The sequence below is a fragment of the Marinobacter persicus genome, from assembly GCF_002934325.1.
Taxonomy (GTDB): domain Bacteria; phylum Pseudomonadota; class Gammaproteobacteria; order Pseudomonadales; family Oleiphilaceae; genus Marinobacter; species Marinobacter persicus_A.
The window spans coordinates 1-57,671 of record NZ_PTIV01000007.1; the positions used below are offsets into that span (position 1 = coordinate 1).

52 protein-coding genes and 1 riboswitch (1 of these 53 running past the window's edge) are annotated in these 57,671 nt (G+C 56.0%); of the genes, 16 read left to right on the forward strand and 36 right to left on the reverse strand.

Going from position 1 to position 57,671, the window contains the following annotated elements; all coding sequences use genetic code 11:
- Positions 1-255: 255 nt before the first annotated feature.
- The 5 genes from BY454_RS05550 to BY454_RS05570 all read right to left on the reverse strand — a co-directional run bounded on the left by BY454_RS05550 (position 256) and on the right by BY454_RS05570 (position 5,225).
- Positions 256-2,376 (reverse strand): type IV pilus secretin PilQ, encoded by a 2,121-nt coding sequence (locus BY454_RS05550; RefSeq protein WP_374953538.1) that lies wholly within the window; start codon positions 2,374-2,376, stop codon positions 256-258.
- A 65-nt stretch (positions 2,377-2,441) separates the two neighbouring features.
- Entirely contained in the window at positions 2,442-2,984 is a 543-nt protein-coding gene (locus BY454_RS05555) for a pilus assembly protein PilP (protein ID WP_104416931.1), read from the reverse strand.
- Positions 2,985-2,986: 2 nt separating this feature from the next.
- Entirely contained in the window at positions 2,987-3,598 is a 612-nt protein-coding gene (locus BY454_RS05560) for a type IV pilus inner membrane component PilO (RefSeq protein ID WP_104416932.1), read from the reverse strand.
- Positions 3,595-4,161 (reverse strand): PilN domain-containing protein, encoded by a 567-nt coding sequence (locus BY454_RS05565; RefSeq protein ID WP_104416933.1) that lies wholly within the window; start codon positions 4,159-4,161, stop codon positions 3,595-3,597. Before BY454_RS05565 ends, BY454_RS05560 begins: the two co-directional genes overlap by 4 nt.
- Positions 4,161-5,225 carry a pilus assembly protein PilM gene (locus BY454_RS05570; RefSeq protein WP_104416934.1) on the reverse strand — a complete coding sequence of 355 codons (1,065 nt, stop codon included), beginning with the start codon at positions 5,223-5,225 and terminating at the stop codon, positions 4,161-4,163. The genes BY454_RS05565 and BY454_RS05570 overlap by 1 nt, the downstream gene beginning before the upstream one ends.
- A 233-nt stretch (positions 5,226-5,458) precedes the next feature.
- On the opposite strand from BY454_RS05570, the gene BY454_RS05575 reads away from it, so the two are divergent.
- Positions 5,459-7,975 (forward strand): penicillin-binding protein 1A, encoded by a 2,517-nt coding sequence (locus tag BY454_RS05575; RefSeq protein WP_104416935.1) that lies wholly within the window; start codon positions 5,459-5,461, stop codon positions 7,973-7,975.
- Between the two features lie 79 nt (positions 7,976-8,054).
- Here BY454_RS05575 and BY454_RS05580 read toward each other — a convergent pair whose 3' ends face one another.
- Both BY454_RS05580 and rpmE read right to left on the reverse strand, forming a co-directional pair.
- Entirely contained in the window at positions 8,055-9,320 is a 1,266-nt protein-coding gene (locus tag BY454_RS05580) for a malic enzyme-like NAD(P)-binding protein (RefSeq protein ID WP_104416936.1), read from the reverse strand.
- Between the two features lie 217 nt (positions 9,321-9,537).
- Entirely contained in the window at positions 9,538-9,759 is a 222-nt protein-coding gene (rpmE, locus tag BY454_RS05585) for a 50S ribosomal protein L31 (RefSeq protein WP_104416937.1), read from the reverse strand.
- A gap of 245 nt (positions 9,760-10,004) precedes the next feature.
- Here rpmE and BY454_RS05590 point away from each other — a divergent pair, with 245 nt between their 5' ends.
- From BY454_RS05590 to hslU, 5 genes are all read left to right on the forward strand, one after another.
- A complete protein-coding gene (locus tag BY454_RS05590) occupies positions 10,005-12,176 on the forward strand; it encodes a primosomal protein N' (RefSeq protein WP_104416938.1) in 2,172 nt (723 codons plus the stop codon).
- A gap of 129 nt (positions 12,177-12,305) precedes the next feature.
- Entirely contained in the window at positions 12,306-13,991 is a 1,686-nt protein-coding gene (argS, locus tag BY454_RS05595) for an arginine--tRNA ligase (protein WP_104416939.1), read from the forward strand.
- A gap of 7 nt (positions 13,992-13,998) precedes the next feature.
- Positions 13,999-14,661: an SPOR domain-containing protein gene (locus BY454_RS05600; protein WP_104416940.1), complete on the forward strand. Its 663-nt coding sequence runs from the start codon at positions 13,999-14,001 to the stop codon at positions 14,659-14,661.
- A gap of 247 nt (positions 14,662-14,908) precedes the next feature.
- Positions 14,909-15,439 carry an ATP-dependent protease subunit HslV gene (hslV, locus tag BY454_RS05605; protein ID WP_104416941.1) on the forward strand — a complete coding sequence of 177 codons (531 nt, stop codon included), beginning with the start codon at positions 14,909-14,911 and terminating at the stop codon, positions 15,437-15,439.
- An 11-nt stretch (positions 15,440-15,450) separates the two neighbouring features.
- Positions 15,451-16,782, forward strand: coding sequence for an ATP-dependent protease ATPase subunit HslU (hslU, locus tag BY454_RS05610; RefSeq protein WP_104416942.1), 1,332 nt, complete (start codon positions 15,451-15,453; stop codon positions 16,780-16,782).
- A 70-nt stretch (positions 16,783-16,852) separates the two neighbouring features.
- On the opposite strand, the gene ptsP is transcribed toward hslU, so the two are convergent.
- A complete protein-coding gene (gene ptsP / locus BY454_RS05615; RefSeq protein WP_104416943.1) occupies positions 16,853-19,162 on the reverse strand; it encodes a phosphoenolpyruvate--protein phosphotransferase in 2,310 nt (769 codons plus the stop codon).
- Between the two features lie 12 nt (positions 19,163-19,174).
- Positions 19,175-19,708 (reverse strand): RNA pyrophosphohydrolase, encoded by a 534-nt coding sequence (locus BY454_RS05620; protein WP_104416944.1) that lies wholly within the window; start codon positions 19,706-19,708, stop codon positions 19,175-19,177.
- Positions 19,709-19,879: 171 nt separating this feature from the next.
- Here BY454_RS05620 and BY454_RS05625 point away from each other — a divergent pair, with 171 nt between their 5' ends.
- A complete protein-coding gene (locus BY454_RS05625) occupies positions 19,880-20,536 on the forward strand; it encodes a histidinol-phosphatase (RefSeq protein ID WP_104416945.1) in 657 nt (218 codons plus the stop codon).
- Between the two features lie 52 nt (positions 20,537-20,588).
- Here the strand turns inward: BY454_RS05625 and gcvH are convergent, their stop codons facing one another.
- On the reverse strand, positions 20,589-20,981 hold the full coding sequence (gcvH, locus tag BY454_RS05630) for a glycine cleavage system protein GcvH (RefSeq protein ID WP_104416946.1): 393 nt from the start codon (positions 20,979-20,981) through the stop codon (positions 20,589-20,591).
- A 45-nt stretch (positions 20,982-21,026) separates the two neighbouring features.
- Complete coding sequence (locus tag BY454_RS05635) at positions 21,027-21,917, reverse strand: LysR family transcriptional regulator (RefSeq protein WP_104416947.1); 891 nt, start codon at positions 21,915-21,917, stop codon at positions 21,027-21,029.
- Positions 21,918-22,034: 117 nt separating this feature from the next.
- On the opposite strand from BY454_RS05635, the gene metE reads away from it, so the two are divergent.
- Positions 22,035-24,305, forward strand: coding sequence for a 5-methyltetrahydropteroyltriglutamate--homocysteine S-methyltransferase (gene metE, locus BY454_RS05640; protein ID WP_104416948.1), 2,271 nt, complete (start codon positions 22,035-22,037; stop codon positions 24,303-24,305).
- Between the two features lie 11 nt (positions 24,306-24,316).
- Here the strand turns inward: metE and cpdA are convergent, their stop codons facing one another.
- The 3 genes from cpdA to BY454_RS05655 all read right to left on the reverse strand — a co-directional run bounded on the left by cpdA (position 24,317) and on the right by BY454_RS05655 (position 26,411).
- Positions 24,317-25,123 carry a 3',5'-cyclic-AMP phosphodiesterase gene (gene cpdA / locus BY454_RS05645; RefSeq protein ID WP_104416949.1) on the reverse strand — a complete coding sequence of 269 codons (807 nt, stop codon included), beginning with the start codon at positions 25,121-25,123 and terminating at the stop codon, positions 24,317-24,319.
- A gap of 185 nt (positions 25,124-25,308) precedes the next feature.
- Positions 25,309-25,794, reverse strand: a complete 486-nt coding sequence (locus BY454_RS05650) for a DUF1249 domain-containing protein (protein WP_104416950.1) — start codon at positions 25,792-25,794, stop codon at positions 25,309-25,311.
- The gene (locus BY454_RS05655; RefSeq protein ID WP_104416951.1) at positions 25,791-26,411 is read right to left on the reverse strand and encodes an NUDIX domain-containing protein; all 621 of its coding nucleotides are present in this window, start codon (positions 26,409-26,411) and stop codon (positions 25,791-25,793) included. Before BY454_RS05655 ends, BY454_RS05650 begins: the two co-directional genes overlap by 4 nt.
- 181 nt (positions 26,412-26,592) lie before the next feature.
- Between BY454_RS05655 and BY454_RS05660 the strand changes: the two genes are divergently transcribed.
- Positions 26,593-26,955, forward strand: a complete 363-nt coding sequence (locus BY454_RS05660) for a toxin-antitoxin system TumE family protein (RefSeq protein WP_219820610.1) — start codon at positions 26,593-26,595, stop codon at positions 26,953-26,955.
- The gene (locus BY454_RS05665; protein WP_104416952.1) at positions 26,952-27,353 is read left to right on the forward strand and encodes an HVO_A0114 family putative DNA-binding protein; all 402 of its coding nucleotides are present in this window, start codon (positions 26,952-26,954) and stop codon (positions 27,351-27,353) included. Before BY454_RS05660 ends, BY454_RS05665 begins: the two co-directional genes overlap by 4 nt.
- Before the next feature lie 89 nt (positions 27,354-27,442).
- On the opposite strand, the gene thiC is transcribed toward BY454_RS05665, so the two are convergent.
- On the reverse strand, positions 27,443-29,320 hold the full coding sequence (gene thiC, locus BY454_RS05670) for a phosphomethylpyrimidine synthase ThiC (protein WP_104416953.1): 1,878 nt from the start codon (positions 29,318-29,320) through the stop codon (positions 27,443-27,445).
- Positions 29,321-29,400: 80 nt separating this feature from the next.
- Positions 29,401-29,512, reverse strand: a riboswitch (TPP riboswitch).
- Between the two features lie 140 nt (positions 29,513-29,652).
- Here thiC and BY454_RS05675 point away from each other — a divergent pair.
- Positions 29,653-31,023 (forward strand): TolC family outer membrane protein, encoded by a 1,371-nt coding sequence (locus tag BY454_RS05675; protein WP_104416954.1) that lies wholly within the window; start codon positions 29,653-29,655, stop codon positions 31,021-31,023.
- Between the two features lie 42 nt (positions 31,024-31,065).
- Here BY454_RS05675 and waaA read toward each other — a convergent pair whose 3' ends face one another.
- Positions 31,066-32,319, reverse strand: coding sequence for a lipid IV(A) 3-deoxy-D-manno-octulosonic acid transferase (gene waaA / locus BY454_RS05680; RefSeq protein WP_104416955.1), 1,254 nt, complete (start codon positions 32,317-32,319; stop codon positions 31,066-31,068).
- Between the two features lie 101 nt (positions 32,320-32,420).
- Between waaA and lpxL the strand changes: the two genes are divergently transcribed.
- Complete coding sequence (lpxL, locus tag BY454_RS05685; RefSeq protein ID WP_258076292.1) at positions 32,421-33,380, forward strand: LpxL/LpxP family Kdo(2)-lipid IV(A) lauroyl/palmitoleoyl acyltransferase; 960 nt, start codon at positions 32,421-32,423, stop codon at positions 33,378-33,380.
- Positions 33,381-33,465: 85 nt separating this feature from the next.
- Positions 33,466-34,524 carry a glycosyltransferase family 4 protein gene (locus BY454_RS05690; RefSeq protein ID WP_104416957.1) on the forward strand — a complete coding sequence of 353 codons (1,059 nt, stop codon included), beginning with the start codon at positions 33,466-33,468 and terminating at the stop codon, positions 34,522-34,524.
- Between the two features lie 45 nt (positions 34,525-34,569).
- On the opposite strand, the gene BY454_RS05695 is transcribed toward BY454_RS05690, so the two are convergent.
- The 10 genes from BY454_RS05695 to BY454_RS05740 all read right to left on the reverse strand — a co-directional run bounded on the left by BY454_RS05695 (position 34,570) and on the right by BY454_RS05740 (position 44,709).
- Entirely contained in the window at positions 34,570-35,268 is a 699-nt protein-coding gene (locus tag BY454_RS05695; RefSeq protein ID WP_181049658.1) for an FkbM family methyltransferase, read from the reverse strand.
- A gap of 79 nt (positions 35,269-35,347) precedes the next feature.
- A complete protein-coding gene (locus BY454_RS05700; RefSeq protein ID WP_104416959.1) occupies positions 35,348-36,370 on the reverse strand; it encodes a glycosyltransferase family protein in 1,023 nt (340 codons plus the stop codon).
- A gap of 4 nt (positions 36,371-36,374) precedes the next feature.
- Positions 36,375-37,604 (reverse strand): O-antigen ligase family protein, encoded by a 1,230-nt coding sequence (locus tag BY454_RS05705; protein WP_104416960.1) that lies wholly within the window; start codon positions 37,602-37,604, stop codon positions 36,375-36,377.
- A complete protein-coding gene (locus tag BY454_RS05710; protein WP_146082689.1) occupies positions 37,585-38,328 on the reverse strand; it encodes a glycosyltransferase family 32 protein in 744 nt (247 codons plus the stop codon). Before BY454_RS05710 ends, BY454_RS05705 begins: the two co-directional genes overlap by 20 nt.
- A gap of 241 nt (positions 38,329-38,569) precedes the next feature.
- Positions 38,570-39,589: an ELM1/GtrOC1 family putative glycosyltransferase gene (locus tag BY454_RS05715; protein WP_104416962.1), complete on the reverse strand. Its 1,020-nt coding sequence runs from the start codon at positions 39,587-39,589 to the stop codon at positions 38,570-38,572.
- A complete protein-coding gene (locus BY454_RS05720; protein ID WP_104416963.1) occupies positions 39,586-40,614 on the reverse strand; it encodes a glycosyltransferase in 1,029 nt (342 codons plus the stop codon). The genes BY454_RS05715 and BY454_RS05720 overlap by 4 nt, the downstream gene beginning before the upstream one ends.
- Before the next feature lie 3 nt (positions 40,615-40,617).
- A complete protein-coding gene (locus tag BY454_RS05725; RefSeq protein ID WP_104416964.1) occupies positions 40,618-41,427 on the reverse strand; it encodes a polysaccharide deacetylase family protein in 810 nt (269 codons plus the stop codon).
- Complete coding sequence (locus BY454_RS05730; protein WP_104416965.1) at positions 41,424-42,524, reverse strand: glycosyltransferase family 4 protein; 1,101 nt, start codon at positions 42,522-42,524, stop codon at positions 41,424-41,426. The genes BY454_RS05725 and BY454_RS05730 overlap by 4 nt, the downstream gene beginning before the upstream one ends.
- 20 nt (positions 42,525-42,544) lie before the next feature.
- A complete protein-coding gene (gene tviB / locus BY454_RS05735) occupies positions 42,545-43,828 on the reverse strand; it encodes a Vi polysaccharide biosynthesis UDP-N-acetylglucosamine C-6 dehydrogenase TviB (RefSeq protein WP_104416966.1) in 1,284 nt (427 codons plus the stop codon).
- Positions 43,825-44,709, reverse strand: a complete 885-nt coding sequence (locus BY454_RS05740; protein ID WP_104416978.1) for a mitochondrial fission ELM1 family protein — start codon at positions 44,707-44,709, stop codon at positions 43,825-43,827. Before BY454_RS05740 ends, tviB begins: the two co-directional genes overlap by 4 nt.
- A 98-nt stretch (positions 44,710-44,807) precedes the next feature.
- On the opposite strand from BY454_RS05740, the gene BY454_RS05745 reads away from it, so the two are divergent.
- Positions 44,808-46,229 carry a mannose-1-phosphate guanylyltransferase/mannose-6-phosphate isomerase gene (locus tag BY454_RS05745; protein ID WP_104416967.1) on the forward strand — a complete coding sequence of 474 codons (1,422 nt, stop codon included), beginning with the start codon at positions 44,808-44,810 and terminating at the stop codon, positions 46,227-46,229.
- A 78-nt stretch (positions 46,230-46,307) separates the two neighbouring features.
- Entirely contained in the window at positions 46,308-47,186 is an 879-nt protein-coding gene (locus BY454_RS05750; protein WP_104416968.1) for a lysophospholipid acyltransferase family protein, read from the forward strand.
- A gap of 29 nt (positions 47,187-47,215) precedes the next feature.
- On the opposite strand, the gene BY454_RS05755 is transcribed toward BY454_RS05750, so the two are convergent.
- Both BY454_RS05755 and glnE read right to left on the reverse strand, forming a co-directional pair.
- Entirely contained in the window at positions 47,216-48,139 is a 924-nt protein-coding gene (locus BY454_RS05755) for a branched-chain amino acid transaminase (protein ID WP_104416969.1), read from the reverse strand.
- A gap of 78 nt (positions 48,140-48,217) precedes the next feature.
- On the reverse strand, positions 48,218-51,118 hold the full coding sequence (gene glnE / locus BY454_RS05760) for a bifunctional [glutamate--ammonia ligase]-adenylyl-L-tyrosine phosphorylase/[glutamate--ammonia-ligase] adenylyltransferase (RefSeq protein ID WP_104416970.1): 2,901 nt from the start codon (positions 51,116-51,118) through the stop codon (positions 48,218-48,220).
- 79 nt (positions 51,119-51,197) lie between these two features.
- Here glnE and BY454_RS17015 point away from each other — a divergent pair, with 79 nt between their 5' ends.
- Complete coding sequence (locus tag BY454_RS17015) at positions 51,198-51,440, forward strand: hypothetical protein (protein ID WP_258075574.1); 243 nt, start codon at positions 51,198-51,200, stop codon at positions 51,438-51,440.
- 26 nt (positions 51,441-51,466) lie between these two features.
- Here BY454_RS17015 and BY454_RS05770 read toward each other — a convergent pair whose 3' ends face one another.
- From BY454_RS05770 to typA, 8 genes are all read right to left on the reverse strand, one after another.
- Positions 51,467-52,375: a nucleotidyl transferase AbiEii/AbiGii toxin family protein gene (locus tag BY454_RS05770; RefSeq protein WP_104416971.1), complete on the reverse strand. Its 909-nt coding sequence runs from the start codon at positions 52,373-52,375 to the stop codon at positions 51,467-51,469.
- Entirely contained in the window at positions 52,362-52,913 is a 552-nt protein-coding gene (gene abiEi / locus BY454_RS05775; RefSeq protein WP_104416972.1) for a type IV toxin-antitoxin system AbiEi family antitoxin, read from the reverse strand. The genes BY454_RS05770 and abiEi overlap by 14 nt, the downstream gene beginning before the upstream one ends.
- A 62-nt stretch (positions 52,914-52,975) precedes the next feature.
- A complete protein-coding gene (locus tag BY454_RS05780; RefSeq protein ID WP_104416973.1) occupies positions 52,976-53,836 on the reverse strand; it encodes a CYTH domain-containing protein in 861 nt (286 codons plus the stop codon).
- Between the two features lie 20 nt (positions 53,837-53,856).
- On the reverse strand, positions 53,857-54,834 hold the full coding sequence (locus BY454_RS05785) for an Rpn family recombination-promoting nuclease/putative transposase (protein ID WP_104416974.1): 978 nt from the start codon (positions 54,832-54,834) through the stop codon (positions 53,857-53,859).
- On the reverse strand, positions 54,717-55,118 hold the full coding sequence (locus BY454_RS05790) for a DUF2442 domain-containing protein (RefSeq protein ID WP_308471507.1): 402 nt from the start codon (positions 55,116-55,118) through the stop codon (positions 54,717-54,719). The genes BY454_RS05785 and BY454_RS05790 overlap by 118 nt, the downstream gene beginning before the upstream one ends.
- A 131-nt stretch (positions 55,119-55,249) precedes the next feature.
- Positions 55,250-56,320, reverse strand: coding sequence for a porin (locus tag BY454_RS05795; protein WP_104416975.1), 1,071 nt, complete (start codon positions 56,318-56,320; stop codon positions 55,250-55,252).
- A 508-nt stretch (positions 56,321-56,828) separates the two neighbouring features.
- The gene (gene dtd, locus BY454_RS05800; RefSeq protein ID WP_104416976.1) at positions 56,829-57,278 is read right to left on the reverse strand and encodes a D-aminoacyl-tRNA deacylase; all 450 of its coding nucleotides are present in this window, start codon (positions 57,276-57,278) and stop codon (positions 56,829-56,831) included.
- Positions 57,279-57,546: 268 nt separating this feature from the next.
- Positions 57,547-57,671: the 3' portion of a translational GTPase TypA gene (gene typA / locus BY454_RS05805; protein ID WP_104425545.1), read on the reverse strand. It continues 1,696 nt past the right edge of the window; only the last 125 of its 1,821 coding nucleotides appear in the window; its start codon lies off the right edge, out of view; it ends in the stop codon at positions 57,547-57,549.

Sequence of the window (57,671 nt, forward strand, 5' to 3'; positions counted from 1 at the left end):
ACCGCCTGATGCGATTCCTGTTCGTCGGGCCAGTGCTTTGCCTGCGGCTTCCTTCAGATTCCACCTCGCGGTGGACACCCTTGCCGTCCGGCTAGCGGTTCCCCTTGCCGGGCCCACAGGGGACTTGCACCCCCAAGTCATCCGGCCAGCACCACCTGTACCGGAACAGCGCCCGTCAAGGCGCTACGCGCCATGCCTGGCGCACCACAAAAAAGCCGCCGAACAGTGCGGCGGCTTTTTTGAAGAACAGACCCCTTAGCGAAGCAGGTCCGTCTCAACGATCTTCGGGGTAATGAAGATCAGCAGCTCCGACCGCTCATCAATCTTCTCGGTGCGTTTGAACAAGCGACCGAGGTACGGGATGTCACCGAGGAAGGGTGTTTTCGTAGTTTGGGTGGCCACTTCTGACTGGAAGATACCACCCAGGACTACGGTTTCGCCATTGGCCACCAGCACCTGGGTTGCCACTTCGTTGGTGTTGATGGAGGGGATGCCCGCAGTAACCTCGCCACGGGAATCCTGGCTGACCACCAGATCCATGATGATCTTGTCATCCGGCGTAATCTGGGGCGTTACTTCGAGAGACAACAAGGCCTCTTTGAACGACACAGAGGTTGCGCCGCTTGAGGAGGCCTCCTGATAAGGAATCTCTTCACCAGACTTGATCGTGGCGGTCTGGCGGTCGGCCGTGACAACACGGGGCTGGGAAACCACTTCAGCCTTGCCATCCGTTTCCAGAGCCGAAAGTTCAAGATCCACAAGGAAGTCACTGCCCCCCCAACCAATGGCGAAGGACGAGGTACCGGCAGCGGTTACACCTAGGTCGACCGCCATGGCACCGGGGAAAGTTATGCCTTCTCGGAAATTCGCTGTATTATCCTGATCACTGCCAGAATCTGCAACGGCTTCCCCAACAGTACCTTGTGAGCCGCCGATGGCAAAAACATTATTATCCTCATTGTCATATGCAGCTCCACCCCAGCGAACGCCCAAATCTTCAGAAACGTTGTTTTGCGCCCGGACGATGCGTGCCTCAATGGATACCTGACGAACCGGAACATCCCAGGTTTCCACCAACCGCCGAATTTCATCCAGCTTCTCGGAGGTCTCACGCACACTGATCGTGTTGGTCCGGGCGTCTGAAGAAACAAAGCCCCGGTCAGAAATCAGATCTTTATCAGCCTGAATCAGCGACACAATATCAGCGGCCTTGGCGTAATTCACCTGGATAATATCGAGGCGAATCGGGGCCAACTCGGCGATTTGCTTCTCGGTCTCCAGCTCCAGTTTTTCGCGGGCGGCGATTTCATCCGCTGGCGCGACCAGCAGGACATTACCAATCTGCCGCTTGTCCAGACCCTTGGTTTTCAGAATCAGGTCAAGGGCCTGGTCCCAGGGCACGTTCTGCAACCGCAGGGTAATACTGCCGCTCACGGTGTCACTGGCCACCAGGTTCAAACCCGTAAAGTCAGCGATCAGCTGCAGTACTGAACGGACCTCGATATCCTGGAAGTTAAGAGAAAGGCGCTCACCGGTGTAGGGGAACTTCTCTTCCCGGCGGGCTTCGGCCTCTTCTTCAGTCAGTTGCTCAACACTGACGGTGAACTCAGACCCAGATTGATAGGCAATGTAATCGTAAGCGCCATCGGGACGAATCTCTACCGTTGCCTGACCGTTTTCCATGAAGGTGTCTATACGCGTAACCGGGGTTGCAAAGTCAGTCACGTCCAGCCGACGACGCAGTTTTTCAGGCACCACCAGATCTGGCATGGTCAAGCGAATACGACCTCCCTGTTCAACCAGGTTTACGGCAGCGGTGCTGCGACCCAGGTCAACAATGACCCGACCCTCGCCGTCTTTACCGCGACGGAAGTCCACACCGGCAATGGCGTTGCCCGCACCAGAAGAGGAAGCCGCTGATTCCCCGCCGGTGTCGGCCACAACCATCTCCCCGGTTGTTTCGGCCGTTTCCTCGGAGTAGGCAGCCACTTCCTGAGGATTCTCACCAATGGTCATAACCAGGGAGTTGTCTTCCTGGCGTGTCTCGTAAGGAACCAGCTCAACAAGGTTGAAAATCAGGCGGGTTCGGCTGCCTGCTTCCACCACCGTCACACTCTGGGCGTTACTGGCTCCCAGGGACATGCTGCGCTTATCCAGACCGCTGCTGGTGTCACGCAGATCCAGGGCAATACGAGCCGGTCGCTCTATGGTGTAACCCGACGTTTCAGGCGGCGTCCCATCAAACTTCAGGACCACCTCCAACGCTTCCCCCGGCAGCGATGTGAAAGATATGTCTTCCAGTGTGACCGCGCTGGCCAGGCTGCTCCATAACCCCACGGCAATTACGCCGGCACAGACCTTGAGTTTTTTGAACATCGCTAGCCTCGACCCCAATACTTTTTCTGCAAACATGGTTCTTGTGTTCATCCTTTGACCGCTCCTCAGCCTTCATCCAGAGACAGGGAGCGCGGGCGTTCAACCCATCCGCCCCGACCATTGGGAACGATTTCAATCAATTCGATACGAGTTTCGCTGATACCGGCAATGCGACCGTAGTTCTGCCCCATGTAGTTACCGGTACGAACCCTATGAACTACCCCGGTGTCATCCTGAATCAACGCATACATAACGCCGTCCTTACTCTCCAGGGTGCCAACCATCTCCAGCTGGTTTATCGAGAAGCTCTCAAGTACTTCCCTGGGACGATCCAGGTCCGGCTCCACTTCACTGACTGGCTGCTCGCTCACCATGGTCAGCTGAACATCCATCGGCGGCTCAAACGGCGCTCGCCGGTCCGCCGCCGAGTAACTGAATGCCTCATAGGCCTTGAATTCAGGAAGAGGCTCAACGTGCCCGCGGGGCTTGGCCCGGGTATCGGCCATAAACTTATCAAGATCCGAGAAGCCGTCATCTGGAGTACACGCCGCCAGCAAAGAGGCAAGACACACACTCAGCCAGGCTTTTCCTGCATGCTTTCCTGTCATGCTCACTCTCCAGCCCGGTAGCGGTAGGTACGGGCAACAACCTGCATATCAAGCTGCTCTCCATCCCCGCCAGTTGGTTTTATGGTTAAGTCATGGAGCGTCACAATCCGGGGCAACCCGGCAACGCTACTCACAAAAGAGGCCAACTCGTGGTAGGAACCCGACACCCGGATATTGATGGGCAATTCGGCATAGAAATCACGCTGAACTTCCGGCTGTAACGCGACCTCCTGCAAGGAAAGGCCGCTGCCAAGCGCCGTATTGGTGATGTCTTCCAAAAGGCCCGGCACTTCCGTTTCGCTGGGCAACTGCCGCACCAGCGCGCCGAAGGTTTCCTGCATCTCTTCCATTTGCTGCTTGAAGGTCTCCAGGTTGGCTACCTGGTAGGCCTTGCGCTCGTAGGTCTGCTTGAGCTCCTGCTCTTTCTGTGCCACACGCTCCAATTGGGCGTACTGGTCCTTGATGAAAAACCAGTAGCCGCCACCCATGATCAACCCAAACACGATCAGCGCAACAATGGCTTTAACCGGTGCTGGCCAAATCCCTGCATTGTTGAGATCAAGATCGTTGATATCGAAATCATTCAGTTTTTTCAGCGAGTCCGCGAGGCTCATTCCTTATCCTCCCCTTCGGGCTCTGGCGTTTTTTGCTGCACAGAGAGGTTGAACTGGCTATAACCGGCCCGACGACTGTCTGCCGCAGATACATTGGACAAGTTAGGGTTGGCGAACCAATCAGATTCCTCGAACTGACGCATCAGATTGGAGATACGGCTGTTGGATTCGGCCATGCCCACGATGGCGATATTGTCACCAGTTTTCTTCAGATCCGTATAGAAAAGCCCATCAGGGAGGGTTCGAACCAGCTCATCAAACACACGGACGATGACCGGACGCTTACCCTGCAGATCCTGAATGACCTGCATGCGCGCCAGAAGCTCATCGCGCTTACGCTTCAGATTCTCAATTTCCTTGATCTGCTTGTTGAGTTCCTGCGTGGCCCGCTCAATGTAGGCATTACGGGATTCCTGGTAGGCAATGCGGCTGTCCATATCGGACTTCCACAGATAAACCAGACCGCCTGCAATAATGACGGCCCCAAGAATCATAACGATAAACTGCTTCTGCTTTTCCGCCCGCAGTTCTTCTCGCCAGGGCCTGAGGTTAATCTTCGCCATCAGTCGAAACTCCTCATTGCCAGGCCACAGGCAATCATCAGCGAGGGGGCATCGTTACCCAGTGCCGATGCGTTGACTCTCGCCCCCACTGACATGTTGGCAAACGGATTTGCCACCAGTGTAGGGGTGCCGGTTTTCTCTTCCACCATTTCGGTCAATCCCTGAATCGAGGAGGTACCGCCGGCAAGCACCACATAATCCACCACGTTGTACTGGCTGGCCCCGAAGAAGAATTGAAGCGCCCGGGCTACCTGCTGAACCACGGCTTCGCGGAACGGCATGAGCACTTCCTCTTCGTAGTCATCCGGCAGGCCGCCCTGCTTCTTGGCGAGCCCCGCTTCTTCCACCGACAGGCCGTAACGACGCTGGATCTCCTCGGTTAGCTGCTTGCCACCAAAAATCTGCTCGCGGGTATAAACCGTTTGCCCCTCGGCCAGCACGCTCAGGGTGGTCATGGTTGCACCGATATCGACCACCGCGACCACCAGCTCCTCGCCTTGTGAATCCAACTGGGGCTCAATCAACGCGTAGGCACGCTCGAGGGCGTAGGCTTCAACATCAACCACTTTGGTGTTGAGGTCGGCAATTTCCATGACGTCTTCCCGGATGTCCACGTTTTCCTTCCGGCATGCCGCCAGAAGAACGTCAACTCGTTCGGGGTTGTCTTCGGAGGGCCCTTGCACTTCGAAATCAATGGCAACTTCGTCAAGGGGGTAGGGAATGTACTGGTCGGCTTCCAGGGCAATCTGGTCTTCCATTTCAAACTCGTTCATGCCCGAGTCCATCTGGATGACCTTGGTAATGACCGCTGAACCCGACACCGCGACCGCTACATTCTTGACGCCGGTGCGGGACTTCGACACCACGCGCTTGAGAACTTCACCCACCGCTTCCACATTGGTGATGTTTTTTTCCACAACCGCATCGGCGGGTAATGGCTCTACGGCATAACTTTCGACCCTGTAACGGTCTCCATGTTTGGAGAGTTCCAGAAGCTTCACAGAACTGGAGCTTATATCCACTCCCAGCACCGCACTGGATTTTTTTCCTGGTAATCCGAACACGCGCTCACCTGTACTGGTTAACTACACCTTGCCCTGGAACCCCGAACCACTCCCTGTTACGGCGATTATCTCAGCGGAGCCCCATCTGTTTTTTATGTAAGAGAATTTTCTGGCTATTCAGTCTACAATGCAATTTTTCAAATTGCAGAGAGATTTTTTCTAAAAGGGAACGAGTTCCCATCTAAAGTAATTTCTCAGATCATAGACCTATATCCAACATTTGTCAGGAAAAAATGCCCTATTTGCTGCGCACGTCTCGTATTTTCGCATGGTTCATGCTGACCGGCCTTAGCATCGGCATCATCGTCGCCTCCAGCCTGTACCTGTACCTACGGCCAAACCTGCCACCGGTACACCAGCTTATGGACGTCAAGCTACAAACCCCTTTAAGGGTGTATAGCAATGACAACAAATTAATAGCAGAATTTGGCGAAAAGAGAAGGGAGCCTGTCACAATCGAAGAGGTTCCCCAGTTGCAGCTGCAAGCTTTCCTGGCTGCCGAAGACTCCCGCTTCTTTGATCACTTTGGCGTTGATATCATGGGCCTGGCCCGGGCAGCCTTCGAACTGGTTTCCACCGGCTCGATTCAATCGGGTGGCAGCACCATCACCATGCAGGTGGCCAAAAACTATTTCCTGACCCGCGACCAGACGTTTATTCGGAAGTTCAGCGAGATACTGCTGGCTCTGCAGATCGAAAGGCAGCTTGATAAAAACACGATCTTCGAGTTGTACCTGAACAAGATCTACCTGGGCAACCGCGCGTATGGGCTGGCCGCTGCAGCCCGGGTTTACTACGACAAACCTGTTAACGAACTTTCTCTGGCCCAAATGGCCATGATTGCCGGCCTGCCCAAAGCTCCGTCAGCCTACAACCCCCTGGCCAATTCGGATCGGGCACTCAAACGCAGGGACTGGATCCTGGGCCGCATGAAGGAGCTGGGTTACATCTCTGAGGACGCCTGGTTGCTCGCTATCCAGGCACCCATCACCGCCAGTTACAACACCCGGGAAATGGAGGTGGATGCGGACTACGTGGCGGAGATGGCCCGGTCCGAGATGGTTCGGCGCTTCGGCGAAGATGCCTACACGGATGGTTACACCGTTACCCTGACCGTCGACAGCAAAAAACAGCAAACTGCCACAACCGCATTGCGCAACGGCCTGGAGGCTTACGACCGCCGACACGGCTTCCGGGGTGCCATAGGCAGCTTTGATGTCGGTGGAATGACGGAGGAACAACTCTCCGGCCAGATGCGCAACTATGTCCCCGTGGAATCGCTGATTCCCGCCGTTGTGACTGGCATTGACGATGAGGCAGGCACGACACGGGTACACCTTCGCGACCTGGGCCCGGCGGCCATGCCATTCAGCACCATGAAGTGGGCGAAGCGCCATCGCACGGAAAACCTGACCGGTCCGGCGCCGGAAAAGCCGTCGGATGTTGTCTCAAAAGGCGACGTTGTTTATGTGAAGGTCATGGATACGCCGGTTGCAGGCAACGATGAAGGCGGCAAGCCCAGCAATCAGGAGCGGCTGCAGGTCGCACTGGCGCAGGTACCCCGGGTCGAAGGCGCGCTGATCTCGCTGGATGCCCAGACCGGCGCCATCGAGGCGCTCAGTGGCGGTTACAGCTTCAACCAAAGCAAATACAATCGTGCCAGCCAGGCGGAACGCCAGCCCGGTTCCAACTTCAAACCTTTCCTGTATCTTTCCGCCCTGGCCAATGGCAAAACGCCTGCAACTGTCTACAACGATGCCCCCATCGTGTTTGACGACTCGGAGCTGGAGACCGCCTGGCGTCCACAGAACGCTTCCGGGCAGTTCTATGGCCCCACCACCCTGCGTGAAGGCCTGTATCGCTCACGCAACCTGATTTCGATTCGACTGTTGCGGGATCTGGGTCCGGAAACCACGCTGGACTACCTGAAGCAGCTGAAAATCCCCACGGACAAAATGCCGAAAGACCTGTCCCTGGCCCTGGGTAGCGGTCAACTGACACCCATGGAGCTGGCGCGCGGCATCGCCGTCATTGCCAACGGCGGTTACGACGTGCAGCCTTACCTGATCAACACCATCAAGGAGTCCGACGGCACCGTGGTGTACGAAGCACCCGAGACCATTCTCTGCGATGATAATTGTGAGGATCTGGCCGAAAACCGAAATAAAGCGCAAATTGACTCGGAGGCACTACCGGAAACCAAAGGCATGGCCCTGCCCGCCTCTGCCGATGATAGTGACACCCCCCGCATCATGCGCCGCCTGGCCGACGAGCGAGCCGTCTACATCCTGCACTCCATGATGCGCGACGTGATTGAACGGGGCACCGGCCGACGCGCCCTGGCGCTGAATCGCAGCGATATTGCCGGCAAGACCGGCACCACCAACCAGCAGAAGGACACCTGGTTCAGCGGCTTCAACCATGACCTCGCGACAACCGTCTGGGTAGGCTTCGATCAGCCCGCCCCTCTTGGTCGTGGCGAATACGGCGCATCCACCGCCCTCCCCATCTGGATCGACTATATGAAAGTGGCCCTGGAGGGCACGGAGCCGAAAACCATGCCGCGCCCCAACGGGATTGTCAGCATCCGGATTGACCCGGAAACCGGAGAACGGGCTCGACCAGGCAGCGACAACGGCGTGTTCGAATTATTCCGTACAGAGCAGGCCCCCGCTCCACTGCCGCCAGAGAACCATAATGACAATGGCGCCAGCGAGGAGCCGGACGACCTCTCCCGCCAGATTTTCTAAGGCCCCGGCTGACCGGAAGCCAGACACAAAAAAACCGGCGGGATCTCCGCCGGTTTTTTTATGAAGCCAGAACAATCGATCAGATAATGTCGTCCATGGACTTCAGTGGATAATGCGCCGGGTACGGATTACGGGCAACACCGGAATCCACTGCTGCGCGCGCCACGGCAGCAGGCACCATTTCCAGCAAACGCACATCCATCGGCTTGGGAATGATGTATTCCTTGCCGAACTCAAGACTATCCACACCATACGCCTCACAGATTTCCTGAGGCACAGGCTCCTTGGCCAGTTCACGGATCGCGTGAACCGCAGCCACTTTCATCTCTTCATTGATGGTCGTCGCGCGAACGTCCAGGGCACCACGGAAAATGAATGGGAAGCCCAACACGTTATTCACCTGGTTCGGGTAATCCGAACGACCGGTTGCCATGATCAGATCATCGCGGGCAGCCAGGGCCACTTCGGGGCTGATCTCCGGGTCCGGATTGGAGCAGGCAAACACAATCGGGTTTGGCGCCATTTTCTTCAATTGATCGGCGGTCAGAAGATCCGGGCCCGACAGGCCGAGGAACACATCCGCGCCTTCAATAGCATCATCCAGTGTGCGCTTGTCCGTCTCGTTGGCGAACATGGCCTTGTACTGGTTAAGATCCTCACGACCAGAGTGGATCACACCCTTACGGTCAAGCATGAAGATGTTTTCAGGGCGGATCCCGCAACTGATCAACAACTTCGTGCAGGCAATGGCGGCGGCACCAGCGCCCAGACAAACCACCTTTGCCTCTTCGATTTTTTTACCCTGCAGCTCAAGGGCATTGATCATGCCGGCTGCAGTCACGATTGCTGTACCGTGCTGGTCATCGTGGAAGACTGGCACGCTACATTTTTCGATCAGCGCACGCTCTACCTCAAAACACTCCGGTGCCTTGATGTCTTCGAGGTTGATACCACCAAAGGTATCGGCAATACGCTCAACGGTTTCGATAAACGCTTGCGGGCTTTCGGAATCGACTTCGATATCGAAGACATCGATTCCGGCAAAGCGTTTGAACAGTACGCCTTTGCCTTCCATTACCGGCTTGCTCGCCAGAGGGCCGAGATTGCCAAGACCCAGGATGGCGGAGCCGTCAGAGATCACGGCCACCAGGTTGCCCTTGGCGGTGTACTTGTAAGCATTCTCGGGGTCCTTCGCGATCTCTCGGACCGGTTCGGCAACCCCGGGGCTGTACGCCAGGGAAAGGTCGCGGGAGGTGCGGGTGGGCTTGGTGATTTCAACACTCAGCTTACCCGGCCGCGGTTTGGCGTGATATTCAAGGGCTGCATCTTTCAGATCTTGAGACATTGCCACTGTTCCGTTTGTCACGTTTTAGAGTTAGATCCGGCCCGATCTATGTCAGGCTGGAAAGCCATTATGGCCCGGACATTTGGAAACAACAACCCACACGAAAGGCCTAAATGCATCCGTCAATAGTGCATTTGGCCAACATCGAAAAAAATTGTGTCCCAAAAACGAAAAAAGCGCCCGTAGGCGCTTTTTTCTGATATTTCGGTACGGCTTATTACTTCTTGCCGCCGGCGATGCGACCACCGAAACGCTTGTTGAAGCGCTCGATACGACCGCCGGTGTCCATTACCTTCTGCTTACCGGTATAGAACGGGTGGCACTGGGAACAGACGTCCAGCTGCAGATCCTGGGTAAAGGTGGAGCGAGTCTTGAAGCTGTTACCACAAGAGCAGTTAACAGAAATCTCTTCGTACTTCGGGTGAATACCTTCTTTCATGGCGAACCTCTTTCGGTCATGCCGCTACCCGATCACCCACTGAAAAACCAGCGTCAGCGCCAGGCACCGCATGTTTGAATCCATTGAAAAGACCGTGCACAATCAAGCCCGGCCATAAACAGACCGCGAATCTTACTGACAAACCCGGCTCCAGGCAAGTATCTTCAGCACCGTCAGCCGACAGCAAGCGCCCATGCCCGGCGCCACCCCCTGTTTTCAGCCTTTTTTCAGGATAGGCATATACCGTGACACCGCCCGCAACCGCTCGCATTGCACTCAACCGCCCGTTGCGGCGTCTGTTCGACTACACCATTCCGGACCGCCTGAACCTCCAGCCCGGCCAGCGGGTGAAAGTGCCGTTTGGCCGCCAGACCCTCACCGGCTTGGTGGTGGAAACCGGAGTGGAGCCACCCACGGGCATCACGCTGAAGCCGGTCAGCGGCGTCCAGGAAGAGTGGCCAGCGCTGCCGGAAAACACCCTGCGATTACTCAGTTGGGCCAGCGACTATTACCAGCACCCGCTGGGCGAGTGCCTGTTCACCGCCCTGCCGCCAGCGCTGCGCCGCGGCCGCCCAGCCCACGAAAAAGCCGATGAACACTGGCACCGGCAAAAAACTGACATCACGCTGGCCGCCAACGCCCATAAACTGAAGGCCCTATTGGAAGCCATCACCGAAAAACCGGGCATTTCCTCCAGCGACCTTGTGCAACAGGGCTTCACCCGCGCTCAACTCCGCAACCTCGAGGGCAAGGGGCTGATTGCCGCCGGGGAAGCACCCAAGACCTCAACAACGGTGTCACCTCAGGGGCTTCCCGCACCACGGCTGTCTGACGCTCAGCGAGAAGCCGCCAGCAAACTACCGGAGCAGACGGGCCAGTTCTCCGCCAGCCTGCTCTACGGCATCACCGGCAGCGGCAAAACCGAGCTTTACCTGCACTACCTGAAAGAACACCTGCAATCGGATGAGCAGGCCCTGGTTCTGGTGCCGGAAATCAACCTCACCCCACAAACCCTCGCCCGTTTTCGGCGTTATTTTGGGGACCGGATCGTGGTCTGGCACTCGGCCCTGAACGACGGGCAACGGCTGCGCACCTGGCTGAAAATCCGCAACGGCGAGCCGGTCATTCTCATCGGTACCCGATCCGCCGTACTACTGCCATTCACCAACCTGCGCTGCATCGTGGTGGACGAGGAACACGACAGCTCCTACAAACAGGGTGAGGGTTTTCGTTACTCCGGACGGGACGTCGCCGTCTACCGTGCGCACTTGAACCAGTGCCCGGTGATCCTGGGCTCCGCCACTCCTTCCCTTGAATCCTGGCACAACGCGAGGCAGGGCAAGTACCAGCTGATCGCACTGGAAGAGCGGGCAAACAACGCCCAGCCGCCGGAACTGACCCTGCTGGATATCCGCAGCCGCCCACTGGAAGCAGGCCTGGCCCGGCCAGCGCTCAACGCCATCAGCGATACCCTGGCCCGGGGCGAGCAGGCGCTGGTGTTCGTCAACCGCCGGGGTTACTCGCCGGTGATGATGTGCTTCGACTGCGGCCATCTGGAAGAATGCCCCCACTGCGACACCCGCCTGACCTATCACCGCCGCGACCGCGCCATGCGCTGTCACCACTGCGATCACCAGCAGGCCGCCACCTCCGCCTGCCCGAAATGTCAGAGCGAAAACTACAAACCGGTCGGCCAGGGTACCGAGCGCACCGAAGACACCCTGGCAGAGACTTTCCCCGAAACCCCAGTAGTGCGGGTGGACAGGGACAGCACCCAACGCAAGGGCAGCATTCAAGGCATCCTGGACAAGGTTAACAGCGGCAAACCCTGCATTCTCGTAGGTACGCAAATGCTGGCCAAGGGTCATGACTTCCCGAAAGTCACCCTGGTAGTGGTGGTCAACGCCGACGGCGGGCTGTTCAGCGTGGATTTCCGCGCCCCCGAACAGATGATCCAGACCCTGTTGCAAGTGAGCGGACGTGCCGGGCGAGGGGATAAGCCCGGCAAGGTCCTGATCCAGACCTGCCACAGTGATCACCCGTTGCTGAACGCCCTTTGCCGGGGCGATTACCCCACCATTGCCGACCAACTGATGGCCGAGCGCGAGAGCGGGCAACTCCCCCCCTTCCGGGCCATGGCCGTGCTGCGCGCCGAAGCCGACACCATGCAAGCCAGCTTGCAGCTGCTGGACACCATCAAACCGATGGCGCAAACGCCCGGCGTTGAGGTCTGGGGCCCCCTGCCCGCCGTCATTGCCCGCAAAGCCAACCGGCACCGGGCGCAACTGATTCTGTGCAGCAATCACCGAAAGCAACTGAACCGACAACTCACCTATCTTTGTCACCACCTGGATCAGAGCAAGCTTCCAGGCGGCACCCGCTGGATGGTGGATGTGGACCCACAGGAAACCGGCTGAAAATACGCGGCCACATTCCTTCCGTGCCTTTTGCTTACACCCCAACTTTCCGCGATAATACCCGCCTTCTATTTTCAACGGGCGCCCTGCCCGACACCCATTCTTCTGTGAACCGAGTCGTCTGACAGCATGAAAGAGACCGTATCCGAGCTTCTCCAGTCTGCGCTGGCCGCCCTGCAATCCGAAGGTACCCTGCCGGCGGACCAGACCTTCACCCCCCAGGTTGGCAACACCAAGGACAAGGCCCACGGCGATTACGCCTGCAACATTGCCCTGGCCGCCGCCAAGGCCGCGGGTTGCCCGCCCCGGCAACTGGCCGAGGCCCTGGTGGCCAACCTGCCAGAAAGCAAGGCCGTCGATAAGGTCGAAATTGCCGGACCCGGCTTTATCAACTTCTTCATGAGCACCGCCAGCGCATTCGGCATTGTCGAAGACATCCTGGCGGGCGGCGAGCAGTTCGGTCGCAACCAGAATGGCAAGGGCGAAAAGGTCCAGGTGGAATTCGTTTCCGCCAACCCCACCGGCCCGCTGCACGTCGGTCACGGACGGGGCGCGGCCATCGGCGACAGCCTGTGCCGCCTGCTGGAGGCCAACGGCTACAACGTTACCCGGGAGTTCTACTACAACGACGCCGGCGCCCAGATCAACAACCTGGCCCTGTCCGTTCAGGCTCGTGTAAAAGGCCTGACCCCGGAACACGAAAGCTGGCCCGCCGATGGTTACCGTGGCGACTACATTGTCGACGTGGCCAACGCCTACCTGGCTGGGGAAACCGTGACCGCCGACGACCGGGAAGTCACCGCCAAAGGTGATCCAGACGACCAGGATGCCATCCGGGAATTCGCCGTCGCCTACCTGCGCCGGGAACAGGACTTGGACCTGAAGGCCTTCGGCGTTCAGTTCGACGTCTACTTCCTGGAATCCTCGCTGTACGAAAATGGCAAGGTGGAAGCAACCGTCAAGCGCCTGCAGGAAAACGGCTACACCTACGAGCAGGACGGCGCCATGTGGCTGAAAACCACCGAATTCGGTGACGACAAAGACCGCGTGATGCGCAAAAAAGATGGCGGCTACACCTACTTCCTGCCGGATGTCGCCTACCACCTGGACAAGTGGCAGCGCGGCTTCAGCATCGTCATCAACGAACAGGGCGCCGACCACCACTCCACCGTGACCCGCGTGCGCGCTGGCCTACAGGCCCTGAAAGCCGACATCCCCCAGGGCTGGCCCGACTACGTACTGCACCAGATGGTGATGGTGACCCGCTCCGGCGAGGAAGTAAAAATCTCCAAGCGTGCCGGCAGCTACGTCACCGTACGCGACCTGATCGACGAAGTGGGCCGCGACGCCACCCGCTACTTCCTGGCCGCTCGCCGTGTCGACAGCCAGCTCACCTTCGACATTGATCTGGCCCGCTCACAAACCAACGAGAACCCGGTGTACTACATCCAGTACGCCCACGCCCGCATCTGCAGTGTGCTGCGTAAACTGGCCGAAGCCGGAGTGCAGCGCGGCCGGAACGAGTGCGTAGGTGATCTTTCTATCCTTGCCCTGGATGAAGAGAAAGAAATCGCCAACCAGCTGGCCAAATACCCGGAACTGGTGGCCAACGCCGCACTCCAGCGTGAACCCCACCACATCGCCCATTACCTGCGCGACCTGGCGGGACTGTTCCACACCCATTACAACGCCCATAAGGTGCTGATTGAAGACACCGCCCTGCGCGATGCCCGGGTGAGCCTGTACCTGGCCGTGCGCCAGGTCATTGAAAACGGCCTGGGCCTGCTGGGCGTAAGCGCACCGGAGGAGATGTAAGCCCGCCATGGCCAGGGATTACGCCAAAAAGAACCGGCCAACCGGGAAAGGGGCCGCGGCACCGAAAAAGAAGCCGGCCCCCACCCCCAAGAAAGCCGCCAAACCCAAGGCGAGTGCCCCTGCACCCGCCCAGCACGGGAGCCTGTCTTTGAAGTGGATTCTGTCTCTGGCCGTTGTCGGCTGTTTCATCGGCTTTATCGTCTACCTGAACACCCTGCCCGGCGGCAAAGGGCCCACTACGCCTACTTCAAGCCCCGCCAGCTCCCAGGTAAGTGAGCCCAAACAAACAGCCAAGTCTGAACCGGCACCGAAAACCGCCGCCCCGGACAAGCAGGAGCAAAAATTCCGCTTCTACGACATGCTGCCGGAATCCGAGGTAGAGCCCCCCGACGTCAACGACTACGCCCCGGGCCCGGACATCCAGGATTTCGACTACGTGGTCCAGGCTGGCTCCTTCCGCAACCAGCAGGACGCCGAACGCCTGCGCGCGGAAATCGCCTTCCAGGGCCTGCGGGCCCACGTCCAGACCGTAGAGCAGGACAATGGCAGCATCTGGTACCGCGTCAACGCCGGCCCATTCAAATCCCGCAGCAAGATGAACTCGGCGGTGGACAAACTCGTCTCCATCGACATCCAGCCGCTGGTGCGGAAGATTCCGAAGGAAGGCTAAAAGAAAGGCGACTAGCACTCTGTTTAGCTGGCCAGGTTGGGGAAGGCTTTCCAAAAATTTGTGGAGCCAGGGATGGCGGAACATAAGCGCCACATGGATGTGCCGCCAGGAGCGCTTTTTGGAAAGCCTTCCTCAACCTGGCCATGCACCAAATCCTCAGGCCCAGTAGGCCACCTCACTCTTGAATTCCTGCCCGCTGCCTCCATAACATCGGAATAACCATTCCAAACAGGCAACTGGAGCCCGAATGACTACCATAGTTTCCGTCCGCCGAGGCGACGAAGTCGCCCTCGCCGGCGATGGCCAGGCCACGCTCGGCAACACCGTAATGAAAGGCAACGTGCGCAAGGTTCGGCGCCTGTACAACGACAAAGTAATCGCAGGCTTTGCCGGCGGCACCGCCGATGCCTTCACCCTGTTCGAGCGCTTCGAAGCCCAGCTGGAGAAGCACCAGGGCCACCTGACCCGCGCTGCCGTGGAACTGGCCAAAGACTGGCGTACCGACCGGGCCCTACGCAAACTTGAAGCCTTGCTGGCGGTGGCCGACAAGACCACGTCCCTGATCATTACCGGTAACGGCGATGTGATCGAACCCGAGCAAGGGCTGATCGCCATTGGCTCCGGCGGCCCCTATGCCCAGGCCGCAGCTCGTGCCCTGCTGGAAAACACTGAGCTCAGCGCGCACGACATTACCGAGAAGGCCCTGGATATTGCCGCCGACATCTGCATTTACACCAACCACAACCGCACTATGGAAGTGCTGTCCACCAAAGAGTGACCGGAGCGACCATGTCTGCAATGACTCCCCGTGAGATCGTCCACGAACTGAACAAACACATCGTGGGCCAGGAAGAAGCCAAACGCGCCGTCGCCATCGCCCTGCGTAACCGCTGGCGCCGCATGCAGCTGGACAGCAGCCTGCGCGATGAGATCACCCCCAAGAACATCCTGATGATCGGTCCCACCGGTGTGGGCAAAACCGAAATCGCCCGGCGCCTGGCCAAACTGGCCGATGCCCCGTTTTTGAAGGTGGAAGCCACCAAGTTCACCGAAGTAGGCTATGTCGGACGCGATGTGGAATCCATCATCCGCGACCTGGCGGATATGGCGGTTAAAATGCTTCGCGAAAAGGAAATGAAGCGCCACGAGCATAGAGCTATGGACGCCGCCGAGGAGCGTATTCTGGATGCCCTGATTCCGCCCCCCCGGGACCTCAGCGAGGACAGCCAGCGCACCAGCAACGATTCTTCCACCCGCCAGCTTTTCCGCAAGAAACTGCGCGAAGGTGAGCTGGACGACAAGGAAATCGAGATTGAGCTGCGTAGCGGCGGCGCCGGCGTGGAGATCATGGCCCCTCCGGGCATGGAGGAAATGACCAATCAGCTGCAGAGCATGTTCTCCAACATGTCGTCTGACAAGCGTAAGACCCGAAAGATGAAAGTGGCCGATGCCATGAGGCAGGCCCGGGACGAGGAAGCGGCCAAGCTGGTCAACGAGGAAGAGATCAAGCAGAAAGCCATCCAGGCCGTGGAGCAGAACGGCATTGTGTTCCTCGATGAAATCGACAAGGTCGCGAAACGTTCAGAAAACACCTCGTCCGACGTTTCCCGCGAAGGCGTTCAGCGCGACCTGCTGCCGCTTATTGAGGGTAGCACCGTGAGTACAAAATACGGTTCCGTTCGCACGGACCACATCCTGTTCATCGCCTCTGGTGCGTTCCACCTGTCCAAACCCTCGGACCTGATTCCGGAGCTGCAGGGCCGCCTGCCGACTCGTGTCGAGCTCCAGGCCCTGACGCCGGAAGACTTCAAGCGCATCCTGACCGAGCCGGACGCCTCGCTGGTGCAGCAATATGAAGCCCTGATGGCCACAGAAGGCGTAAAGCTGACGTTCGCCGAAGACGCGATCACCCGCCTGGCGGAAGTGGCTCACAAGGTGAACGAAACCACGGAGAATATCGGTGCCCGCCGTCTGCACACGGTGCTCGAAAGGTTGCTGGAAAGCCTCTCGTACGATGCTGGTGACCAGGTTAGAGACAGCTTTGAAGTGACGGCGGCCTATGTTGACGAAAAACTTGGCGAACTGGCCGAAGATGAAGACCTGAGCCGCTATATTCTCTGAGCATCCAGGCACCATAAAAAAGGCCGGGAGGGTAACCTTCCGGCCTTTTTTGTTCGTGTGCACCCGACCATCAGGAATTGCCACTCTGTTCCGCCAACGCGGCGGTCGAGGAACGGGCCGGGCGCAGGTAGCGGCCGAAGCCAGCATTTCTCAACGCCAGATCCACACAGCTTTTGATGACATGGGGTGAATCCAGAAGCAGCACATCGTCCAGCAATTGCATAGCCCACTCTCGGCTGACATTACGAATCACCGATTTCACTTTCGGCAGGCTTGCGGCGTTCATGGATAGCGAATCATAGCCCATCGCCATCAGCAATACCGCACCACCCGGATCGCCGGCAAGCTCACCACAGATGCCAACCGGCTTACCCACCGAATGGGCATCCTGAGCCACCCTCACCAGCGCCTGAAGTACCGCCGGGTGGTAGGAATGATACAACTGGGCCACCCTCGGGTTGTTGCGATCGACCGCCAGCAGGTACTGGGTCAGGTCGTTGGAGCCCACCGACAGGAAGTCCACGCGCTCCGCCAACTCACGAATCTGGTAAACCACACCAGGCACCTCCACCATCACACCCACCTTGGGCATGTGGATCTGGTAGCCTTCTTCGCGCACCTCGTGATACACCCGGTAGATCAGGTGCAATGACTCTTCCACTTCGGAAATGTTGCTGATCATCGGCAACATGATCTGCAGGTTATTCAGCCCCTCGCTGGCCTTGAGCATGGCCCGCACCTGCACCAGGAAGATTTCCGGATGATCCAGGGTCACTCGAATGCCGCGCCAACCCAGGAAGGGGTTTTCCTCCTGGATGGGGAAATAGGTCAAGGCCTTGTCGCCCCCGATATCGAGCGTGCGCATGGTCACCGGATTGGGGGCGAAAGCTTCCAACTGCTCCCGGTAATATTCCCGCTGCTCCTGCTCGGAGGGGAAGCGGTCCTTGATCATGAACGGCACTTCCGTCCGGTACAGCCCGATCCCCTCGGCACCATGGGACAGCGACCGCGCAACATCGGTCATCAGCCCGGTGTTCACCAGCAACGCCACCCGGTGGCCATCGGTGGTTTCACAGGGCTTGTCACGTAGCGCTTCCAGGCCACGGAAGAGCTCGTCCTCCTCATCGCAGATTTCCTGATAGAACGCTCTGAGATCTGGCGAAGGCGAAGCAAAAAGCTGGCCTTCAAAGCCGTCCACAATCAGCTCCTTACCATCCAGCTGATTCACAGGAATGTCGACCAGCCCCATCACCGTAGGCACGCCCATGGCCCGGGCCAGAATGGCAACGTGGGAGTTACTGGAACCCTTTACCGACACCAGGCCAACCAGATGCCCCTTCGGAACCTCACCAAGCATGGCCGGCGTAATTTCCTCGCTGACCAGCACCGTGCGCTCCGGGTATTCCAGGGTTTTTTCTTCGCCTTCCTGCAAGCGGGACAGCAGGCGCCGGCCAAGATCCCGGATATCCACCGCACGCTCGCGCAGGTAATGGTCATCCATCACCTCAAAGTGGCGAATGTACTGCTGCACCACTTGCTTGAGTGCGCCCTGCGCCCAGATACCTTCATGAATGCGAGTGGCCACTTCGCCCGGCAAGGCCTGATCGCCGAGCATGCTCAGGTACACATCGAACAAAGCCAGCTCTTCCGGGCGTAGCTGGGACGACAGGCGCTTGGCCACCCGCTGAATGTCTTCACGGACAGTTTGCACCGCCGCACGGAATAGCGCGAGTTCCTGTTCAATATCGTCGGTGGGCTTTTCCGGCACAACATCCAGATCCGCCGTGGAATAAACCACCACACCGGTACCAATGGCGACACCCTGGGCACCGGGGACACCACTGAAACAGATATCTTTGGTTGCTTCACCGGTCAGCGACAGACCACTGATGGCGCCGGTCGCTTCGCTGTGCGCAATAACACTCGCCAGCTGGGCCGATACGGTGACCAGAAAGGCTTCTTCGCCCTCGTCAAAGCACCGTGAGCTTTCCCGCTGCTGAACCACCAACACGCCCAGCATGCGCCGGCGATGGATGATGGGAACACCGAGGAACGAGCGGAAACGCTCCTCGCCAGTTTCAGGAAAGTAGCGATAGCGGGGGTGCGAAGGGGCGTCTTCAAGATTAATCGGTTCTTCACGGGCACCGACCAGGCCAACCAGGCCTTCCGAATAACCCAGACTGACATTGCCCACCGACTCCTGATACAGACCTTCCGTAGCCATCAGGATGTAGCGGTTTGAAGACGGATCAAGCAGATAAACGGAACAGACTTCTGTGGCCATGGCCGCCTGCACCCGCGATACAATAATACCCAGCGCCTCGTGCAGATCGCGGGCGGCATTTACCTCTTGTACTATGTTTCGCAAGGTGCTCAGCATCAGGTCAGTCCGTCATTGATGGTATTCCTTCCGGCGCCGGTTTTGCTCACGGCTCCGAAGCCACTGCTCCATATTGTGAAACAGCCGGGGTGCGAGCTCACGCAACGCGCGTCTGTACACTTCTCTTTTGAATGAGACCACCTGTCCCAACGGATACCAGTAGCTTACCCACTGCCACCCGTCGAATTCCGGTGAATCGGTGCCATCTACGCGTACATGCGCATCTGGCGACAACATCCTCAGCAGGAACCATTTCTGTTTTTGCCCCACGCATACGGGGTGCGAGTTATGGCGAACCATCCTCCTGGGAAGCCGGTATCGCAGCCAGCCCCGGGTGCAGCTGATGATTTCCACATCACTGGCACTGAGGCCGATTTCCTCTGCAAGCTCCCGGTACAGTGCATCTTCGGGCGATTCGTCATCTTTGATACCGCCTTGTGGAAACTGCCAGGAGTCCTGCCCTATTCGCCTTGCCCAGAGAACTTCGCCCCTGTGGTTGGCCAGAATGATTCCGACGTTGGGTCTGAAACCGTCCGAGTCGATCACGGCACAGTCCTCTTGATAGTCGGCAGCCGGTCATTTTTTAACCGGCGATAATTGTCCAAGTTGCTCTCATTCTTGCAGAATCCCAAGGCATGGGCAAACACAGCCTGAACACAGCGCTCATGGTAGACTGTGCACTTTGCTACAGAGCCTTTAACAACAGGAGGACGCGGCTTGACGCTCGCAATTTTTGATCTGGACAACACCCTGCTGGCCGGCGACAGCGACCATGCCTGGGGAGAGTTTCTGGTAGAAGAAGGTATGGTGGATGCCGAGGACTACAAGCAGGCCAATGATCGCTTTTATCAGGAGTATCTGAATGGCGAGCTGGACATCTTCCATTATCAGCGTTTCATCCTGCAGCCGCTGAGCCGCCACAACATGGAAGAACTGGAGGCCTGGCGCGAGGACTTTATGCGCAAAAAGGTCGCCCCGATGATGCTGGACAAGGCCGCGAAGCTGCTGGCAGAGCATCGTGAGCAAGGCCACACTCTGATGATCATTACCGCCACCAACCGGTTTATTACCGAACCGATTGCCCACAAGCTTGGCGTGGAACACCTGATTGCCACCGAACCGGAACTGGTAAATGGCCGATTTACCGGTGAAGTGGCGGGCACACCCAGTTTTCAGGAAGGCAAGGTGGAGCGCCTGAACGACTGGCTGGCCGGCAATGGCGAAAGCCTGGCTGGCGCCTGGTTCTACAGTGATTCGCGCAACGACGTACCGCTGCTTGAGAAAGTGGAAAACCCGGTGGCAGTCGATCCAGACCCCACCCTTGAGGAGATCGCCCGGGAACGCGGCTGGCCAGTCATGTCTTTGCGGGATTAACCCTCCGGGGCTTTGCTGATCCGGCAAAGCCCTTTTAACAAAGAAGGTACGTTTAACCTTCCGAAGCGGCGTGTGCAGCGTAAGCGGTGGCGTCCATCAAACCATCCAGCTCGCCGGCATCCTCCAGCTGTACCCGGAAAAGCCAGCCATCACCGTACGGATCTTCGTTGACCAGTTCCGGCTCGTCTTCCAGCTTTTCGTTGACCTCAATAACCTCACCGGTCACAGGGCTGAAAATGTCCGAGGCAGACTTTACCGATTCCGCCACACCGGCTTCCTCTCCTCCGGTCACGGTAACGCCCAATTCCGGAACGCCGACAAAAATAACATCGCCCAGCTGTTCCTGGGCAAAATCGGTAATACCGACCGTGGCAGTGCCGTCGTCAGCAACCCGAACCCATTGGTGAGTTTCGATGTACTTGAGAGTGGCAGGTGTCTCGCTCATGTTCATAGGTCCTGTTCAAACTTTTGCGCAGTTTAACCGAAGAGTTCAATTCCAGCGAATGCTTCGGGCCAGCTCCATAAATGCGTTGAGATAATCCACCTCGGCATCCAGTTCCCGGAACCCCAGAAAGATCTGCTTGGGCATTCCCTCGCGCCCTAACCGCAGAGCTTTTATGGGCATCTGCCGGGCGTATTCATCCACCAGCCAACGGGGCAAAGCCGTCACTCCACGCCCCGCCGCCACCATCTGCAGCATGATATCGGTGGTCTCGATGGTTTTATGGCGCCCCGGCGAGGCATGAGCCGGCAGGAAAAAACGGGTGAAAATATCCAGGCGCTCTGCGGCCACCGGGTAGGTAATGAGTGTGTCCTTTGCCAGTTGCGTCGGTTCTGCCCATTCCTGCCTGGCCAACGGATGCCCGGAGCTGACCACCAACACCTGCTCATAATCGAATACCGGTTCAAACTGCACGCCCGGGCGGTGCAGTGGGTCTGGCGTGACCAGCAAATCAATGTCATGACCAAACAGCGCGCCCATGCCGCCGAACTGGAATTCCTGTTTTACATCCACGTCTACATCCGGCCATTGCTGCAAATACGGCCCGACAATTTTCAACAACCACTGATAACAGGGATGACATTCCATGCCGACTCGAAGGCTGCCCCGCTGGCCCCTGGCAATCTGCTGCACCAGCATTTCAGCATGCTCGAATTGCGGTAGCAGGCGGTTTGCAAGGGTCAGAAGCTGCTCGCCCGCCTGGGTGAACCGTAACTGCCGCCCCTCGCGCACCCACACCGGCGTGCCGAGTTGCTGCTCCAGTTTGCGAACGGCGTGGCTAAGCGCTGACTGGGTCAGATTCAGCTGCTCTGCCGCAGCGGTCAAAGAGCCCTGACGCTCGATAGCCCTGAAGATTTCCAGATGGTTTCGTTCAATCATGCGCGCCCTATCCGTGAATTTTTTTCATTGGTCAGTGAAATAATACCATTTTTATTCATTGGAAGACCTGAATAACCTTGGCAGTCGATTCACACAGACAACGTTCAAGGAAAACTCATGGTAACCACACACAATCTGGGTTTCCCTCGCATTGGCGCGAAACGGGAACTGAAGTTTGCACTGGAAGACTACTGGGCCGGCCGGCAAACCGGGCAGGAACTGACGGCGACTGCCGAAGACTTACGCCGCCAGAACTGGCACCAACAGACCGGCATTGACCTGAGCCCGGTGGGTGATTTCTCGCTGTATGATCAGGTACTGGATATGTCTGTCACCCTGGGCAATCTGCCGGAGCGCGTGGCCAGCCAGGCCGGCTCACAGACAGACGCCTACTTTCGTGCCGCCCGGGGCCGTGGCGCCGATGACAATGCCTGCTGCGCCACCGCCGCCGGTGAGATGACCAAATGGTTCGACACCAACTATCACTACATCGTGCCGGAGTTCAGTGCTGACACGGAATTTGAGCTGAACCCCGAGCGCCTGCTGACCCAGCTTGCAGAAGCCCGGGCACAAGGCGTTAACGCCAAACCGGTAATTATCGGGCCGGTGACCTACCTCTGGCTTGGCAAAACCTCTGACAACAGCAACCGGCTGGACCTTCTGGAGCGGCTTTTGCCGGCCTACGCCCGGTTGCTGGAAACGCTGGCAGATGCAGGCGCTGAATGGGTCCAGATTGACGAACCCGCCCTGGTGACAGACCTGGACGCCAACTGGAGATATGCCTTCAATCTGGCCTATCACCAACTCAAGAGCAACCGTCCCAAACTGCTTCTGGCCACCTATTTCGGCGAGCTCCGGAGCAATTTGCAACTGGCCTGTGAACTGCCGGTGGCAGGCATTCACCTGGATGCTGTTAGCGCGCCACAAGAAGTGAGCCGGGTCGCAGACTGGCTTCCGACCCACAAAGTGCTGTCTCTGGGCGTGATCAATGGCCGGAATGTGTGGAAGGCCGACCTCAACACACTGCTGGACTGGCTGGAACCATTGCACGCAAAACTGGGCGAACGCCTGTGGCTGGCACCCTCGTGTTCCCTGTTGCATGTACCGGTCGATCTGACCCGGGAAGACGAGCTGGACGAGGAAATCCACGCCTGGCTGGCATTTGCCGTGCAGAAACTGGATGAACTGCAGGTACTGGCCCGTGCCCTGAATGAAGGGTGTAATTCTGTTACACAGGCCCTGGCAGACAACCAGCAGGCCATCGACAGTCGTCGGACCTCCTACCGGGTAATCAACCCTCAGGTTCGGGCAGCCGTTGCCGGGTTGCAGGCTTCTCTGGGCAATCGCCAAAGCCCCTACCCGCATCGTATTGCCCTGCAACAACAGGCATTAAAACTGCCCACCTTCCCGACCACCACCATAGGCTCCTTCCCGCAAACCCGGGAAATCCGCCAGGCCCGGTTGCAGTTCCGTAAAGGTGAGCTGACCGACCAGGCCTACCAGGAACAGATGCAGTCCGAGATTGCCCGGTGCATTCGCGTTCAGGAAGACCTGGGGCTGGATGTCCTGGTGCACGGTGAGCCCGAACGCAACGACATGGTGGAATACTTCGGCGAACAACTCGATGGCTTCGCCTTCACCCGTTTCGGATGGGTGCAGTCCTACGGCTCACGCTGCGTCAAACCACCCATCCTGTTCGGCGACATCCAGCGCCCCGATGCCATGACAGTGGACTGGATTCGCTATGCGCAATCGCTGACTGACAAGCCGGTCAAGGGAATGCTGACGGGCCCGGTGACCATTCTGAACTGGTCCTTCGTGCGCGATGACCAGCCCCGGAAAGACTCCTGCCTGCAGCTGGCACTGGCCATTCGCGAGGAAGTTCAGGATCTGGAAAAAGCCGGGGTGAACATCATCCAGATCGATGAAGCCGCCCTGCGCGAAGGCCTGCCCCTGCGCCGGGCTGACTGGGAGCAGTACCTGGAGTGGGCCATCAACAGCTTTCGCATAGCCGCTAACGGCGTGCAGGATGCAACCCAGATCCACACGCATATGTGTTATTCGGAATTCAATGACATCATCGAGGCTATCGCCCGCATGGATGCGGATGTGATTACCATCGAAACCTCGCGCTCTGACATGGAGCTGCTGGATGCCTTCAAGGATTTCGAGTACCCGAACGACATCGGCCCGGGCGTGTACGACATTCACTCACCGAATGTGCCGGCGCAGAAGCAAATCACCACGCTGATGAAACTGGCTGCCGAGCGCATCCCCGCCGAACGATTGTGGGTAAACCCCGATTGCGGCCTGAAAACCCGGAACTGGGAAGAAGTAACGCCAGCTCTCGAGGCCATGGTGGCAGCGGCCCGGGAGCTGAGAGCCTGACCGCAGGAAATTCAGTAGCCGCCACTCTTTTCGTCCAGCTCAAACCGGAATTGAGTGGCCCGGCCAACTTCTGTGCTGAAGTTGCCGGAAGGCTGCAGTTCAAACCAGCGATAGCCGGGCGCCAGGGATTCAACGGCAAAGTCCGTGGCACCGGCCGCAAACTGGATGCAGGTGGATGGCGTGGCAATTAACCGAACGCCATTCCTCTGTTGTTTCAGGTCCTGGTGAATATGGCCCCAGAGAACAATTTCTACTTGCGGATGTTTGTCCAGGACCTGCCAGAAAGCCTCCCGGTTTTTCAGGCCGATCTCTTCCATCCAGTCCGCACCAACCGATACCGGATGATGGTGCAGGCAGATCATGGTGGGCAGTTCGGGGTGTGCGCAGAGGGCTTTATCGAGAAAGGCCAGCTCCGATTCGGGCAGTTCCCCATAAACCTTCCCCGGCACGGAAGAGTCCAGCATGATGAAATGCCAGCCTCCCTGCACTCTCTGGCGCTGATTGGCCTGATACTCTGCCGCAATCTGGTTGAGCACACCGGCATGGTCATGGTTACCGGCAATCCACAGCGAGGGGCAATGGAATGCCTGCAGCTTCTCGCCAAAAACACGATAGGCCTCGGCAGAGGCGTCCTGAGTAATATCTCCGGTGGCCAACAGCAGGTCCGGCTGGCCATGGACCGCCAGCACTTCGTCAATCACAGCAGACAGGCTGTCCCTGGTGTTCACGCCCAGCAGACTGCCATCTGCTGACGCCATCAGGTGAGGGTCTGTCAGTTGCAGAACCCGAAGGGGGTGGTGAGACTGAGTCTGGGTCATACCTGGCCTGTGTGCTTTCTTTGCAGTCGATTACGAATTGTTATCAGTGTACGACAGCCAGACGCAGGTTGATCTCCCCGGAATGGAGAATGGTTCACATTCTGTACAGCTCAGTGGGAAGTTTTACAAACTTTCACATCTTCGGCTCACGCCAGTGCCGGGCTCAAAGATTAAGGGGGGGATCATCAGTCCAGGCCTTCACCTGCGGTCCAGGCGGCATGTTCCATAGGAAGGTGACCAAAGCGCAGGCAGTAGTCCAGCCAGTCGGCCAGAAAGCTGTTTACCTGAACTTTTTCGTCCGGGTGGTGCATGAATCGGTTGGGATAATCATTAACCGGCGCAATTTGCCGTTGCCGATAACAGCTGATCACTTCGGCCATGGCGGCATCGTGGTAGACACGCACGGTCATCCGCGGATTATTGAGCCAGCGACCGTTGTTGTGCACCTGTTCAAGCAGCAAGGTCTCGGTGAACTTTGCGGTTTGCAGCACTTCAATGCGTACCCGGCCCAGGTACTGGTTTTCCCGGTGCAGCTCAAACTCACAAACCGGTTTGCCGCCCGCCTCCAGCTGCCGCAATTTGCGCAGGCGCTGATAATTGCCATCACACAGGGCACCAAACTGGCGCAGATCCGGCACATACTGCTTTGGCCGCTTCACCCATTCGGTCATGCTGACCATTCCCGGCGCAAGCGATCATGATTCAGCTGCAACCACTGGATGGCAATAATCGCCGCAGCGTTGTTGATGCGACCATCCTGAATCATGGCAATTGCCTCGTCTGTAGACACCACATGGGCGCGGATGTCTTCGTGTTCGTGTTCAATACCAAACAACCCACCGGCCCCGGCGGTGCTGACCTGGCCGCAGTACAGGTGAACCATCTCCGTGGTGCCACCCGGAGAAACCAGGTAATCACAGACTTTTTCGAGCCGGCTGAACGTCAGCCCGGCCTCTTCCTGACCTTCACGCCGGGCGACCTCTTCAGGGCTTTCGCCGTCTTCGTTCATGCCGGCGACCAGTTCAAGCAACCAGGGTGACTGATCGCGCCCAAGTGCCCCGAGGCGGAATTGCTCCAGAAGTACGACTTCGTCCCGCGCGGGGTCGTAGGGAATAACACAGGTGGCGTCACCGCGAATGAAGAGTTCGCGGGTGAAAATGGGCATTTCACGGCCATCAAAGCGCGGGTGGGTCAGCCAGAGCTTGTCCAGTCGGAAAAAGCCCTGGAAGACGGTTTCACGCTTTTCGATTTTGATGTCGTTTGCGTTGAATTGGAATGGTTTGGGCATTCGGCTGTCCGGTTCAGAATTCGATTTTGAACGATAGCCGGAACTACCGTGCTACTGCAAGTTACGGCTTTGGCCTTCAGGGGCTGGCCCTGGCCGGCGATTTGGATGCCAGACAGTTATTGGGTACCCCTTTCCAAAAAACAATGTTATTATCTGCTCATAACACAGGAGGTTTAATCCATTGGACGGACTGGAACAACTTCTGGCTATGCACGGCAGCCAGGTGCACAGGGATGATGGGTACTGGTGGAAAGTGGAGGCTTGGTGTGTCCCACCAACACGCGAGAGGCCGCACGGGATCCGGTATAACCTGACCTTGCATGACAAACATAACCGGCGGATTTTCGGGATGGACAATGCCCATGCGGTCAAGCCGGCAAAAAGGGGTCTGAACAGTGGGAAAGTGCACGAATACGACCACGTTCACAAAACCATGTCGGATACCGGCACACCTTACAATTTCGATGACTGTTTTGCCTTATTGAGCGATTTCTTCACAGGCATTGATAAGACGATCTCGGACATACGCGGAGGCCATTTATGAAAGCGAAAATCGGCATCATGTCCGAAGAGCTCATTCGAAAGAGAATGCTGGCGATGGCTCAGGACTTGTATACACCGGAAGCTGATGAACCCAGCGTTTGGTACACCTCGTTAAACGCGGTGTCACAGGTTTTGCGTCCGGAGAACATTAAACTGCTGCGCTTGATTGACTCGGAAAAGCCACAAACGGTGACGGAACTGGCTCGCCTCACGGGGCGAGCGAAAGGCAACTTATCTCACACGTTAAAATCGCTGAGTGACAAGGGATTTATCAGGCTCGAAAAACAAAGTGGCAACGCTTTGAAGCCAGTGGCTCTATTCACGGATTTTGAGATTATCTCCAGTGTCGACATCGAGCAGCGAATTGCTCAGGCAACCGCGAAGAAACAAGTTGCCTGAATGATAACTGCCAAGGCTGAGTGGAACCGTGGCGGGCCCGCCATGGCTTCCGCACAAACTTGCAGGCTACATGATCAAGACACCGAGGCTCAGACCTTGTCGTATATCTTGCCGCCCGATTCCACAAACTCCCGCGATTTCTCTTCCATGCCCGCATCAATGGCGAGTGTTTCGTCCAGGCCATTCTCCTTGGCGTAGTCTCGCACTTCCTGCGAGATTTTCATGGAGCAGAATTTCGGGCCGCACATGGAGCAGAAGTGGGCGACTTTGGCGGAGTCCTTCGGCAGGGTTTCGTCGTGATAGGCGCGTGCCGTGTCCGGGTCGAGGCCCAGGTTGAACTGGTCTTCCCAGCGGAACTCGAAACGGGCCTTGGACAGCGCGTTGTCACGGATCTGGGCGCCCGGGTGGCCTTTGGCAAGGTCCGCAGCATGCGCGGCGATCTTGTAGGTGATGATGCCGGTTTTCACGTCGTCCTTGTTGGGCAGGCCCAGGTGTTCTTTCGGGGTGACGTAGCAGAGCATGGCACAACCGTACCAGCCGATCATGGCCGCGCCGATGCCGGAGGTGATGTGGTCGTAGCCCGGCGCGATGTCGGTGATCAACGGGCCGAGGGTGTAGAACGGTGCTTCGTCACAGCACTCCAGCTGCTTGTCCATGTTTTCCTTGATCAGGTGCATGGGCACGTGGCCGGGGCCTTCGATCATGCACTGTACGTCGTGCTTCCAGGCAATCTTGGTGAGTTCGCCCAGGGTTTCCAGTTCGCCGAACTGGGCGGCGTCGTTGGCGTCTGCGATTGAGCCCGGGCGCAGGCCGTCGCCGAGGCTGAAGGCCACATCGTAGGCTTTCATGATCTCGCAGATGTCTTCGAAGTGCTCGTACAGGAAGCTTTCCTTGTGATGAGCCAGACACCACTTGGCCATGATGGAACCGCCACGAGAAACGATACCGGTGGTGCGCTTGGCGGTCATGGGCACATGGTGCAGGCGAACACCGGCATGGATGGTGAAGTAGTCCACACCCTGCTCGGCCTGTTCAATCAGGGTGTCGCGGAAGATTTCCCAGGTCAGGTCTTCGGCTACGCCGCCAACTTTCTCAAGCGCCTGGTAAATGGGCACGGTGCCAATAGGCACAGGAGAGTTGCGGATAATCCATTCGCGGGTTTCATGAATGTTCTTGCCGGTGGACAGGTCCATGACTGTGTCTGAGCCCCAGCGGATACCCCAGGTCAGTTTTTCCACTTCTTCTTCAACAGAAGAACTGACGGCCGAGTTACCAATGTTGCCGTTAATCTTTACCAGAAAGTTGCGACCGATGATCATCGGCTCTGTTTCAGGGTGGTTGATGTTGGCGGGGATGATGGCGCGGCCACGGGCCACTTCGTCGCGCACAAATTCCGGAGTGATTTCTTTCGGCAGGCTGGCACCGAACGACTGCCCCGGGTGCTGATCTTCCAGCAGGCCCTGTTCACGGGCTTCATGCAGCTTCATGTTTTCCCGGATGGCGATGTATTCCATTTCCGGAGTGATGATGCCTTTGCGGGCATAGTGCATCTGGCTGACATTCCGGCCGGCCTTGGCCCGCAGGGGTTTGCGCTCGTCCATAAAGCGCAGTGGGTCCAGCTGCGGATCTTTCATGCGCCGGCGTGTGAACTCGGAGGTGTAATCTTCCAGCTTTTCGACATCGCCGCGCTCGGCAATCCAGGCGGCACGAACGGGCTCAAGTCCCTTGCGAAGGTCAATGGTCGCGTCAGGGTCTGTATAGGGGCCTGAGGTGTCATACACCCGTACTGGTGGATTCTTTTCGCCGCCCATTTCGGTGGGCGTATCCTCCACAGTAATTTCCCGCATTGGCACCCGAAGATCGGGTCGGCTACCCTGCACGTATATTTTTCGTGAGCTTGGTAATGGTTTGATTGCTGCGGAATCCACTTTTGCGGAGTCGCTGAGGTAGGCTGGCAGTTCCGTCATGGTTTGCTCCCGGTTCGGTTGGTGGTCGGGTCGCGTATGACGGAGCAAAGCCAGCAAATGCCCAGAAGGCATTGCGGGCCTGGTCAGGTAGTCTTAATTCCTACGCCGGTATTATCCGGATCAGGTCGCGGGTTCTGCGATGCAATCTCAGCCGATCGCCGGTTTTGGCGAACAGCACCCCGTCAAGACGCGAACATATTGTGAGGCGAAACCTCACAAAAATGAGTGATAATAGCGAGTGTAGAGACGGAGACCATTATTGTCCATAATGGTCTTCTTTAGCCCTGTATCCAGCTCACGGATGCCCCGGAGACAGCTTGTCAGGAGAAATAATGAAGAAACGTTTACTTCCAGGACTGATCACCCTGCTTGCAGCTCAGCCTGCATTTTCTCTGGATCTGATGGAAACCTATGAACAGGCGCTGTCTTACGACTCAGGCATTGCCTCGGCCAAGGCGCAACTGGAAGCCCAACGAGCGGCCACGGATGTCACCAAGAGCACGCTTTTACCGCTGCTATCTGCATTCGCGGAAGGCAACCATACCGATTTTGAATCCAGGAACGGCATCGGGGACGATAGCTACCGCTCTTTGAGCTATGGGGTCCAGTTGACGCAGCCAGTGTTTCGCGCAGAGAACTGGTTCCGGTTTGACGCCAGCCAGTTCCAGACAGACGCCGCAGAAGCCCAATACAACCTGGCGCAGCAACAACTGATGCTGGACGTGTCCACAGCATACTTCAACGTGCTTCGTGCGCAGGACACAGTGGCAACGGCCCAGGCTACCGAAGCGGCCATTCAGCGCCAGTACGAACAGGCGCAGGAGCGTTTTGATGTTGGCCTGATTGCCATCACCGAAGTGTATGAAGCCCGGGCCAGCTATGATGACGCCAAAAGTCAGCGCATTGCGGCTGAGAACCAGTTGAATGTCGCCAAGGAACAACTGGCACGCTTGACTGGAGACTACCCGGAAGACTTGGACAACCTTCGCCAGAATTTCCCACTGGCCCGCCCGGAACCAATGAACCCGAACGCCTGGGAAGCAACTGCCCTCAAGCAGAACTGGTCCATTCAGGCAGCACTGTATGAACTCAATGCCAGCGAGGCCAACCTGAAAGTGGCCAAGTCCGGACACCTGCCTACACTGGACCTCGAAGCATCTTACGGGGAAACCGATTACAGCGGGCGTTCCTTTGCCAGTCAGGGCGGCGAAGGCACTCAGGCCGTGATCGGGCTCAGCCTTAATGTACCCCTGTACTCCGGTGGAGGGACACAGGCCGGCGTGCGGCAGCAGCGGTCGCTCGTAATAGCGGCCGAGCAGGATCTGAAAACAGTCAAACGAGACGTTCAGGTCAACACCCGAAGCCTGTTCCTGACCGTCAACAACAACATCGAAACCGCCAACGCACTCAAGCAGACCATTGTGTCCCGCCGAAGCGCCCTGGACGCCACACTGGCCGGGTACGATGTGGGCACGCGCAATATTGTGGAGGTTCTGGATGCTCAGCGGGCTTACTACGTTGCGCTGCGGGATTACGCCAACGCCCGCTATGACTATGTCGTCAACACCCTGCAGTTGAAGCAGGCAGCAGGCACCCTGAGTCCGGAGGATCTGCTGGAGCTGAACAACTGGTTGAGCGAGGGAGCCCGCGGCATAGAGGTCCTGGCAAACGACAAACAGACCCTGGACAGCCCGATGCAATAACGGATGGGCCCGGGGCCTGCCTGTCAAGGTAGCGCCCCGGCCTTACAGCCGCTCGACGATGCCCTCAACCACCTTATCCAGCGCTCCGCGATTGCTGTTCACAACCTCTAGCGCCCGCTGACCGACCGTCCGGCACTCATCCGGCGCAGCCACCAGCCCGGCGATGGCCCGCCCCAGTTCCGGCGCCCCCTGCACAACCTGAACACCGCCATTGGCCTGTAACCGCTCAAAGATGGTTTCAAAATTGAACACATGGGGACCGGTCAACACGGGCATGGACCAGGCCGCAGGTTCCAGCGGGTTATGACCACCACGTTCAACCAGTGAGCCACCCACAAACGCAATATCCCCTGCGCCGTAGAGCATCATCAGCTCACCCATGGTATCGCCCAGATACACCTGGGCTCCCTCTGCGCTCTGCTCAAGTGACCGGCGCGCCAGCTTAAAGCCGCTATCGGTTACCAGTTGAGCAACGGAATCAAAGCGCTCGGGATGCCGGGGCACGATAATCAGCAAGGCTTCGGGATGCTGTTCAAGAACGATTCGGTGGGCTTCCAGTAACCGGGCGTCCTCCCCGGAATGAGTGCTGCCCGCCACCCAAATCGGGCGCTTACCCAGCGACTGTCGGCAACGTAGGGCCGCCGCGCGGGTTTCTTCGGAAATATCAACGTCGAACTTCACACTGCCGGTGACTTCCACGCACTCTGGCGCAACACCAATGCGCCGAAACCGCTGCGCGTCTTTCTCGGCCTGGGCGGCAATCCAGGTAATTTTTTTCATGATTGGCGCCGCCAACCCGCGCACACGCTCGTAGCCCTGGGCAGAGCGCTCCGACAAGCGGGCATTGATCAGGAACACAGGCACCTCGAAGCGATGGCACTGATCAATCATATTGGGCCAGATTTCGGTTTCCAGTATGACCAGGATGCGCGGATCAACCCTGCGCAGGAAGCGGCGAATGGCACCCGGGGTGTCGTAAGGCGCGTAAGCGTATGCCACCCTCTCGCCGAACATTTTTTTGGCTTGGGCGAGGCCGGTATCGGTGGTCGCTGTCATCAGGATGGTCGCATCGGGATTACTCCGCAGAAGGCGATTTACCATCGGTCCCGCCGCAATGGTTTCCCCGACAGACACCGCATGTACCCAGATAACGGTTCCCTGAAGCCTGGGCACGCATCCCAAGCGATGCGACCAGTCCTTGCGTCGAGCTGGCGCCTTCCGGCCACGCCACCAGAGCCGGAATAATATAAACGGCAGGGCCAACCTGATTAATTGGGAATAAATGAAGAGCAACACGCGGGACTCCCGGCGAAACGATGCGTTATCATAGTGCGGTTATTCTGTCGCAGGGCATCTTGCCCTCCGACAAACCGTTTGTCGATCCAGGGTTAACTATTTTGAGCAAGAAACATCGCAAACTCCCGAGAAACACGGACTATACAGCCTACCTCCACCCAAGATGGTGGCCAACCTGGTTGGGCATTGGGACTATGTGGTTTGTCGCGCAGCTACCACTGCGGCTGCAATGGTGGCTGGGCCGGATGGCTGGCCTTCTGACTCTGAAATTTGGCAAATCCCGTCGCCACATTACCGAAACCAACATCCGGCTGTGCTTCCCGGAGCTTAACGAGCAACAGCGCAACGCCCTCGTTCGCAACTCGTTCATGGCCAACGGGATTGGTCTGATGGAAGTGGGTATTGGCTGGTTCAGAGACACAGCGAAGCTCAAGAAGATCACCAACATCCACGGCCTTGATCACTTCAATGAAGCCCTGGAACGGGGCAAAGGCATTTTGCTGGTGGGCGCGCACTTCAGCACCCTGGAAATGGGTGGCTCGCTGTCCACCGAGTATATAAAGTCGGACGTCATGCAGCGTGATCACAACAACCCGCTGATGAACGCCGTGATGACCCGCCGCCGGGAACGCCGCTACGGCAAGGTACTGGGTGCCCGTGACTTGCGCGGGCTTTTGCGCTGCCTGAAACAGAACCGCGCCGTCTGGTATGCCACCGACCAGGACTACGGCCGCAAGGACATTGTTTTCGCGCCCTTCTTTGGCATTCCGGCGGGCACCATTACCGCCACCTCCCGAATTGCCGAACGCAGTGGCTGCGTGGTGATGCCCTTCAGCCACTTCCGCCACGATGACAAGCCCGGCTATGACATCTATTTTCACCCACCACTGGAGAACTTCCCCAGTGGTGACGACCTGGAAGATGCCACACGCATCAATGCGTTCATCGAGCAGGAAATTCGCAAAGCGCCCGACCAGTATCTGTGGATGCATCGGCGATTCAAGACCCGACCGGATCCGGATGATCCTGGGTTTTATAAAAAACGTCAGAAGAAAGGCTAACGTCAAGCTTCCATGACAAGCTAAAAAAATATGCGGGAAAAGCACAACGCCCGCCGCAAACAACGACTTAAGACCAGAGCAGAGAATGCGAATACTAAATATAGTACTTGGTGACGCTGTCGGCGGACGCTGGAAAGTAGTGCTGGACTACGCTCGGGTTCTTACAGAGCGCGGCCACACCACCACAACAGTCATCCACAAACGGGAACGAAGACGGGCAGAAAGCGGGCCGGCAATAGCCGGAGATCTGACCTATATCAATAATCATGGGCATTTCGATCCTATCGCAACAATCAAGGCAATGAGCCTGCTCCAACGAACAAAGGCCGACGTGGTTATCGCTCATTGTTCACGCTCGATAGCACTGATGAAACGAGCCGCTCGCGGTCGTGTGCCCGTCGTCTGCGTCATGCACAGCCTCAATCCCAAGCGCTGCGTAGACGCTGACGCTTTCATCAACATCACTCGCTGCATCGAAGAACGACTAAAGGCCGAGGGCGCTGAAGGCAAGCCGCATTTTCTGGTGCCCAATATGCTCCCCGACAGCCAGGAAGTCCTGCCACCCGAAAGGCCTTACCAGCAGCCGGTCCATCTGGGTGCCATCGGTCGCTTCGTGCAATACAAGGGCTTCGATCTATTCCTCGCCGCCCTTGGACTGCTTAAGGACAAACGGGTTCCGTTTACTGCTACCTTAGCGGGTGACGGAGCCGAGCGGGAGCTACTGGAGAACCAAATCAAGCAACTGGGGCTCCGCGACCGAGTATCGATGCCCGGCTGGCTGCCCAACAGCGCGACTCTTTTTGAACGAATTGACATTCTCTGTGTACCATCCCGCCATGAACCGTTCGGCCTGATAATTCTGGAAGCGTTCAACTACGGCATTCCGTTGGTAGTAACGTCAGCCGAGGGGCCTTCGGAAATATGTCGTGATGGGGAGGAGGCTCTAGTCTGCCCCGTAGACGACCCGAAGGCTCTGGCGGTCGCCATGGAGCGCCTCATCGCGGATAGCGCCCAGGCATCACATTTGCGCCGCCAAGGCTTTCAGACACTTAAGCAGCGCTATGTGCCCGAAGTGGTCGGAGAACGGCTAGAACTGGCGCTAGAGACCGTCGTGGCAAATCAACCCCAAAGGCCGGGAATGTAATCCGGGCAGCGGTTTTGATTTTACCTTGCACGGCGGGAAACCTAGTCACCCTTTGTCAAGCAGAGAACCAAGCAGGTCATTAGGCTTGAAAGCAATGGCGTCATAGTCTTCCGGCAGCACCTGATAGCCTTGGGAGTTGAGAAAACCAACCAGTGAGACAAAATCCTTCTCGCTCATCAAACCGTCACGCAGGCCATGCTCAAAGTGAATCAGGCGAGGACGAAGCCTGTCGAAGTCCAGTCCACGGATGATCGTGGCATCATAGCCTTCGGTATCAATCTGCAACAGGTCTAGACGGGAAAGCTGCTGCTCCTCGTAGATCTCGACCACAGTTTTGCACGGCACTTCCGTACTTCTAATCTTGTCCTCGGGCACTCCATTCCTGACCAAGTGCGAACGATCAAATGAAGCTATGCCAAGAACCCATTTGGGTAGCTCCTTCACCGAGCGCTCGTCCACGTAATACAGATTCGCTGTGCGCTGCACATTGTGAATGGCGACATTCAGTGGCTCAATAGATGGGTATTTTGCATAGTTCTGTTGCAGCAACTCGAAAAAACGAGGCACTGGTTCGATCACCGCGCCTTGCGCTTTAACTCGTTTATTGGTCACCACTGATCGCAACGGGTCATAATTCACCCCATCGTTGGCACCGATTTGGATAAACTGAAGCTCTCTGTCGTTAATTTCGATGAATCGCCATAACAGTATCTCAAACAGATCCGGCTTGAGGGTTCGCTCCACTCGATACCCCCAATGCAACAACTGCCTGTTCAACCAGTCTCTCGCTAAACTCATAATAGTAGTCGTCTCTAGTTTTGGTTTATAGCCGGAAGTAAGAGCTGAGCCAAAGATAGTCCTCGCTGAAGGTACCCTCCACTCCCTCGAGCATATATCGACAAATGCGGTCCACGTTAAAGGTGTTGTGTGCTTTCTGCCACCCCCGTCGACCGATAACGGCCGCTTCAGCAGGATGTTCTGCCAGGTAATGAATCTTGTCGACCAGCTCAGCCTCGCTGTCGAAATAAACGACTTCGTCCTCGCCGTAGAGTTCTTCAAACCCCGGGATACGCTGGGAAAGGGTGCAGAGGCCGTTGCCAGTGAGCTGGGCAATGCGATCCGAACTGTACCAGTAGAGATCATGATGCTTGGACAAATTCAGCCCACACAAGGAGCGCTGTAGAAGATCAAGATACTCCTGGCCATAAACCGGTGGCTGGTCGAGAGAGCCACGAATCGCCATCCGCACCTTAGGCAATTTGTCGACCAACTGCTCCAGCAACTGACGCCGGGCTGGCGCTTTTCGGTCCGCACCGCAATAGACCAAATCGTAATCCCAGCTTTCGCGCTCCCAGACACAACCGCTTTCTAGGGCGGGATGTACCGGATTGGGCAGATAACCGATCACCGGCACTCCGAGCTCACGCCCCAGCGTTCGGAGAGGTTCCCCTCCGGTGGTGACATAAAGTGCATCAATTGCGGAAGCCATAGAACGGAGATGCCCGATACGACGATCTTCTACATAATCTACGAACCAGCCAATCACCTGCATGGAGGGTCGAACAGCTCGCAGGTCATCCAGCAACTCCCGTGGCAGGTTGACGTGGCCGAGCAACAAAACGTCCGGTTGAAATGCCTGGACGATGCTGCGCAGTTGCTCAGCGACTTTTCGATGACCGAGCTTGCTGGACCGAAAAACATTAGAGGCCCTCAGCATGTCCTTGTAACTGTAGTCGTAAACACAGTGACCGAGCCGATCAAAGCCGCTGGAAAACTTGCGATCGCACATATAAAAGTGCCCGGCATCGCTAAAAATATGATGATTGGCCAGATGAAGGATACGCATGGGGTCAGCCTTGTTCTCGTTCTGCGGCACCGGAATCCCGATCTAATTCTGGCCGAGCAGGTAAAGCCACACTCCAGCCCAAAAGAAAGCCAAAAGGCAGCCAGAAAATAACCCACATTGGCCTAGGACTTGAGATTAGACGGTATGTATCGGTAAAGCATAACGCCAGCGTCACAAGTAGAATTGCTACTCCCAGACCCCTCCATGGCGACACGAGGCCGTACCAAACTCTCTTAAGAACGTGCAGAACAAAGCCGGAAAACAGCAGCACCCCTGGAATACCCACAAATAACCACATTGAAATCAGAATATTATGAGGGTGAGCTATAGTTATTCCTGTTACGCCACGTGCGGCCTGACCGGCTTCGGAGGCGGGGAACGGAGTGGCGATTCCAACTCCCGTCAACCAGAAGCCACGCCATTGCCCAATAATTGCGGTCCAGATTTCCAGGCGGTAGCTGTCACCGCGGTCAATCATTGATGCCAGGAGTTGCGTCTCGGTCACCGCTGCGGCCCCGGCCGCCAACAGGGCCAGCAGGGCGATGCCCCAGTATCGCGTGACTCGCCTTTTCAGCAGGAGCAATACGATCAAACATGAAATGAAACCGAAAAGTGCGAGCAATGGCCCCCGACTCTGGCTGAGGAAGACAAATGCCATAACGGCGATGCCAGCGCTCATAAGCAGCCAAAGCCAACGGTTCGCGTGCATCTTCGTGTCGAGGGTGCCGAGGGCCCATAGCGAAACCAGGACACTGGAGCCCATGACAGGATGGCCCAGCAACCCGATACCCTCCAGGCGCCGAGGATAATTCCCTTGGTAAATATAGAGGCCAAGGCTGGCAATGGCCGCCGCTAACACAATTAAGTGAAGATACCTGCCAAAAGCCAGGTTTTCCCTGCGAACCTGGTATCCGCACCAGGCCACCGCTGCAAAGAAAATCACGGTCTCCAGAAACCAGCGGAAATAGCGGCCAGCCGACTCACTCACATGCGAACTCCAGGTCACGCTCATAAAAAGAAACAGTAACAGTGCAACACCCGGAATCAGACTACGGAGCAAAGGCTGCGCGTGCCCACGGTTATACCAATACAAATAAAGCGTTAGAGGCAGAATGCCGGCAAAGTAAACAAAGCGAAACAGATCATCGCTAGGCTGGAGAACAGCCATTCCCAGAAAAAACCATAAAATCCAAGGCAGCCCGCCCTCCAGTCGCTTAACGGTTACTGCCGCCATTGATCAGGTCCCCCATTGCGTAACCTCGGATTTCTGTAGCAGAAAGCTTTAATAGTTCCTGATAACCGGACGTGCCAGTACTGGCAAACAACTGGTGACATATGACCGGCCCATCACCTTCGTAGCGCACTCCGGAGTAGTGTTTGGGCATAAAGAACTGACTTGGCAGTACCGTAAGGGCGGTATAGTTCATGCTGCGGTACGCCTCACTCAGGGCAAGAGGCCCCGTAGTGCGCCAGGACGCCAAACGTTTATGCTTCAATTTGTACCAAACATATCGTGTTGCCAGATTTTCAGCCTTAACGAAGGTATCCACAAGCCTTGCAACAAGCCGGTCGCCAGGATGTGCAGCGAAAAAACCATTTGCAATCAGCCCGGGCTTAACATGCTCATTCTCCCAACTGGCAAAGGCTGTGCAGTCGAACATCCAGTCCGGGATTCGTGACAGGCAAACGCTATCTGCGTCCAACACCATGCCGCCTTCATCCATCAGTATTTCCCAACGCATGAGATCCGCCACGCCACACAACTGCCCGGTAGCGGCAATTGCATCCATATGATGACGAGTACGCCAAGGACGCTCCTTCCAGTCGGCATTACCCCACAAGCGGATTTCGAAATCGGGATGCAGTTCCCGCCAACTGTCAATGCAATTATGCGGGCATAAAGCGTCGTCACCCACCCATACAAAGTGTAACTTTTGGGGAATTCGGCGATTAACCAAAACTAAGAGTCTCCTTGGACCATACTGATAAACGAGTGAAGTGGCCCCATTCCGATGGAAAACCTGATGGCACCCTGAGCCATGCCCCGACCCTTGCTATATAAACCCGAAGGCCCAACCGCGGCTAGGTAGAGAGCCTGAACGCGGGAGTCTAGCAAGAAAGCCTAGGGCGATGAAGTGAATCATTGCAGCTAGGTGACGGAGGAAATATCAGTTCCATACCGTATGGCGTAGGAGGCACTCAGAATCCCAACCTCCTGGCAAGCTGGTCAACTACAGCCTCACGCGCCTGTGTAACCGATGAAGAACCGGCAGGGGACGGAACCGATGGCTTGCCAAGCTTTATCACGTGACACAGCCCATTATGATCATAGCGCTGCAAGGCTTGATGGTAGCGCTGCTCTGGTTGTGCGGTCTCCGGCTGCACCACCATGGTAGGCTTGGCACTGGCGATCGCCTCAGAAATCATCGACATGCTATCTGCCGTAACAAACAGCACGTCAGAAGCGCCTATATACGCAGCCATGACCTTGCGAGGGGATGCCGACCACCATACGCTGTCCGCCAGGATCTCGGCAGGAATGGACTGGCGAAGCTCATGCTCCAATTCTGAACCAGTCCGCCGCGAAGTCGTCAGAAGCCAACGTTTACCGGTGCGCTGATGCTCTTGCATCATTAACTCCGCTATCTGTTGCACCGATTGGCCATCATACCGATAACCCGCACCATCACCCCCAATGGCCAGCATATTCAGCTTTTCATCAGGCGCGAGACCCAGTGACCGCCGAAGCTCTTCTCCTTTATGCTCCAAATCTTGAGGTTCGATCATGGTCGGCGGCACCATCATGACGATATTGCGCGGTTCGCCCGTCGGCTCCAGAGTCAGGTGGGCAGTAAAATCGTTCGAACGCAGTCGCCGTTTGGACCCCAGAAAGATATTTGGAATCTCCCAGTGTTGAGCCAAAGCGACATTTAAAAACGAGGTAGAGCCACCAGCAGAAACAATCAGATCGGTGGCATGGAGATTATCCGGGACTCCACGATAAAACTTCATCACGAGGGGTGCCAAACGCCGGAACCGTGCCATGTAAGGCAGAATAAGCCTTGCGAGTGGTTTATATCTCAATCCAATTTTGACTTCGCTAGCTTCAACCGAGTACCGATCCTCCAACCATTTAACGAGCCCACGGGACTGGCTAAGATGACCGGGCAGGCCATCGCTCAGCAACAATATCCTCATCTTTTTCGGGGAATGGCTCATTGCCCCACCTGCTGGTATCGCTCCTGATATATGGAAGCCGTTTGGGCAGCCATATGGTCTATAGTGAACGTGCTACGCGCCCAATCAAACAATGATTGTTGATCAATCAGAGCCGTCTCAACGTTACCCAAAACTCGACTTAATGCCTCATTGAGAGCCTGCGGGTTATCGACGGGAACCAAATAAGACTCCGGTAAAATCTCCTGCGCCACCGGAACTCGTGTCGATAATACCGGTAAACCGCAAGACAATGCCTCAGCCACCGTATAGTTAAAGCCTTCACGACGAGAAGATACCAAAAGGAGGTCTGCGCCCGTCATCAGCCCCCTTGCGTCGGGCCGATAGCCAGACAGAACCACTTTCTGCTCAAGGTCTAGATCAGCTATTAAAGCGGCCAGCGGTTCTCGTTCCGGCCCATCTCCTACTATAAGCAACTGGCCTTTGTCGGCTGGCCAGGCACGAATAAGCTCCTGGAACCCCTTCGCGGGCACCAACCGAGCCACGGCTATCGCTATAGGCCACGCTGGATCAAATTGAAATTCAGCTGCCAATCCAGCTCTACTATATCTGGTACCTTTATAGGGCGGGATGCCGTTGTAAACCAGACAAATATCCGGATGTACAAGCCCTTCACTCACGCCTTGACTGACGCCAATCACGGTCTGCATCCGAGAATACATTCCAAGACTTTTTTTCCGATTATGTAGGGTCCCTATCCGGTAACCAGGAACAAACGCACGAATCCGACCCAACATGTCAACTGCCTTGTTCGCTTGGGCATGCACGATATCAGGCGCTTCCCTGCGGATCAGCATTGCCAAGCGCATTAGCAGCCAGGGATTACGGCGACCGCCACTCAAGTCCAGCGCCAAAAATCGGACCTCCGGTCGGAAGCGTTCCCGATATTTTTCATGGGCAATGACCACTACTTCATCAACGTGGTCAACCAAGCCATTGCTAAGCTCAACGACATGATTTTCCAGACCGCCTTCTTCATCTCCGGCCATGATCTGACAAACCTTCATTCTTTATCCTCTTCTGCCTGTTCGCATTCGAAGTCGGAATGCCAGCCGGTTATCCTTGCCCGAAATTTTGATACGACTCAGTTCATGAAGACATGCTTTAAGATCCGTGTCTATGCCTTCAACCGTGGTTACTGCGCTTGCATACCCTGACTTTTTGGCCAATCGAACGTCCTGTTCATCGTAAATACCAAACGGGTAGGCGAAGCTGGATACCAGACAATCAAACTGCCTCGCCAACTCATCATGACACCCTTTGATTTCTGCAAACTTTTCTGGCTCATCCAGCCGCGCCAGGTTGGCGTGGGTCAAAGTATGACCGCCGAGCTCCCAACAACCACTGGCGAGCATCTCAGAAACCTGCTCATCGCTCAGCTTAGGCTCACGCATAAGCTCTCCGGTATTATGGTGAGCTTTTTTGGCGGTGGACCAGTCACGATCAAACCGATCCACCACCAGATAAAGAGTGGCCTTCGCCCCGTACTTTTTAAGTACCGGGTGAGCCATGTGATAGTTATCGGCGAAGCCGTCATCAAAGGTCAGGAAAACGGTTTTAGGCGGCAATCTATCAGGGTGCTCAAGCTCAGACATAACGGCAAAGTGCCAGCCATTTTCTTTAAGCCAGCGTACCTGCCAATCAAACGCTGCTGGCTTTACGCGAAGCTTATTGAACTTGGCTTTTGAGCGATGCTCACTCACCATGTGATACATCAATATACGTGGATGCTCCAATCCGACGGCGGGCCGCCACCAGCCGTATCGATTGCTGAAAAGCAGTAGCGAGATTGCCACCAGCAGAGCCATGCCCCATATCATTGAAGCAACTCCTGATAGCAATCCAGGGTTTGCGTGACCATTTCACGTAATAGAAAACGATCATTTGTCAGGGGGGATTGAGCAGAACCCAAGCTTTCAATTACCGCACGATACAGCGATTCGGGATCTCCCAAAGGCACTCTCCCCTGGGGATAAAGCTGGGCCAAAACCTCGCCCACACCGCCATGGTCATAGCCAATAACAGGCACGCCCATACTTAACGCTTCAACGACCGTCCGTCCAAAAGATTCTGGTTTGTTTGATAAGGACAGAACCAAATCGGAAACTGCGAATATTTCACGTATATCAGGCCGTGCTCCGGTTAGGTGCAGACTATCGCCAAGGCCCTCTTGGGCAATCCTTTCACGTATTTCCTGGGCATAAGCCTTTCGCTTCGGGTCCTCCCCTCCCACAATCAAACCTTGAACTTCCTGCCCGGCATCCCGCAATTTCTTGATCAAATCGATAAAGTCATGGTGCCCTTTGAGCCTGGTAAGACGACCCGGGAGAGTCAGCACGCGTTTACCTTTAAGCTGGGGGTATGTCTGATACCAGCGACTGATCCAGTCTTCTGTTGGACTGTAATCCAGAGGGAAGTCGTCCGGGTCGATACCTCGGTATACAAGCCGGACACGCCCCTTGTCGGTTTGGGGATAGTTCTCATGGATATAGTTGCGGACGGTATTAGAGACAGCAATAACCCGCTCACCACGACACATAATTTCACTGTATCGACTGACCGAGTACAGGCCGTGAACTGTCGTCACCAAACGCGGGCGCGCGCTTTCAGGCAGCCCTCTCCATGCAAACCAACATACCCAAGCCGGCATTCGTGAACGCAAATGCAGAATATCGGGTTTCTCGCGCTTCAACCAACGCCGCAAGGCCCAAACATGTCGAAAGGTTAGTGGAGACTTTTTACCAAGATCCCAGGTAATGTGTTGACTACCTTCAGCTTCGAGCTGGGCGGTCATCCTTCCACCGGCTGAAAGCACTATGGATTGATGACCACTTTCGACCAATCCTTTGGCAATTTCCAGCGTGCCTTTTTCCACACCGCCACCATCCAGTGCGGGCAATACCTGAACAACCTTCATAAATACTTGGCAACCAGTGATTACAGCCGCAGATCAACCTGATCTGCAGGCAAAACATATTTCAAGTCATAAAGAACGTGCTCAGACTTGCCCCATTGATGTATCGCCTCAGCGCCCAGTTCATGGAACTCGCGATGGGCCACCGTCAGCATAATTGCGTCATACTGACCAGCAACAGGATGAGCAATCGGCCGGAGGCCATATTCCGCTTCTGCCTCGTCAGCATCGGCCCAAGGATCATAGACGTCCACTTGGGCTCCGAAACTCTCCAGCACCCGAATAATATCTATAACGCGGGTGTTGCGCAGGTCCGGACAATTCTCCTTGAAGGTTAACCCCAGTATCAGAATGCGGCTATCAACCACGTGAATACGTTTGCGCAACATGCCCTTGACCATTTCGTCAGCGACATAGGCTCCCATATTGCTGTTGATGCGCCTTCCAGCAAGAATCACATCCGGAATATAGCCAGCTGACTGGGCTTTATAGGTCAGATAATAAGGATCAATGCCTATGCAATGACCACCAACCAAACCGGGCCTGAATGGCAGAAAGTTCCACTTCGTACCCGCAGCTTCAAGAACCTCTTCAGTGTCAACGCCCAAGCGATTGAAAATGATGGCTAACTCATTCACCAAGGCGATGTTGAGATCTCGCTGGGTGTTCTCAATCACTTTCGCCGCTTCAGCAACCTGAATGCTGCTGGTTTTGTGAGTACCTGCTGTGATGATGGTTCGATAAAGCGCATCGACAATATCGGCCACTTCCGGTGTTGAGCCAGAAGTCACTTTCTTTATCGTGGTTACGCGATGAACCTTATCGCCTGGATTAATACGTTCAGGGCTGTAACCTGCATAGAAGTCTTCATTGAAGCGCAGGCCTGAAATGCCTTCAATCACAGGAATACAATCTTCCTCAGTCGCGCCTGGGTATACCGTCGATTCGTAGACCACAATGTCTCCGGGCCCCACCAGTCGGCCAAGCGTTTCCGACGCCTTAATAAGGGGAGTGAGATCAGGCTGCTTCTGGCCATTAATGGGGGTGGGAACCGTCACAATATAAACATTACAACTGCGCAGACTTTCCGGATCAGCGCTGAAGCTCAGGCGCTTGGCATCAGACAGAGCTTCATCCTCGACCTCCAGGGTGCTGTCATGGCCAGCTTCCAACTCAAGAATTCGATCCTGGTCAATATCAAAGCCAACCACGGGATAATGCTTGCCAAACTCAACCGCGAGAGGTAAGCCAACGTAACCCAAGCCAATAATCCCAATCTTAGCCGTTTCTAGTGTCGGCAGCTTCATATCAACCCTCTCTCCGTAATTATTTGCGCACACCGCTGAGCCTCATTGAATTCATGCTGCGGCGGAGGCAGCGGCTTTCCGGACCAGTGATCAAAAGAGGTCAGAACGCCTCTTTCCTTCAACTTCTTGATCCCCCTAACTAATCGCCCTTCGGTTCGCCAAGGCACTTCAAAAACACCAACCGAGCAGCCCGCACTCAAGGCCTCATAGATCATCGAGACGCTGTCCTCCGTAACCCAACACTGCTCAGCTGAGGCGAGCTTCTCAGGCAACCATCCCTCTGGCGTCAAGTCCGAAGGTACCACTTCAACACCTGTGATTTTTCTCAACGCTTCGGTTGTAGAGGAAGGCGTGCGTCGTGACGTGGTTAAAAGCCAATCACCAGGATCCCTCTGCACCAGCGTCTCTACCTGCCTTAATAGGCGCTCTTCATCCCAATCACTGTTTTTTGATGGACCACCAATAAGAACCATCCCTTTCCCGGGCCGCTTTCTGGCAGGACGAACCCGGTTCAAAGCACCGCTTGTGGTGATGACGTTTGAACGCTCTGGAGGATGATCATGTTCGGGAATCAGGGAGAGATCAAAAAGTCGTAACGGAGCTGAAGGCTTCATCATGACGACAACCGGCGTACGCCAATAACGTTTCAGTGCCAAAAGCGTGAGATGCGTTCCATGCCCCGTCCCGATGATCAGTTCCGGCCGACGCCCGGCATAGGGGCGCACCCCAAAAGCAAAGACCAACATCGCCCGAAAGCGCGACAGAGGCTTTATTTTTTCAATGCCCAGCCCGGACCGCAGTTCCACCAGAGCCTCTGCGAGCCCGAGTGACTGATTGAGGTGGCCGGCCTTACCGTCATTGACAATTAAAATATGTTTCAAGCTGGCATTCACCCCTGCCCGACAGTACGCAGAATCAAAAGTCCTTTATGATAACATCAAACCACGACCATGATACCCGCGCTTGGAGCAGCAAGATAATGATTCACCCAGTCATTTTGGCCGGAGGCACCGGCTCTCGGCTTTGGCCCTTATCCCGGCAACTAAACCCGAAGCAGTTTCTCAAACTGACAGACCATCGTCTCTCCATGCTGCAACTTACCGTCGGCCGACTGGACAACGTAAATACCACCACCCCCCTCCTGATCTGCAATGAGGAACACCGCTTTCTGGCGGCGGAGCAGATGCGCCAGGCAGGCTTTGATAACGCGCCGATTCTTCTTGAACCTTGCGGCAGAAACACAGCACCCGCTATCGCTCTCGCGGCATTGGAGTTAATCAAGGGGGCGCATCAGGATGCCGAAGACCCGCTTATGCTGGTACTGGCGGCAGACCACCTGATTCAGGATGTCTCCGAATTCGAAAATAGCATTGGCCGCGCAGCAGCACTTGCCAAGAGTGGCAAACTTGTCACATTTGGCATCGTTCCCAGCCATGCCGAAACAGGCTACGGCTACATCCAACGTGGTTCGGAATTAGGTTCGGAGGGGTTCACAGTCAACCGGTTTGTGGAGAAACCAGACCAAAGTACTGCCCAGAATTATTTATCTTCCGGCGATTACTTCTGGAACAGCGGAATGTTCATGTTCGGCGCCCGCCGATATCTGGCCGAACTTGAGCTGCACAGACCAGATATCCTCGCGATCTGCCAAGCTGCCTTGGACCAGGCACAGGCTGATCTTCATTTCACCCGCATCAGTGAGAGCATTTTTTCGGAATGCCCGGAGGATTCCATAGACTATGCCGTAATGGAGAAAACCGATAACGCGGCGGTAGTGGCGTTAGATGCCGGCTGGAGCGACATTGGATCCTGGGCAGCATTGTGGGATGCGCTACCCAAAGATGATAACGGTAACAGCTTGACCGGAGATGTTATTGCTCAGGACACAGAAAACACTCTCGTGCGGGCAGACAACCGCCTGGTGGCAACCCTGGGCGTGAAGGACCTGGTTGTCATAGAAACCAAAGACGCTCTACTCGTTGCACATAAAAACAATGTTCAAAACGTCAAAAAGGTGGTTGAACAAATAAAAAACGATGGCCGCCACGAACACATGAATCACCGCGAGGTGTATCGGCCTTGGGGAGTTTACGATTCGATCGACAACGGGAACCGTTACCAAGTTAAAAGGATTACCGTAAAACCCGGCGCAAAACTGTCTGTGCAAATGCATCACCACAGAGCGGAGCACTGGATCGTAGTAAGCGGTACAGCGAAGGTAACAAACGGAGAGAAAAGTTACTTGGTTACCGAGAATCAATCGACCTATATCCCAATCGGCCAGAAGCACTGCCTGGAAAACCCCGGCGTAATCGATCTCGAACTCATCGAGGTGCAGTCAGGTTCCTATCTTGGCGAGGACGACATTGTCCGCTTCGAAGATAGCTATGGCCGCGTTTAGTGCGAACCAAACGCTTCTTGTCTGTCACTTTCCACGGTGGTAGTTTTCGCGCTTTGTTAATTTCTGAATAGGTGACCAGTGTCAAGCAAGCTTATAAAAGTTATTTTCCAGCTTCTCTCCTTTTTGAGCCTGAAAAATGCCCAACGTCTCGGTCGCTTTCTGGGCAGCATGGCCTGGAAGCTTAACGGTCGCTCTGTCGATACCACCAAAAAAAACCTTCGGGCATGCTATCCCGACCTTACCGACGAACAGATAGAAGAGTTCGGTCGCCAAAGCCTGCGTGAGACTGGCGCCACCGCCATGGAAGTGCCGCTGATGTGGGAATGGCCGGTAGAAAAATGCCTGGACCAAATAAAAGAAGTTGAAGGTGAAGAGTTACTTCGTAGCTATGAGGCAGGTAAAAGGGGGTTGCTATTTCTAGCACCGCATTTGGGCAACTGGGAATTGGCAGGATTATTTTTTGCTGAGAAATACAAAATGGCAGTGCTGTATAGCCCCCCAAACCAAGAGGGGCTGGAAGCCTACATAAAACAAGTTCGCAGCCGGAGCGGCTCAGAGCTGGTTGCCACCAATCGGAGAGGAATCGCGCGGCTTTTCACTATTCTTAAAAAAGGAGGGGTTGTTGGCATTCTGCCAGACCAGGCCCCGCCCAAAGAAAGCGGCGCAGTCGCGCCATTCTTTGGCATACCGACCATGACAATGACGCTGGCAACCAAGCTAATACACAAGACGGGGGCCTTACCCTTAATCAGCTATGCCCAACGACTGCCGGACGGAAAGGGATTCAAGATTGTTATTCGCAAAGCCGAAAGTGGCATTGAATCCCAGGATCTGACCGAATCACTGACCGCACTGAACAGGTCGGTCGAAAAGTGTATCGAGGAAGCTCCCGAGCAATACCAGTGGGAATACAAACGCTTTCGCAGGGATGTGCCTGGGGCAACCAAGCTGTACTAAGTTAAAACCCCAAGCTCTTCTCCAAGCGATTAGCGCACCAAAGTCAACCAATCCGAATGCTCCGGCAACTCACCCTTAACCGCAGCAAAGTACTTCGCCTGCAGTTTCTCGGTGATGGGTCCGCGCTTGCCTTCACCAATCTGGCGGCCGTCCAGTTCACGGATGGGCAGTACTTCGGCGGCGGTGCCGGTGAAGAAGGCTTCTTCGGCGATGTAGACCTCGTCACGGGTGATGCGGCGCTCGCGCACTTCCAGGCCCATGTCGCGGGCGAAGTCGAGGATGGTGGCGCGCGTGATGCCTTCCAGGCAGGAGGTCAACTCAGGGGTGTGCAGCACACCGTCGCGTACGATGAAGATGTTCTCGCCGGAACCTTCGGCCACGTAGCCTTCGTTATCCAGCAGCAGGGCTTCTTCCGCGCCGCCGGAGATAGCTTCGTTCAGCGCCAGCATGGAGTTGATGTAGTTGCCGTTGGCCTTCGCCTTGCACATGGTGATGTTCACGTGGTGGCGGGTGTAGGAAGAGGTGCGAACCTTGATACCCAGTTCCTTGGCTTCCGGCGACATGTAGGACGGCCAGCTCCAGGCGGCGACCATGGCGTGCACTTTCAGGTTGTCGGCGCGCAGGCCCATGCCTTCAGAGCCAAGGAACACCATGGGGCGCAGGTAGGCTTCGTCCAGGTTGTTCTGGCGAACCGCCGCGCACTGAGCCTCGTTCAGCTCTTCCTTGGTGAACGGCATTTTCATATTCAGGATGTGCGCTGAGCGGAACAGACGGTCTGTGTGTTCTTTCAGGCGGAAGATGGCCGGGCCGTTCTCGGTGTGATAGGCGCGCACGCCTTCAAAACAACCGAGACCATAATGCAGGGTGTGAGTCAGCACATGGGTTTTGGCGTCGCGCCAGGGGACCATTTCACCATCCAGCCAGATAACGCCATCGCGGTCAGCCATCGACATTCTATTTGCTCCTGAATATGCGGTTTTCGGGGGTCGAACATTCTAGCAGGAAATGCCCGGGGAAATACATTTCGCTCATTAATCAAGCATTACTTTTTGCCACATGCTGCGGATGTAGGCCCGCTCCTCCGGGAAGGCATCGCCTTCCACCTGGCTGTTCAGGTTCTGCAAGGCTCGACGGTGGATGGTAGAGCGCAGGGTGATGAAGGTTTCCCTTAACTTCTCCGTGTCTTCAACCGCCATGACTCCCGCACGCCCCAGTTCCTCCAACTGGCGAATGTTGTCACTCCATTGCGTCAGCTCCGGGTGTTCTGCGCTCGAGGCAAGCATCAGGTACTGCACCAGGAACTCAATATCGATGATGCCGCCATTGTCGTGCTTGATATGAAAGGTTTCACCCTGCTTGGATTCGGGCGTACCAAGGGCCTTGCGCATTTTCTCGCGCATGTTGACCACTTCCTCACGCAGGGCCTCTTTATCACGGGATTGGCAAAGAATCTCGTGCCGAATTTTCTCGAACCCAGCCAGGGTATCCTTGCAACCAGCAACACCCCGTGCGCGGGCCAGTGCCTGATGCTCCCAGGTCCAGGCATCGTTCTGTTGATATTTTTCGAAGGCCTGCAGGGTGCTGACCAACAGCCCCGAGTTACCGGAGGGGCGCAAACGCATGTCCACTTCGTACAGCTGCCCGGACGGCGTCTGGGTATTGAGGATGTGCACAATCCGCTGCCCCAGCCGGGTATAGAACACGGCATTGTCGAGGGGTTTGTCACCGTCAGTTGACTGTTGCGGATCGGCTTTATGCACGAACACCAGGTCCAGGTCTGAGGTGTACCCCAGCTCAATGCCGCCAAGCTTGCCGTAGCCGATGATGGCGAAATCGGTGTTGCAGGTTGAACCGTCCGCCCTGCGGGGATAACCGTGGCGGCTGACCAGATTGGAGAAGGCCACGTCCACTACGTGATCAAGCACTACCTCGGCAATCCAGGTTAAGTAATCACTAACTTTCATCAGAGGCAGGGTGCCCTTCAGCTCCGAGGCAGCCACCCGCAGGATGTGCGCCTTCTTGAAATGGCGCAAAGACTCCATCTGCTCTTCCAGGTCTTCGTAGGGAATACGCAGCATCTGCTGGCGCAACTCGTCCTGGAGCTCGTCCTTGGTCGGCGGGTTATAAAGGCTCTCGGCGTTCAGCAGCTCGTCCAGCAGCAACGGCGTCTCCGCCAGCAGGCTGGCAATCCAGGGGCTTTCGCTACAGAGACGCACCAACTGCGTCAGGGCGCCCGGATTTTCCAGCAGCAGGACCATGTAAGCGGTGCGACGCAGAATGGCTTCCACCAGTTGAAGCACCCGCTCGAGGGTCTGGGAGCTGCCCTCCACTTCAGTCAAGGCACTTAACAACAAAGGCATGAACTGGTTCAGACGACGGCGCCCCTGGGTTTGCAGGGACTGGACGGTACGGCTCTCACGCAGCTCTTTCAGGCGCTTGTAGCTGGCCTCCGGGGCATCGAACCCCTGCTCTTCAAGCCATTGCAAAGCTGCTGACTCGTCCATTTCCGCCAGCCACAACTCAAACCAGCCATCATCCACCGGCGACTCAGGGGCTTCATCGTCCTCCTCGGTGGCGATGATGTCGGAGAAATGCTTCGCGACTTTCTGGCGGTGTTCCTCCAGCGCTTCCTGGCAGGCGGACCAATCGTCATAACCCATGATTCGTGCAACCCGCGCCTGCGACAGTTCGTCGTCGGGCAGTATCTGGGTTTGTTTGTCCTCCATACCCTGGAGGGCATGTTCCAGGTCGCGCAGGAAGATGTAGGCGTTGCGCAGTTCCTTGACCACGGGCGAAGGCAACAGCTCCAGCTCTTCAAGCTCCTTCAGGATATTGAGCAATTCCCGCTGCTGGAGCTCCCGGTCGCGCCCTCCACGGATCAGTTGGAAGGCCTGCACCACGAATTCAATTTCCCGGATACCGCCGCTACCGAGCTTGATGTTGTTCTCCAGGCCCTTGCGGCGAACCTCCCGGCTGATCATCGCCTTCATGGCCCGCAGGGATTCAAACGCACTGAAATCGATGTACTTGCGATAGACAAACGGGCGCAGCATCTCCATCAGCACCTTACCGGCCCGCTGGTCGCCGGCAACCACCCGCGCCTTGACCATGGCATAGCGCTCCCAATCGCGACCCTGGTCCTGATAGTAAGTCTCCAATGCCGCAAAGCTGAGTGCCAGGGCGCCGCTCTGGCCGTAGGGGCGCAGGCGCATGTCGGTCCGGAACACGAAGCCATCAGCGGTGATCTGGTCCAGCGCCTGGATCAGGCGCTGCCCAAGGCGGATGAAGAACTGCTGGTTATCCAGGGCCCGGCGACCGCCCCGGGTTTCCCCCTTGGACGGGAAGCCAAAGATCAGGTCAATATCCGAGGATACGTTCAACTCCCGGCCGCCGAGCTTGCCCATACCCAACACCACCATTTTTTGTGGTGCGTCTTCGCCGGTGACAGGGTCGGCGCCCCAGGGTGTGCCCAGCTCCTCACAAAGCGTGTCGTAAAGCCAGTTGAGGGCGCCATCGATACAGGTGTCGGCCAGCATGCTGGCGGCGGCCATGGTTTCATGGAGGTCGGCCCAGCGCATCAAATCCCGCCAGATGATGCGGAATTGCGATTCCCGCCGGAACTGACGCAGAGCCGTGTGCAAAGCCGGCTCACTGTCGACGTCCTGCAGAAATTCGCCCCACCGCTCCTGCAACCAATCTTCCGTGGTCGGCTCGGCTAATGGTCTCGATTCAACGGCTGCGCGGATCTGTTCAGGATGGCGCTCCAACGCTTCCCGAAGAAACAGGCTGCGGGCCAGAGCCTCGGCAATGTCATTCTCCGACAAACCACTGGCCAACAACCATTCGGGCACCCGGTCGGGAAAAATCGCCGACCAGCAAGCCGATACGTTTTCAGCCAGTATTGCCGGCATTCCATTCCAAGGCTCAGACATAATGCACTCCCCTGTCTCTCTGTTATATTTCCGGTACTGTATAACGAACTTACCCACGACTGAACAGGCCAATCGCTAAATGCTGCCACTCCGCCGCTCACTGAACCCGGAGCACAACGAAACCCACATGCCCATGGGGCAAGTCATTCTGACTCGGGTAAAGCGGCTGCTCCTCATGCTGGTGCGTTCCAGCGAAACCCCCAAGGTTGCGGTGGTGGAAGAGGCATTGGAGCGGTATCGGGAATTCCTGGCGCAATGGCGACTCATGCGGGACCAGAACGAAGCGTCGAAACAGGCGCCGATGGATGGGGTTAAGCCTTAATGCGGAAAAGTTAGGCGCTGTAAGAGCTACAATTGAAACTTCGACCCATTCTCATGAGAAGGCCCGTTCTTGACCCGAGTCAGCGCCTGGCTGACCTTCTCTGTAACCGCATTGACCAGATAAGGCCAGAAACCTTCTTGTTTGACAGTCCGACTCAAACGTTCCGGCGGGATAAACCGGGACATTTCAAACGAAAACTGATCCTGATGCCGCCCATCACTTTTCAGCGCGTTCATACGCTCACCGGCGCGCGCCACAAACTCTTCCAGCTCTTCTCCGTGATCGACTAATTTTCGCGCGATTAATTCATAGGCTGGCTCAATATTATGCTGTGACAGCCAGGTGATATCCCAAAGGTCCCGATATTTCAGGCGCCCAGGCCTCATTGCAAAAGCCACCAACTTGTCAGCGAAAATTTCTTCGCGGCTCTGGGCATTTATAATCAAGGCTTCCGTGCCAAGATTGACGCCATAGTGATTCTGGAGTGTTCGCGGATTGACCTGATAACTGGGCACGGCACAAATATCCATGTGAATTTTCTGAGCTGGCATATCAGGACGCTCGGGTTGTGTAATGACCCGAAGTTTCCAGGTATCCACGTTGCCCTGTTTCTCAGCCTTCGGCTCACTCACCGTGATCGGGATTTCATATTTTTTTGTGAGGCGAGTTTCGAGCGTCTCTTTGAGACGAGTCAGTTGATCCCTGGAAAAATCGGCACCACCCGTGAAATCGAGGTCTTCGCTCAGACGATTTGAACCGTAGCAATCGCGAAGGCAGGTACCACCGATAAAGGTCAAATCCTGGAGCAAATCGGCGTGACTCAGCTCCCTCAATATATCGTGATGGAGGATTTCTTTTTCCACAACAGGCCGCAACGCTGCCAGTTCATCCTGATTTCGAATGGCGGCGCTTACCAATGTATCAAACAAAGTCATCGTCAAAACCCTGCACCAAATCGATTGTCGAGCGATTGAAGCGTTTCATATCGGACAACGCCAGCCGAGGCGAGGCCCGAAAGAGGTACCTGTCCGGGTCGTACGCTAGATCGCTGGCAATTTCTCCAATAGACCGCTCGGTATGAACAAACTCTATGGTACCGAACCGGCCACAGTTCACTTCGGCGGATCTGCCAGTGCTCACTAGCGTAATCCAGGAAATGGGCACCTGGGAGATCAGGCCAGCATCACTGAGAGCCGTTTCAAGGCTAATATAGTTAAAGTGCGATGCGCGCAACAATGCTGCGGCATGAAAGAGTATCAGGCCAGTTTTGTCAGGATCGCCGGGAAACTGGTACACACCATGACACACCCGTTCCAGAAGCCCTCTTTTCTCGGCCCTGTGGAGCAGGGCGCGATAGGCACCCCGACTTAACTGCGGGAACAAGGGCCGAAACGCTTTAGCACTATAAAGCCGACCACTTGGGGTAGCCTGGGAGGTAATCAGCCAACGCTCTAGCTGTTGGATGGGTTGCATACTTTTAGGTCCGCGCATTGTTATGGATAGTGTAACAAAGCGCAGACCGCGTGCAACTCACTTTAAGACCGGCTTGCGAGCGCCAGTTGCAGGCAACCAAACTCGGGTATTTGCTCGATGAGTTGGGCCGTGGTTGTGCCCGTTTTCAGGTAGCGGCTGGCCTGGTGCCAGAGCGCGCTTATGGATGCATCCTCCGCCGCGTTTGCGACATTGGCCAACACGGTTTCAGGCAGTTGAACAGGCTTATCCGTTAGCCAGCTGACGCTGAGAATGTGTAGAAATTCAGTGACTGACACTGGCTGCTCCGGGCTTTTTATATCCGGTTTATAAACGCCCGCCAGATAGTAGCCCTGCTCCGCCTTACTCACCAGATTAAGGAACACCGGCACCTGCTCTGCCAGTTTTGAGGCTTGCTGCATCAGGCATAGTGCATCGCCGGCCTTCAGCTCAAACTCCACTTCATGCAGCGGCCTGGCCTTCCCGCCACCAAGGATCTGCCCTGTATCAACGGCCACTTCAATTTCGTTATCGCCGTCCTTGAGCATGACTTCCTGGCGCTGGAAGTTGGTTTCGAATGCCAGCTGCAGATTGGCAAGATCGACCTGGTTGTGCAGTGGGGTCTGTTCCAGCAGTGACAGATCCAGCTCCGGGCCGCTTAACTCCCACTCCCATTCCTGACGGTTATGGGCACCGTTTACGAACTCGCCACGGGTTTTCAGGGTCTGGATATAACGGTCACCGGCCTGACGAACACGCAGTGCGGCGCGGGCCTGGTTCAAGGCTGCATCGGGGGTGTCGAAATAGCGGTTGATGAGGGTTTTGCGGGGCCCCTTCTCCGCTTGCGGTAAAGCCAGCAACCAGTTCAGAGCCTGTTGCTGGGCGGATTCGGAGAGAGTGAGTTTGATCTCAAGCTCTGTGGCCATGAAAGCTCCGGCGGAAAAATTTACTGCTCGCCCAGCAATGCAGTGAGGCTGTCTGCGGACAGAATTTGCATGACCCACTCGTCAAGTTGCTCATCCGTGGCGTTCTTCAGACGCTGATCGGCCCATTCGGGCAGTTCGCCGAATTTCAGGTTGATTTGCTTGCGAAGCATGGCCTCAACGCCTTCATGGCGACCTCGTTGTTGCTCCTGCTTCGCCCAACTTTCCAGGTTTTCTGCCAACATGTCCTTTTCCTCCAACAAACTATTCAATCGGTCCAGATCAACGTCAGCGCCAAGGCGCTGCAAATGCCGCTTAAGCCAACGGGTGACGATTTTGTCTATCCGATGCTTATGGGGGTCAGCCTGGATAATGGCAACAATTCGATCGACCGCTTTCTGAAAGCCCTCATGCTTTTTTGAAGCCTTTTCAATGCCAAACACCCCGCTCAATGGGCTCTCGACCAACCCCAGTTGCTCGTCAGTATAGCGCGCCTCATCCACCAGATAATAACGGATATGGGGCTGATACGCCCGCAAGAATTCCGGTGGCTCCGGCGCTATCATGTCGTAGATATCCTGTTTGGCACGCCACGGCTTTGCGCCATTGTACAGCACGACCGGAAAGATCGGTGGCAGACCCTGCCCGGGATGGGCCTGTTTGGTTTTCAGCAGGTGGTCGTAAAAGCAAGCCACGTAATGCATCAGCCGGATGGGCATGGCGTGATCCACGGTGGACTGAAACTCCAGCAGGAGATACAGGAAGACGCGCTGGGTGGCACCATCCCAGGTCACTTCCACTGACCAGACGACGTCCTCGAATTTTTCTTCAAACAACGGCGTGATGTAGTTGCCGCTGTGATTCTTGAGGGTGCGGAAGTCCATCAACCCGGAAATTTCCGGCGGGGTAAAGCCCTCAAGCAGTTGCTGAACAAACTCCGGGTGGCTAAAAAGCTCTTTGTAGCCGGTGTCGTGGTGGTTGATGCGGGTGGTGCTTGGCATGGCTGCGTTCCTTGCTTGATGGCGGCACGCCCTGTGACCGTTTTGCTTACTTTTCTAAGTTTTTGCGCGTCTACGCTCACCTGAGCAAAGAAAGAGAGGTCCTTGAGCGGCTCGAACATCGGACCGAACAGTCTGTCAGCGATGCTGATCTCTCCGTGTATGCCATCATCAAAGGTTATGGCAAGGGTGTAACCGGCTTTTGCCTGTACGCTGGTGACTTTCTGCATAACGTTACTCCAAAGGATCGATCCTGAAAATACCGAAAACTCGCTAATGGTTGGCATGCGATTTCCTTCCGCTTTTGGCCCGTAGCACTGTCTTTCCTGACAGATTCATTCTCCTAAAATACAAAAGCCGGTGACCTGAGTCACCGGCTTTTGGTACTTCTAAGCTACTTGATTAGCCGATTGGCTTATCAGAAGTAGTATACGGCGCCAACGGCAGCAACAGTGCTTTCGTTGGAGTAAGCGTTGTTGCCGGAGGCATCTTCATACTTATAAACGTCGTCACCACCACCGAAGTAGCCTTCAGCGTAGACGTACATGTTGTCGGACAGGTTATGCAGAGCCTGCAGAGTAACAGTTTCCCGGTCCAGGCTGCCCTCGCCAGTACGAGTGAACTCTTCATCGTACTGAGCCATCTCGTAAGATACCGCGAAGCGATTAGCACCAATGGTGTAGCCAGCAAACACACCGAACTGATCTACGACATCTTTTCGGGTCTGGTACTGACCAGTCAGGCGCAGGTCGCCCATGTTGTAGCTCGCACGCAGACCATAGGTGTTTTCGTTATTAAAGCTGTCTTCGCTGTCAACTTCATTCGGCACGACCTCACCGTTGTCGACCTCAAGACCATCGATGCCATCCTTCGAGTAACCCAAAGAACCATCGTTGGAGTCCATGGCGACAGCCAGCTCTAGTGCATCTACGTTGTAAGTCGCAGCCAGCTGGTATGGGTACGACTTCTTACCGTTGTCGCCGTCACCGTTTACCTGAACGGCAGCGTGCAGCTGGAAACCACCGAAGCTCGGGGTAGCGTACTGAATCAGGTCGCCTTCACCAGTATCATAAGAACCAGCAATGCTCAGGTCAGCTGCTTCGTAGTAGTTGGCAATTTCGTCGATTGCGCGCTCGTAAGTGGAGTCGTCAGAGCCGATCCAAATTTTACCGAAGCTATCGCTATCTACACCGATGTATGCCTCGTCAAAAGCGTCCAGGCCGTTGTTGCCATCTTTCTGATCCGCGTCAAATTCCAGTTCGGCTTTGAAGAAGCCGCTCACACCCGGCATGATTTCGTGGTCATGCTTAATGCCGATGGTGGAACCGTTGTCACGGTGCTCAATCGATGAAGGGCCACCTTGAATGTCGCTGTGAGTTACAGCGTACTGGATGTTGCCGTACACAGTCGGCATGTTGCTTTCCTGGGCAAAAGCAGCGCCAGAGAAGGTTGCGGCTGCGATAGCAGAAGCAAGAACTGTCTTTTTCATGTTGCGTCTTCCTATTTGTGTTAACTCAGGTTTTCGACGGGCTCAGATCCCGATTTTCATGGCAGTACCAGCACAGCTCGCACCACCGGATTCGTGATCGGCATGGCTTGCCAAAACAAGGCCGACATTTTTTATTCTTGTCCGACTGGGCATTGCCGAGTCTTATCTCTCAATCACTTACAAAGCTTTCTTAAAGCTCTGCATGATTGTTCCGTTTTAATACATTACCTGTGCATTTGCAAATTTTTAATGGCTGTTTTTTAGCCTTCCCGATGCAAAGACACAAGCTTGTTATGCCACCCAAACCTTGCACTTTTATGACACTGGCGGCGCCCTTGAACTCCTTGAACAACAAATTCAGGGCCAACAACCAGAAAACCGTTAAACTTCATGGGATTATAAAAAATCCGGGTAACCAGAATATCTCGCCAACTTATCTAAACCGAAATATACGCACCTTGATGAAGCAGAGATATAACCTGTGTCATCTTTTGGCACATTCATTCTTTCACCCACGAGCTTCCAGCATAAAGGTCACCGGCCCATCATTAAGCAGCGATACCTTCATATCAGCGCCGAACTCACCCTCACCCACTCTGGCCTCACCCAACCCGGTCTTGGCCTGTGACACAAATTCCTGATAAAGCGTGTTCGCGGTATCCGGCGCAGCAGCCAGGGAAAAACCCGGGCGCGTACCAGATGAGGTATCAGCGGCAAGAGTAAACTGGGGAACCACCAGGAGTGAGCCACCGGAATCCTGAACGTTAACGTTCATCCGGCCCTGCTCATCGGGGAAAACTCGATAGGAGAGAATTTTTCGGCACAAATCCTTTGCCTCTTTGACGGTGTCGTTCCGCTCGACACCCAATAACAACAACAAGCCCGGACCAATCGCAGAAATCTGCTGGTCGTCCACAGCCACACTGGCCTGGGTAACGCGTTGGATCAGTCCTTTCATTCAATTCCTGATCATTAATGCCGGGTTGCACAAAATTAATCGACCAAGAGTCTATAACCCGCAAAACCTGAGTGCAACTGATTTTTATTTGGCCACGGAGCCCACGGAAACCACGGGAAAAGACAAAAACAAAAATAGTTTTAGCCACGAAACCCACTAAAGAACACGAAAGGGCTTTAATGCATTATTTCGTGGGTTTAGTGGATTTCGTGGCCAGTCTTCAATCTTTTTTCCGTGGTTTCCGTGGGTTCCGTGGCCAAAAACGCCTTTAGCTCTTTTTGGCGCGCTTACGTTCGTTCTCGGTCAGCAGCTTCTTGCGCAGACGAATGGACTTGGGCGTCACTTCCACCAGCTCGTCGTCGTCAATGAACTCAAGCGCCTGCTCCAGGGTGT

Excerpts from the sequence above, each read along its gene's own strand:
- BY454_RS05550 (WP_374953538.1), bottom strand. The coding sequence starts at position 2,376 with ATGTTCAAAAAACTCAAGGTCTGTGCCGGCGTAATTGCCGTGGGGTTA.
- BY454_RS05555 (WP_104416931.1), bottom strand. The coding sequence starts at position 2,984 with ATGACAGGAAAGCATGCAGGAAAAGCCTGGCTGAGTGTGTGTCTTGCC.
- BY454_RS05560 (WP_104416932.1), bottom strand. The coding sequence starts at position 3,598 with ATGAGCCTCGCGGACTCGCTGAAAAAACTGAATGATTTCGATATCAAC.
- BY454_RS05565 (WP_104416933.1), bottom strand. The coding sequence starts at position 4,161 with ATGGCGAAGATTAACCTCAGGCCCTGGCGAGAAGAACTGCGGGCGGAA.
- BY454_RS05575 (WP_104416935.1), top strand. The coding sequence starts at position 5,459 with ATGCCCTATTTGCTGCGCACGTCTCGTATTTTCGCATGGTTCATGCTG.
- BY454_RS05580 (WP_104416936.1), bottom strand. The coding sequence starts at position 9,320 with ATGTCTCAAGATCTGAAAGATGCAGCCCTTGAATATCACGCCAAACCG.
- rpmE (WP_104416937.1), bottom strand. The coding sequence starts at position 9,759 with ATGAAAGAAGGTATTCACCCGAAGTACGAAGAGATTTCTGTTAACTGC.
- argS (WP_104416939.1), top strand. The coding sequence starts at position 12,306 with ATGAAAGAGACCGTATCCGAGCTTCTCCAGTCTGCGCTGGCCGCCCTG.
- BY454_RS05600 (WP_104416940.1), top strand. The coding sequence starts at position 13,999 with ATGGCCAGGGATTACGCCAAAAAGAACCGGCCAACCGGGAAAGGGGCC.
- hslV (WP_104416941.1), top strand. The coding sequence starts at position 14,909 with ATGACTACCATAGTTTCCGTCCGCCGAGGCGACGAAGTCGCCCTCGCC.
- hslU (WP_104416942.1), top strand. The coding sequence starts at position 15,451 with ATGTCTGCAATGACTCCCCGTGAGATCGTCCACGAACTGAACAAACAC.
- ptsP (WP_104416943.1), bottom strand. The coding sequence starts at position 19,162 with ATGCTGAGCACCTTGCGAAACATAGTACAAGAGGTAAATGCCGCCCGC.
- gcvH (WP_104416946.1), bottom strand. The coding sequence starts at position 20,981 with ATGAGCGAGACACCTGCCACTCTCAAGTACATCGAAACTCACCAATGG.
- BY454_RS05635 (WP_104416947.1), bottom strand. The coding sequence starts at position 21,917 with ATGATTGAACGAAACCATCTGGAAATCTTCAGGGCTATCGAGCGTCAG.
- metE (WP_104416948.1), top strand. The coding sequence starts at position 22,035 with ATGGTAACCACACACAATCTGGGTTTCCCTCGCATTGGCGCGAAACGG.
- cpdA (WP_104416949.1), bottom strand. The coding sequence starts at position 25,123 with ATGACCCAGACTCAGTCTCACCACCCCCTTCGGGTTCTGCAACTGACA.
- BY454_RS05650 (WP_104416950.1), bottom strand. The coding sequence starts at position 25,794 with ATGACCGAATGGGTGAAGCGGCCAAAGCAGTATGTGCCGGATCTGCGC.
- BY454_RS05655 (WP_104416951.1), bottom strand. The coding sequence starts at position 26,411 with ATGCCCAAACCATTCCAATTCAACGCAAACGACATCAAAATCGAAAAG.
- BY454_RS05665 (WP_104416952.1), top strand. The coding sequence starts at position 26,952 with ATGAAAGCGAAAATCGGCATCATGTCCGAAGAGCTCATTCGAAAGAGA.
- thiC (WP_104416953.1), bottom strand. The coding sequence starts at position 29,320 with ATGACGGAACTGCCAGCCTACCTCAGCGACTCCGCAAAAGTGGATTCC.
- BY454_RS05675 (WP_104416954.1), top strand. The coding sequence starts at position 29,653 with ATGAAGAAACGTTTACTTCCAGGACTGATCACCCTGCTTGCAGCTCAG.
- BY454_RS05690 (WP_104416957.1), top strand. The coding sequence starts at position 33,466 with ATGCGAATACTAAATATAGTACTTGGTGACGCTGTCGGCGGACGCTGG.
- BY454_RS05700 (WP_104416959.1), bottom strand. The coding sequence starts at position 36,370 with ATGCGTATCCTTCATCTGGCCAATCATCATATTTTTAGCGATGCCGGG.
- BY454_RS05705 (WP_104416960.1), bottom strand. The coding sequence starts at position 37,604 with ATGGCGGCAGTAACCGTTAAGCGACTGGAGGGCGGGCTGCCTTGGATT.
- BY454_RS05715 (WP_104416962.1), bottom strand. The coding sequence starts at position 39,589 with ATGAGCCATTCCCCGAAAAAGATGAGGATATTGTTGCTGAGCGATGGC.
- BY454_RS05720 (WP_104416963.1), bottom strand. The coding sequence starts at position 40,614 with ATGAAGGTTTGTCAGATCATGGCCGGAGATGAAGAAGGCGGTCTGGAA.
- BY454_RS05725 (WP_104416964.1), bottom strand. The coding sequence starts at position 41,427 with ATGATATGGGGCATGGCTCTGCTGGTGGCAATCTCGCTACTGCTTTTC.
- BY454_RS05730 (WP_104416965.1), bottom strand. The coding sequence starts at position 42,524 with ATGAAGGTTGTTCAGGTATTGCCCGCACTGGATGGTGGCGGTGTGGAA.
- tviB (WP_104416966.1), bottom strand. The coding sequence starts at position 43,828 with ATGAAGCTGCCGACACTAGAAACGGCTAAGATTGGGATTATTGGCTTG.
- BY454_RS05745 (WP_104416967.1), top strand. The coding sequence starts at position 44,808 with ATGATTCACCCAGTCATTTTGGCCGGAGGCACCGGCTCTCGGCTTTGG.
- BY454_RS05755 (WP_104416969.1), bottom strand. The coding sequence starts at position 48,139 with ATGTCGATGGCTGACCGCGATGGCGTTATCTGGCTGGATGGTGAAATG.
- glnE (WP_104416970.1), bottom strand. The coding sequence starts at position 51,118 with ATGTCTGAGCCTTGGAATGGAATGCCGGCAATACTGGCTGAAAACGTA.
- BY454_RS17015 (WP_258075574.1), top strand. The coding sequence starts at position 51,198 with ATGCTGCCACTCCGCCGCTCACTGAACCCGGAGCACAACGAAACCCAC.
- BY454_RS05770 (WP_104416971.1), bottom strand. The coding sequence starts at position 52,375 with ATGACTTTGTTTGATACATTGGTAAGCGCCGCCATTCGAAATCAGGAT.
- abiEi (WP_104416972.1), bottom strand. The coding sequence starts at position 52,913 with ATGCAACCCATCCAACAGCTAGAGCGTTGGCTGATTACCTCCCAGGCT.
- BY454_RS05780 (WP_104416973.1), bottom strand. The coding sequence starts at position 53,836 with ATGGCCACAGAGCTTGAGATCAAACTCACTCTCTCCGAATCCGCCCAG.
- BY454_RS05785 (WP_104416974.1), bottom strand. The coding sequence starts at position 54,834 with ATGCCAAGCACCACCCGCATCAACCACCACGACACCGGCTACAAAGAG.
- BY454_RS05790 (WP_308471507.1), bottom strand. The coding sequence starts at position 55,118 with ATGCCAACCATTAGCGAGTTTTCGGTATTTTCAGGATCGATCCTTTGG.
- BY454_RS05795 (WP_104416975.1), bottom strand. The coding sequence starts at position 56,320 with ATGAAAAAGACAGTTCTTGCTTCTGCTATCGCAGCCGCAACCTTCTCT.
- dtd (WP_104416976.1), bottom strand. The coding sequence starts at position 57,278 with ATGAAAGGACTGATCCAACGCGTTACCCAGGCCAGTGTGGCTGTGGAC.